Raw genomic sequence first — 56,563 nt, 5'->3', positions numbered from 1 at the left:
CACATGGTGACCATGCCGTACTTCTGCTTGGTGCGCTGCAATGCGTGGATCACGGTGGCCGCGCGGATGGCGCCGGTGGCGCCCAGCGGGTGGCCCAGGGCGATCGCGCCGCCCATCGGGTTGACCTTCGATGGGTCCAGGCCCAGGTCGCCGATCACGGCCAAGGCTTGCGCGGCAAACGCTTCGTTCAACTCGATCCAGTCCAGCTGGTCTTGCGTAATGCCGGCGGCGGCGCACGCTGCAGGGATGGCGAATTTCGGACCGATGCCCATGATTTCCGGCGGCACGCCACGCACGGCGAACGAAGAGAATTTCGCCAATGGGGTCAGGTTATGCTCGCGCAGGATTTTTTCGCTGACGATCAGCAGCGCACCGGCGCCGTCGGACATCTGCGAGCTGTTGGCGGCCGTGACGGTGCCCTTGGCGGCAAACACAGGTTTCAGTTTGCCCAGCGACTCCATCGACGAATCGGCACGCGCGCCTTCGTCGGTGTCGACGGTGCGGCGCGTCACATCGACTTGGCCGGTAGCCAGGTTCGGCGTGCGCGTGATAATTTCCACGGGCGTCGTTTCGGCCTTGAAGAAACCGGCTTGCTGCGCGGCGATGGCGCGGCGGTGCGATTCAACGGAGAAGGCGTCCTGCTGTTCGCGCGACACTTTCCATTGCTGCGCCACTTTTTCGGCCGTCAGGCCCATGCCGTAGGCCATGCCGATGTTTTCATCGCTGAACATGTCCAGGTTCATCGATGGGTGGTGGCCCATCATCGGCACCATCGACATCGATTCGATGCCGCCGGCGATCATCACGTCGGCTTCGCCCACGCGGATACGGTCGGCCGCCATGGCGATGGCCGTGATGCCCGAAGCGCAGTAACGGTTGACGGTCACGCCGCCCACGGTTTTCGGCAGGCCGGCCAGCAGCACCGAGTTACGCGCGATATTGAAGCCTTGCTCCGCTTCCGGGAACGAGCAGCCGATGATGGCGTCGGTGATCAGGGCCGGGTCGAGGCCAGGCGCTTGCGCCAGGGCCGATTGCAGCACGCGCACCAGCAGGTCGTCCGGGCGGGTGTTTCTGAACATGCCGCGCGGCGCCTTGCCGATCGGGGTGCGGGTTGCAGAGACGATATAGGCGTCTTGAAGTTGTTTGCTCATTTTGTTCTTTCAAAGATGTTGAACGAAGTTCGTGTTCTGTCGAATGTCCGAGGTAGTCAGGTTGACGCTTAGCGCTTCTGCGACAAATACCAGTCCACCGTCACCTGTGCCGCCAGCGTGCCTTCGGAGTCGAAAATATCGACTTCCACGGGAAACGCCACCTTGCCGTCCTGTGCCAGCTGCGCCTTCAATGCAGCCAGGTCGCCCGGCACGCGGCCTTCGGCGCGCGTCGCGCCCCGGGCCAGCTTCTGGTAGGCGATGCGCGACTCCTTGGCCACCGGGCGCAAACCCAGTATCAGCTCGGCGAAGCCGCCAGCCATGGCCGCGCCGGAAGCCGTTTCGGCCAGCGTAAACAAGGCGCCCGCGTGCTGCGTGCCCAGGTGATTATTCAGTTTGGGATCTTCCGGCATCGACACCTTCGAGGTGCCGGCGCCGATGTCGTCGATGCTGATCCCCAGCAGCCGCACGAAGGGCAAGGTGTCCATCATCTGTTGTTTGATACGGTCATACACCATGCTTGGCCTCACGCGCAGTAATACTTTAAATACCAGGGACAGGATAGTCATCGACGACAGGCTTAGTTGCGTACCGGCTTACCGGTTTGCATCATGCCCATGATCCGTTCCTGGGTTTTCGGATGGTTCAACAGCTCCAGGAATGCCTTGCGTTCCATATCCAGCAGCCACTGTTCGCTGACGAAACTGCCCTGGTCCACGTCGCCGCCCGATACGATCTCGGCGATCATCTCGCCCAGCTTGAAATCGTGCGCCGAAATGAAGCCGCCGTCGCGCATGTTGACCAGCTGCGCCTTGATGGTGCCCCAGCCGTAACGGCCCGTGACCTGGATCAGCGACGGCAGTTGCGGACGGAAGCCCGCGTCGAACATGGCGCGCGCTTCGACCTTGGCCACGTGCAGCAACTCGTAGGCGTTGAACACGATCACGTCGTCTTCTTTCAGGTAGCCCATCTTCTTCGCTTCCAGCGCCGATTTCGACACGTTGGCGGTGGCTGCATTGGTGAAGCCCGTTTTCAGGAATTGCAGGATGTCGTTACCCTTGGCTTCCTTGTAGGCACGCTGCGCCGCTTCCTTCAGGCCGCCGCCGGCAGGAATCAGGCCGACGCCCACTTCCACCAGGCCGATGTAGGACTCGATCGAGGCCACGCGCTTCGAGGAGTGCAGCGCCAGCTCGCAGCCGCCGCCCAGGGCCAGGCCAGCGACTGCGGCGATCACCGGCACATTCGCGTATTTCAGCGACATGAAGGTGTTCTGCAGTTCGGCGATGATCGGATCGACGGCTTTCACGCCGCCTTGCATGAAGGCCGGCAGGGCCGATTGCAGGTCGGCGCCGGCCGAGAAGGCACCGCCTTCGGCTGCGTCGGCGTGCCAGATCACCAAACCTTTGAAGTTCTTTTCCGCTTCCGCTAATGCGAGTTTGAGTCCATTAATCACGCCTTCGCCGATCACGTGCATCTTGGTCTTGAACGAGATGATCAGGACGTCGTCGCCCGTATGCCAGACGCGCACGGATTCATCTTCGAAGACGGTGGTGCCGGCGGTCTTGCCGTCGATGGCGCCGCTGCCCAGTACCGGCGCGCGGAATGGCTGGCGGTCATACACGGCCAGGGTCGAACGGGGCACGAAGCTGTTCGACACGGCGGAGTAGGAACCTTCCGGCGTGTGCACGCCGCCTTTTTCAGCGACCGGACCTTCGAAGACCCAGGCAGGCAAAGGCGCGTTGCACAGTGCGTGGCCGGCGTCGATGTCTTCCTTGACCCAGTTGGCCACTTGCAGCCAGTTCGATGCCTGCCACGTTTCAAACGGACCGACGTTCCAGCCGAAGCCCCAGCGCATGGCGAAGTCGATATCGCGCGCATTGTCGGCCACGGTGTCCAGGTGAATGGCGATGTAGTGGAAAGCGTCGCGGAAGATCGCCCACAGGAACTGGCCTTGCGGATTCGTCGATTCGCGCAGGGCCTTCATCTTCTTGACCGGGTCCTTTTCTTTCAGGATGCGGGCAATGATGTCGGCGGCCTTGGCGCCGCCGGCAACGTATTCACCGGTGGCGAAATCGAGGCGTTGAATCTCCTTGCCGACCTTCTTGTAGAAGCCCGCGCCGCTCTTCTGGCCCAGCGCGCCTTTTTCCACCAGTTGCGCCAGCACGGCCGGCGTCTTGTAGACGGCAGCGAAGGGATCGTTCGGCAGGTAGTCCTGCATGGTCTTGATCACATGGCCCATGGTGTCCAGGCCGACCACGTCCGCTGTGCGGAAGGTGCCCGACTTGGCGCGGCCCAGCTTGGAGCCCGTCAGGTCATCGACGACGTCCACGGACAGGCCGAATTTCTCGGCTTCGTGCACGATGGCCAGGATGCCGAACACGCCAACGCGGTTGGCGATGAAGTTCGGCGTATCCTTGGCGCGGACCACGCCCTTGCCCAGGGTGGTGGTCAAAAAGCCTTCCAGTTGGTCGGCAATTTCCGGCTTGGTGAACGCGGTCGGGATGATCTCGACCAGGTGCATATAGCGCGGCGGGTTGAAGAAGTGCACGCCGCAGTAGCGCGATTTCAGGTCGGCGTCGAAGCCTTCGGCAAGCTTGGTGATCGACAGGCCGGAAGTGTTCGAGGCGAAGATCGCGTTCGGGCCGATGTGCGGGGCCACCTTCTGGTACAGGTCGTGTTTCCAGTCCATGCGCTCGGCGATGGCTTCGATGATCAGGTCGCAACCGGCCAGCAGGTCCAGGTTGTCTTCGTAGTTGGCTACCTGGATCAGCGCGGCGTCATCCTTGTTGCCCAGCGGCGCAGGCGACAGTTTTTTCAGGTTCTCGATGGCGCGCAGCACGATGCCATTCTTCGGGCCTTCCTTTGCAGGCAAGTCGAACAGCACGACCGGCACTTTCGCGTTGATGCAATGGGCGGCGATCTGCGCACCCATCACGCCGGCGCCGAGGACGGCTACTTTTTTAACGATGAAATTGGTCATATTTTCCTCAAGTCTTAGAACAGGTCTGCGTCGAGTGCCATCAGGTTGGCCGAACCGGAACGCGCCTGACGGATCAGGGTTGCCGTTTCAGGCTGCAAGCGGGCGAAGTAGAAACGTGCGGTAGCCAGTTTGGCGGTGTAGAAGGTGTCGCCGCTGGACTCTTTTTCGAGGGCGATCTTGGCCATCTGCGCGAACAGGTAGCTGTAGATCATGTGGCCGACGACACGCAGGTAAGGCACGCATGCCGCGCCCACTTCGTCAGGATTCTGGAATGCCTTCATGCCGATTTCCATGGTCAGCTTGGTGACTTTGTCGCCCAAGTCGCCCAGTGGGGTGACGAATTCGCTCATCGCTTCATCGGTGCCGTTGTCTTCGACAAAGGCCTTGATCTTTTCGCCGAACTTGCGCAGCTTGGCGCCGTTGTCGCCCAGGATCTTGCGGCCCAGCAGGTCCAGCGACTGGATCGTGTTCGTGCCTTCGTAGATCATGTTGATGCGCGCGTCGCGCACATACTGCTCCATGCCCCATTCCGAGATGTAGCCGTGGCCGCCGAACACTTGCATCGCGTCCGAGGTGGCGATCCAGGCGTTGTCGGTGATGAATGCCTTGATGACTGGCGTCAGCAGCGCCACTTCGTCGGCGGCTTCCTTGCGCACGTCGGCGTCAGGGTGGTGCAGTTCGCGGTCGATCTGCAGCGCCACGTAGGAAGTGAAAGCGCGCGCGCCTTCGGCGTAGGCTTTGCCCGTCAACAGCATGCGGCGCACGTCAGGGTGCACGATGATGCGGTCGGCCGGCAGTTCCGGGTTCTTGATGCCGGACAGCGAACGCATTTGCGTGCGGTCCTTGGCGTAGATCAGCGCGTTCTGGTAGGCGATTTCCGTCAGGCCCAGCGACTGCATGCCCACACCCAGGCGGGCCGCGTTCATGAAGACGAACATGGCGTTGAGGCCCTTGTTCGGCTGGCCGATGATCCAGCCTTTTGCGCCGTCCAGGTTCATCTGGCAGGTCGAGTTGCCGTGGATGCCCATTTTTTCTTCGATGGCGCCGCAGGTGATCGGGTTGCGCTCACCGACCGTGCCGTCCGCGTTTGGCAGGAATTTCGGCACCAGGAACAGCGAGATGCCTTTCGAGCCTTCCGGCGCGTCCGGCACGCGGGCCAGCACCAGGTGCAGGATGTTTTCCGCCATGTCGTGCTCGCCGGCCGAGATGAAGATCTTGTTGCCGGTGATGGTCCAGGAACCGTCTGCCTCAGGCAGCGCCTTCGAGCGCAGCAGGCCCAGGTCGGTGCCGCAGTGCGGTTCGGTCAGGCACATGGTGCCCGTCCATTCGCCCGACACCAGTTTCGGCAGATACACTTCCTTCTGGTGGTCGGTGCCGTGTTCCTTCAGGCACTCGTAGGCGCCATGCGACAAGCCCGGGTACATGGACCAGGCCTGGTTCGAGGAGTTCAGCATTTCATAGAAGGAGTTGTTCAGCACGACCGGCAAGCCTTGGCCGCCGTATTCCGGATCGCAAGCCAATGCCGCCCAGCCGCCTTCGACGTACTGCTTATACGCTTCCTTGAAACCTTTAGGCGTGGTCACGCTTTTCGTGACAGGATCGTGGTGGCAGCCTTCGCGGTCGCCGGAGTGATTCAGGGGGAACAAGACTTCGGAAGTGAACTTGCCGCCCTCTTCCAGTACCTGGTTGATGATGTCGGCGTCGACGTCGGCGTACGACGGCATTTGCTTCAGTTCTACTTCCACTTGCAGGAACTCATGCAGAACGAATTGCATATCCCGGATTGGCGCGACGTATTGACCCATAATTTTCTCCTGAAGGCGTTTAGCTAAAGTGTTGTACTTGTGAACTGCGTGTGCGTTGCTGCGGATACTGCCTGACGGTTTATTTGCTTGTTACAGAATTCTGGTACGACGCCAGCAAACGGACAAATCCTGCCTGCGCCCGTTCGATGCTGCCCGGCACGCGCAAGAAGCGCGCATCGTGGTGCAGGGCCAGGATCAGGCCATACATCTCGTACACCAGCTGCTGGGCGTCCGTGTCTGCTTTCAGGTCGCCCGTGGCGATCGATTGCTCGACACAGCGCAGCAACGCGCCCTGCCAGGCCTGCACCATGGCCACCAGGGAATCGCGGATGGGGCCGGGACGGTCGTCATATTCGACGGCGCCGCTGATATAGATGCAGCCGGAAGCGATCTCCACGCTGACCCGCTTGACCCAGCGCGCAAACATCGATTGCAATCGCTGGATACCGCGTGGTTCTTTCATGCTGGGGAAAAAGACTTCTTGCTCGAAACGATAGTGGTAGAGCTTCAGCACTTCCATCTGCAAGTCCTCGCGCGAACCAAAGTGGGCAAACACGCCCGACTTGCTCATGTTCATTTTGTCCGCAAGCAGCCCAATGGTCAGGCCTTCCAGGCCGTCGCGGCTGGACAGGTCCAGCGCCACGTCGAGGATGGCTGCACGGGTCAGTTCGCCCTTGCGCATGAATTTGACTGAAGTATTCAAGAGGTCCGTTCTAAAAGTGATATTGCCGATCTGGCGGATGGGAACGCGGGTAAAAAAAAAGCACGCTCCGAAAAAATCCGAACGCTCGTACTATTATCCACTACCACGTAAAAGTCAAACGGGAACTTTAGAGCCGGCGTTCTATTGGTGCAGCGCAGCATTTTTTAGCGATGTGTTTATGGCGATTTCAGGAGGACAAAAGCGGTGCGCGCCTTTGCTTGACAGCAACAGCCGCGCCTCAGGAAAGGTCGCCTGCCTTGCTCAGTTGACGGCGGTCGCGCTTGGTCGGCCGCCCTTTGATAGTGGTACCTGGCTCGCGGAATAGCTTGCGCTCCTCGGCCAGCTGCTCGCGGCGCGCGATGCTGGCCGGCGTTTCGCCATACAGCAGGCGCGCCACGGGCGCCGCGCCGCGCTTGTCGGACAGGCCCAGCACGGCCACTTCCCACGTTTCCGCGCCATTGTCGATGGCCAGTTCGTCGCCCACGCGCAGGCTGCGCGCCGGTTTCACGCGCTCGCCGCCCACTTTCACCTTGCCCGTGTCGACGGCCTCGCTGGCCAGCGAGCGCGTCTTGAAGAAGCGCGCCGCCCACAACCATTTGTCCAGCCTTACCGTTGTCATCTCGTTCATGCGTACTTGCCTACTGAAAAAATGCGCATCACCAGCCGGTACACGAGGAATGCGGCTTCGTAGCCGATACGCCGGAAACGCCCGATGTGCTTGAAATCATCCTGGTGGATGACGATGCCGTCGGCCACGCCCTGCTCGATGTGCTGGCGCAGGCTTTGCGCGAACGCCACGTCCTTGATCACCACGTTCGCTTCCTGGTTCAGGAACAGGCTCAGCGCGTCAATATTGCTGGAGCCGACCGTCGCCCAGTCATCGTCAACGACGGCCACCTTGGCGTGCAGCTGCGTCTTGCGGTATTCGACGATTTTCACGCCGGCGGCCAGCAGTTTCGGATAAAACGAGTGCGCCACGGCATCTTGCATGCGGAACTCGCCCACGCCGATCAATAGGACCACGTCGACGCCCCGCTGGGCCGCCTGGGCCAGGGCGTGGCGCAGCTTGTGCCCGGGCGCGAAATACGGGTTGGCCAGCATCACGCTTTTGCGCGCCTGGCCCAGCGCCTGCAGGTAGGCGCGCTGGATGGTGCGGCGATTGCGCAGGTTGTCGCGCACGACAAAGCCGGCCACGACAGGGTTTTTCGCCAGCTCCTTGCTGACCACGCGCATCTTGCGGTACAGCTTGATACGCCGCACCAGGTTCATCTTGCCCAGTCTGGCCCACTGCGCCTGCACTTCCTCATGGATGGCGTCCACCAGCGGGCCCTTCACCTGCACGGCGAAATCCCAGCGCGGCGCTTCCAGGCTGATGCTGTGGTCATAGTCGCAAAACATGTCGTCGTTGATATTGATGCCGCCCACCAGGGCGATTTCGCCATCGGCGACGCAAATCTTGCGGTGCGTGCGCGTGATGCCGCGCCGGAACCACGGATTGAAGATACGGTGGTGCACGCCGGCCGCTTCCAGCTGCGCATGCATGGCTTTCACGCGGCGATTGCCCGTGCCGAACCAGTCCGTGATCATGCACACCAGCACGCCGCGCGCGGCGGCACGCTTGAGCGCATCGAGCACCAGGGTGCCCGTGGCGTCGTCGGCAAAGATATACGTTTCGAAATACACTTCCGAGCGCGCGCCGTCGATGGCGGCTATCAACGCGGGAAAGTATTCGGTGCCGCAATACAGCAGCTGGATGTCGTTGTGGGCGATGAAATTGACTGTGCGCATGCCAACAGTCTACGCGAGTTTCAAAGCGGCAACTATCGGCGCGTGGTCCGACAATTTTGCCCACAGGGTGCCATGCATCACTTGCGCGCCTTCCACCTGGAAACCGCGCACATAGATGCGGTCCAGGCGGAACCACGGCAAGGCGGCGGGAAAGGTGCGCGCCGGCACGGGCACCGGCGTCTTCGTCTGGCGCCGCGCCAGGGTACGCACCAGGTCGCCCAAGGCCGAGTTCGACGCGCGCTGGTCGAACACTTCCACCACACCGAGCGCATTACGCAGCTTGTCGCTGAGCGTATTGCGCCAGTCGTTGAAGTCGCCGGCGATGATGACGGGTTCGCCGTTCGGCGCCGATTCCATGACGGCGTCGATCAGCGCCTGCGTCTGGCGGCCCCGTCCAGATTCAAACAGGCCCAGGTGCACGACATAGCAGTGCACATCAGCCTGCGGCGTCTTGAGCACGCAATGCAAAATGCCGCGCTGCTCGTAGGCATGGTCGGACACGTCGTGGTTGGTTTGCGAGGCGATGGGGAACTTGCTCAGCAAGGCGTTGCCATGGTGGCCATGGTCGTACACGGCATTCATGCCGTAGGCGGAATGGTGCTCGGCGCCGGCAAAGAATTCATGCTGCGACGCTTCCGGCCAATGCTTGTGGCCGTTTTTCTCTGCGCCATAGCGGGCCGCATTGCGGTCATGCTTGCCTTGCACTTCCTGTAAAAAGACGACATCGGCATTGAAGAGAGCGATCGCCTGCTTCAATGCGTGCACCCTGGGCAAGCCTCGCACGGAGGAGACACCCTTGTGGATATTATAAGTTGCTACGCGGATTTTCATGCATTGATTCTACTCCCAGACGGACCCTGCGCGGCGTCAGCGTAGGTGCGCGTGCGCACCTAAACGCGCACAATCACGCCAGCATGCGTCCCACGCCCGCCGTCACGCTGACGATCAGCGCGGTGATGCCGGCCGCCCAGACGATCTTGACCAGCAACGGTGCGCCGCGCCAGGCCACGGTGCGCTTGCCCTTGGCAAAGGCGCCCGGATGCAGCAGCCAGCCGATCGCCATCAGCGGCATGCCGATGGGCGGCGTGCGGCCAGGCACGGTGGAGCTAAACAGCAGAAAAATGAAGCACAGGCAGAAAACGATGCCGAGGGTGCCCAGCAGTTTTTGCTGCGCAGTCAAATGTAACCAGTTCAACATGAAATGCTTTCTAGAGAAATCAGGTGGGGCGCGCCAGGCCCGTCATGGCCGGCAATTGCAGGATGGCTTCCGCGTTGGACGACGAGAAACAGCGGTCCGCCGCCGCCAGGTACGGCAGCCACGCGTATTGCAGATGTTCGCGAGGGCTCAAGGTGATGGCGATGTCGCGCGGCACTTGCACGCTGAACACGTGCTCCGTGTTGCGCGTCACGCCCGGCGCGTAACGGTGGCGCCAGATCGGGTAAATCTCATACACATTCGACAGCTTCCAGTCGCGCAGCGCGATGTGCTGCCCATCGACGACGATACCGGTCTCTTCGCACAATTCGCGCGCGGCCGTCTGCAGCAGCGGTTCGTCGACGGCGTCGACGGAACCGGTCACCGATTGCCAGAAACCGGGCTGGCCCGCGCGCTCGATCAGCAAGACGTCCAGATCAGCCGTATGAATGACGACCAGCACGGAAACGGGAATTTTATGGTTCATGTCAACAATAAAAAAGGGGTCAGACCCGTCGGGACTCGGCGTCCCCGTCTGACCCCAGCCCTCAACGGGTCAGGCTTTGGCTTTACGCGACTTTAGGCTCGGCGCCGCGCAAACGGATGTGCAGCTCGCGCAATTGCTTTTCGTCCACTTCCGACGGCGCTTGTGTCAACAGACACTGGGCGCGCTGGGTTTTCGGGAAGGCGATCACGTCGCGGATCGAATCGGAACCCGTCATCATGGTCACGATACGGTCCAGGCCAAATGCCAGGCCGCCATGCGGTGGCGCGCCATATTGCAGGGCGTCAAGCAGGAAGCCGAACTTCAGCTGCGCTTCTTCGGCATCGATTTTCAATGCGCGGAAGACCTTGCTTTGCACTTCTTCGCGGTGGATACGGATCGAACCGCCACCCAGTTCCCAGCCGTTCAAGACCATGTCGTAGGCCTTGGCGATGCAGGCGCCCGGATCGCTTTCCAGCATGTCTTCATGGCCGTCTTTCGGCGCCGTGAACGGATGGTGGGTCGCCGTCCAGCGGTCCGCTTCTTCGTCGTGCTCGAACATCGGGAAGTCGACCACCCACAATGGCTTCCATACGTCCTCGAACAGGCCGGCTTTCTTGCCGAACTCGCTGTGACCGATTTTCACGCGCAGCGCGCCGATGGCGTCGTTGACGACCTTGGCCTTGTCTGCGCCGAAGAAGATCAGGTCGCCATCTTGCGCGCCCGTCTGCTCGAGAATCGTGGCCAGCACGTCGGCAGGCAGGAACTTGACGATCGGCGACTGCAAGCCTTCAGGACCCTTGGCTTTCTCGTTGACCTTGATGTAGGCCAGGCCCTTGGCGCCGTAGATGGCGACAAATTGCGTGTAAGCATCGATTTCCGAACGCGGCATGCTGCCGCCTTGCGGTACGCGCAGGGCCACCACGCGGCCACCCTTCATGTTGGCGGCGCCGTTGAAGACCTTGAATTCGACCGTTTTCATGACTTCGGTCAAGTCCGTGAAGGCCAGCTTGACGCGCATGTCCGGCTTGTCGGAACCGTACAGGCCCATCGCTTCGGCAAAATCCATCACAGGGAACGGGTTCGGCAAGTCGATGTTCAGGGTGTTCTTGAACACGACGCGTATCATGTCTTCGAACAAGTCGCGGATTTCCTGTTCCGTCAGGAACGAGGTTTCGCAATCGATCTGCGTAAATTCAGGCTGGCGGTCGGCGCGCAAGTCTTCGTCGCGGAAGCACTTGGTGATCTGGTAGTAACGGTCAAAGTTAGCGACCATCAACAGTTGCTTGAACAACTGTGGCGATTGCGGCAAGGCGAAGAAGCTGCCGGCGTTGACGCGCGACGGCACCAGGTAATCGCGCGCGCCTTCTGGCGTGGACTTGGTCAGCATCGGCGTTTCGATGTCGATGAAGCCCAGCGCGTCGAGGTATTTGCGCACTTCCATCGTCACCTTGTAGCGCAGGCGCAGGTTGTTCTGCATTTGCGGGCGGCGCAGGTCCAGCACGCGGTGCGTCAGACGCGTTGTTTCCGACAGATTGTCGTCATCGAGCTGGAACGGCACGGGCACGGAAGGGTTCAGCACTTCCATTGCCGAGCAGACCACTTCGATCTTGCCCGATTTCAGGTTGTTGTTGATGGTGCCGTCGATACGGCTGGTCACGACGCCCGTCACGCGCAGGCAGAATTCGTTGCGCACGGCTTCGGCGACCTTGAACATCTCCGCTTGTTCCGGGTTGCAGACGATTTGCACGAGGCCTTCACGGTCGCGCAAGTCGATGAAAATCAGGCTGCCGTGGTCGCGGCGGCGATGTACCCAGCCGCACAGGCTGACGGTTTGTCCCAGCATGGCTTCGGTAACGAGGCCGCAGTATTCAGTACGCATAGACATAAAATTCTCAGTTCAGGTTAGTGAGTGTTCAATCCGGCCACGTCCCGCGTGGGACGCCTGCCTTTATTCTTTGGCTGCCGGGGCCGTTACAGCAACAACTTCCGCAGGCGCCACTACGCCCATCGAGACGATATATTTGAGCGCCGCATCGACGCTCATGTCGAGCTCGACGACATCGCTGCGCTTCATCATCAGGAAAAAGCCTGACGTCGGGTTGGGCGTCGTCGGCACATACACGCTGACATAGTCACCCACCAGGTAATTCTTCACGTCGCCACCCGGCACGCCGGTCAGGAAAGCGATAGTCCAGGAATTCTGGTGCGGATACGGCACCAGCACGGCCTTGCGGAAGGCATTGCCCGACGAGGAAAACAAGGTATCGGACACTTGCTTGACGCTCGAATACAGGGAATTGACGATGGGTATGCGTTGCAGCAATTTTTCCCACAGTTTTACCACGTAATTGCCGACCAGGTTATTCGTCAGCAAGCCCGTGAAGAAAACGATCAGTACCGTCAATACCGTGCCCAGACCGGGAATCGTGCTCAGCGCGGGAAGCTTGTGGCCGAACCATACGCTAGGCTGCGTACTGCCGGGCACCAGCAACAGCGACTGGTCCATCGTGCTGATTACCAGATTCAAAACCCAGGCGGTAATGGCCAGGGGAACCAAAATCAGTAATCCGGTAATAAAGTATTTACGCATCGGTTTCTCGGTAATGGAGTGGAGCGGCGCGCTTTTCAATCCGCTTTCGGCGCAGCGACAGCCGGGGCGGACGCCGGCGCCGCAGCAGGCGCGTTCTCGGCAGCTGCGGCGGGCTTGGCGTTATCGGCCGGGCCGGTCGGAATGGCCGTGCTAGGGGCCGTGCCACCGCGAAAATCGGTCGCGTACCAGCCGGTGCCCTTCAATTGGAAACCGGCGGCCGTCAATTGTTTCTTGAAACTGGGCTTGCCGCACGACAGGCACACCGTCAGTACTGGATCGGAGATCTTTTGCAAGACATCCTTGGCAAAACCACACTCGTCACAACGGTAAGCGTAAATCGGCATCTCTACTCCGAGAAAATCATCAAAAACCCTGAATTATAAAGCTTTTCCGCCATTCCCAGCGGAAAATGCCCGCTCGCTCGGCCTGTCAGGCTCAGTCCGTCCGGCGGCGCCAGTTCATCCAGCGCTCCTTGCCCGCGAAGACGGCAATGGAATCGTCCACGGCCTCATCGGCCAGGCAGTCGAAATGTGGCGCCAGCAAGGCCTGTAATTGCTCACGCGAAATGCCGAACGGCGGCCCCTTGGCATTGTCGTCAAAGAAAAAATAACCGGCCAGCATGGCGCCTGGCGCCAGCAGTTGCGCCCAGCGGGCGGCCACTTGCGGCCACATGGCGCGCGGCATGGCGCACAGGAAGGCCCTCTCATAGATCAGGTCTAGTGGCGCTTCGGGCTGCCAGGCAAAGAAATCGGCTTCCACTACCTGCCCTGCCCGCTCGCCAAGCTGCCCCCGCGCGGCGGCCACGGCGGCCGGTGAAAAGTCGATGGCCGTGGCATGCCAGCCGTGATCGAGCATGAAAACCAGCTCATACGCGGCGCCGCAGCCGGGAATCAGGCAGCGCAGCGGCGCCGGACTACCGGCAACGAAGCTGCGCAAACGCGTGGGCACGCCACCCTGGTCCCAGGGCGTAAATTGCTTCTCGAAACGCTCGTCCCAGAAGGCGGGCGAGAGCGGGTCGCGGTTATGGAAGTCAGCCATCACTTACGTCCTCAGCCAGTTAAAACGGCAATTGATGCCAGCGCATGAACACTTGCAAGCCCAGCGCACCGAGCGCGAAGGCGCCCACGAAGTACACGATAAAGCTCAGCAAGCGGTTCGTCTGGCGTTGCTCCGCCAGCAAGGTTTTCATCAATTCCACGTCGTTTTCACGGGGTTCGCCATGCACCGTCAAGGCTTGGTGCAGCAAACGCGGCAGTTGCGGGAAGATGTGCGCATAACGGGGCGCCTCGGCGCGCAGGCGCTCCATGAAGCCTTGCGGCCCCACCTGGTTGCTCATCCATTTTTCCAGATAAGGCTTGGCCGTTTGCCACAAGTCCAGCTCCGGGTCCAGCTGGCGGCCCAGGCCCTCGATATTGAGCAGGGTCTTTTGCAACAGCACCAGTTGCGGCTGCACTTCCACATTGAAGCGGCGCGAAGTCTGGAACAGCCGCAGCAGAACTTGCCCAAAAGAAATATCTTTCAGCGGACGGTCGAAGATCGGCTCGCAGCAGGCGCGCACGGCCGCTTCCAGTTCATCGACACGCGTGTCTTTCGGCGCCCAGCCCGATTCGATGTGCGCCTCGGCCACGCGCTTGTAGTCGCGGCGGAAGAAGGCGAGGAAATTTTGCGACAGATAATCCTTGTCGTAGTCGTTCAACGTTCCCACGATGCCGAAGTCCAGCGCGATGTAGCGGCCGAACGATTCGGGGGCGATGGACACGAGAATATTCCCCGGATGCATGTCCGCATGGAAAAAGCCGTCGCGGAATACTTGTGTAAAGAAAATCTCCACGCCATCGCTGGAGAGTTTACGCAAATCCACGCCGGCCGCCACCAGGCGGTCGGTCTGCGACACGGGAATCCCAACCATCCGTTCCATGACGATGACGCTGCTGGAGCAATAATCCCAGTGCATTTCCGGCACCAGCAGCAAGTCCGAGTTGGCGAAGTTACGGCGCAACTGGCTGGCGTTGGCCGCCTCGCGCATCAAGTCCAGTTCGTCGTGCAGGTATTTGTCGAACTCGCCCACCACTTCCTTGGGTTTCAAGCGCTTGCTGTCGGCCCACAGGCGGCTGGTCCAGTCCGCGGCGATGTGCATCAGGGCCACGTCTTCATCGATCAGCTTTTTCATGCCGGGACGCAAGACCTTCACGGCCACTTCACGGCCATCTTTCAGGGTGGCAAAGTGCACCTGGGCAATGGAGGCGGACGCCACCGGCTCGCGTTCGAAGCTGGCAAACAGTTGATCCGGATGCGCACCCAGCGACTTGGTGATTTGCGCGATGGCCAGGTCGGAATCGAAAGGCGGCACGCGGTCTTGCAGCCGCGCCAGTTCTTCGGCGATGTCGGGCGGCATCAGGTCGCGCCGGGTCGACAGCACCTGGCCGAATTTGACGAAGATGGGCCCCAGCTCTTCCAGCGCCAGGCGCAGGCGCAGGCCCCGTGGCGACGACAGGTCGCGCCAGAAAATCAGGGTGTCGATCAATTTGGCGGTGCGGGGAACTTGCAGACCAGAAATCGCTATCTCATCCAGACCGTACTTGATGGAAACACGGATGATTTTAAACAGGCGCAGGAATTTCAATATCATGTAGACAGATCCGGTGAGGAGGACTGCGGCTGGAGGGCGGCGGCCGCCTTTTCCAGCCGGGCAAGGCGCTTGGCCAGGCGTTCGACGTCATCGCGCACGCGCGTCACGCCAGCGGAATACTCTTGCAGAGCAGAAGGACGGATCAGCATGGGCTGTTCGTCGAGAAAATATTCGGCCACGTTTTCCGCCAGCTTTTGCTGGCCCGTGCGCACAAAAGCGGCAGCATCTTTCACACCTGAAACAAGGCGCGTGGCCAGCATGGGACCGACCATCTTTTCCAGGTCATGCTCGGCCTCCCAGCGCAAGCCCTTGCTCAGTTGCGAAATCGCATTGGCAAACTCGGCATCGCCTTCGATCTTGACGTAGGAAAACGCCCGCTCGCGGTGTTGCAGGATCAGCGGGACATCGGACAATTTGACGCGGATGGTGACATTCGCCGGCATGTCGGCCGGCGCCGCTTCCAGCATGCCTGCGCTGTCGACGCGCAGGCGCAAGGCCACGGCGCCCGTGTCGATGCAGGCCAGTTTGCCGGCATGCACGCCCAGCTGCTGGCGCGCCCACGGCTCCTGCGCCAGCAAATGGTTGATTGTCGCGATGACGGGCGTCATCAAGGAGAGATCGGAAAGTGGTGCCATCATGTGCTTGCGCGCCAAACGCGCCCCTAAAAATAAAAAACCGCCCGTAAAACAACGTAGGCGGTTTCGATCTTACCAGTTCAGCAGGAAATATCTGTCAAGCATCATGCGTTGCGCATGGACTTAAGCCATTATTCAGCAAGTTTTGACAATTAATTCAATTGCTGGATGCCGGCCAATACCCAGCCGCTGTTACCGCTGACGGGTTTCGACATATTCCACACTTCCGCGAACGGTTCCGCTGCCGCACCCGGCGCAGAACGGATCAGGCCCGTAAACTTCACACTGGCCAGGTAATCGTTGACGCTCGTTTCGATCCCCATCAATTCAGCATCGATGGTGACGACATCGGTAAAGTCCGGCTGTGCGCCCCGTTCCTGGATTTGCATGCGCAGTTCCGCATACACTTCGGGCGACGTGAATTCGCGGATATCGTTGACGTCCGCCTTGTCCCAGGCCGCTTGCAGGCGAATGAAATTGCTTTTCGCGTGGCGCAGGAAGGCTTCCTTGTCGAAGTCGCTTGGCACGCCCCATGGCGCGGCAGCCGGTGCCGGCTTGTCCAGGCCTACGCCGGACGAAACAGGCTGCAGCGGCGGCAGCGGTGGAATGCCCGAACCGATGTCAGGCACGTTGCCGGCCGGCGCCGGCTGGTTGCCGCCAAAGCCCGCGAACGGCGCATTGCCGCTGGCGTTGCCGTCACGCTTGCCGCGCACCATGCGATAGATGAAGAAGGCCACGCCGGCTAGCAGGGCCACCATCAGCAGGGTGCTGATCATGCTGGCCAGGGCGCCGCCCAGGCCGAAATGCGACAGCAGCGCGCCCAGGCCCAAGCCCAGCAAGGCGCCGCCCAGCAAGCCCTTCCAGCGGCTCGGCGCCTTGGCGGCAGGGGCCGGTGCAGGGGCTGGCGCAGGTTGCGCCTGGCGTGGCGCGGCAGCCGGTGCCGGGGTCGGCGCCGGTGCGGGAGCCTGGCGGCCCACGTTTTGCGATTGGCGGCCAAACGAACGGCCACCGCCCATGGGACGGGCCAGCGCCTCGCCCAGCATGGATACCGTGGTCGCGGCCAGCATCATGCCGACCATAAATTTCTTCAATTTCATTCCATCTCCTAAAATCACCGGCAAGGGTGAATTACATCTTGATGCCGGTATGCAAAGCGGCAATGCCTGCCGTCAAATTGTAGTACTGCACGCGCTCCAGGCCCGCCGTTTCCATCATGGTCTTCAGCGTTTCCTGGTCCGGGTGCATGCGGATCGATTCTGCCAGGTAGCGATAGCTTTCCGCGTCGCCGGCGATTTTCTGTCCGAACCACGGCAGCACCGAGAACGAATACAGGTCGTAAGGCTTTTGCAGCGGCGCGGCCACCTTGGAAAACTCCAGCACCAGCAACTTGCCGCCCGGTTTCAGCACGCGGCGCATTTCCGCCAGCGCCACATCCTTGTGCGTCATGTTGCGCAGGCCAAAGGCTACGCTGACACGGTCAAAATAATTATCGGGAAAGGGCAGTTTCTCCGCGTCACACAATAAGGTGGGGGTGAGCAAGCCGCGATTCAAGAGGCGGTCGCGGCCCACGCGCAACATCGATTCATTGATATCGGTCAACCAGACTTCGCCGGTAGGGCCCGCCTGCTTGGCAAACGCCTTCGACAGGTCGCCCGTGCCGCCGGCGATGTCGAGCACCTTGAAGCCGGGGCGCACGCCCGCGTTGGCAATGGTAAACGTCTTCCACAGACGGTGCAGCCCGCCCGACATCAAGTCGTTCATCACGTCGTATTTGGCAGCGACGGAATGGAACACCTTGGCGACTTCGCGCACTTTGTCGTCTTCTGCAACTGTTTTGTATCCGAAATGGGTCGTATTGGTCATGGTAGGCAGTCTGTTTGAACTTGGGAGCATTATACAAGCGGCAGGCGCATTTCCCCCTGACGCCGGAGAAGGTATTGCCTTTCCACTGCATTCGAAGCCAGCATTGCCGCCCGGGCATACGCCGCCAGCGCCGCCGGCCGGTCGCCCTGGCGGCGCAGCAAGTCGGCCCTGGCCGCATGCAGATAATGCGATTGCGCCAGGCTGGGCACGGCTTCCAGCCGCTCCAGCCACGCCAGACCGTGTCCGGCGCCATGCGCCATGGCGCAGGCAATCACCGCATTGAGCAAAATCAAGGGTTCCGGCTTGTGCCGCAGCAAGACGCCATACAGGGCGCTGATCTGGCGCCAGTCCGTCTGGCTGGCCGTGACCGCCCTGGCGTGCAAGGCGGCAATGGCCGCCTGCAACTGATATGGCCCCGGCGAGCGCGCCGGCAACGCGTCTTCCAGCACGGCCAGTCCTTCGGCAATCAAGTCACTCTGCCACAGGCGCCGGTCCTGCTCTTCCAGGGTCAGCAACTGGCCTTCGGGTGAGAGGCGGGCCGGGCCGCGCGACGCCTGCAACAGCATCAGGGCCAATAAACCCTGCACTTCCGGCTGGCCGGGGAGCAGCCGTCCCAGCCGCAGCGCCTCCGCGCACAGGTCCGCGCGCAGCAGGGTATCGCCCCCGCTGGCGCAATAGCCTTCGCTGAACACCAGATAGATGACATGCAGCACTTGCGCCAGCCGTTGCGGCCAGTCTGGCGCCGGCGGCAAGGCGAAAGGGATGCGCGCTTCGGCGATCTTGCGCTTGGCGCGCAATAGCCGCTGCGACAGGGCAGCTTCCGCCAGGCCAAAGGCGCGCGCGATCTCGGCCGTGGACAAGCCACACAGGGTGCGCAGTGCCAGCGCCACCTGCGCCTCGGGCGCCAGCGCGGGATGGCAACAGATGAACAGCAGGCGCAAACGGTCGTCCTCGATGGCGTGCGTTTCTTCAATCACGGAAGCAGGCAGGCAGGACAGCACAGCCTCGGCATCGATGATGCTCTTGCCCGCGCGGCGCACGTGATCGAGGCCCGCGTTGCGTGCCACGGAACTGAGCCAGGCGGCGGGATTATCGGGTATGCCCGTGCGCGGCCACAGTTCCAGTGCCTTGCGGCACGCTTCCTGCAGCACATCTTCCGCCAGGCCCAGGTCGCCAAAGCGCCGCATCAGACCGGCCAGCACCCTGCCCCGCTCCTGGCGAAAGACGTGCTCGACGGCCGACATGGCGTCGCCGGCCATCGTCAGGCCGTGACGGGCCGCACTTCGATAGTGCCCAGGGAGGCTGCCGGACAACGCCCAGCCCAGGCCAGCGCCTCGTCCAGGTGGGCGCAGGCTAGCAGGTAGTAGCCGCCCAGCTGCTCCTTGGTTTCCGCGAACGGCCCATCCGTGATGACGGGCTTGCCGTGTTGCACGCGTACGCTGGTGGCGCTGCGCACGGGCGCCAGCTCGGCCCCGCCGCGCAGCACGCCGGCCGCCTCCAGCGCTTGCGTATAGCTGGCAAAGTCAGCCATCAAGCTGGCCATCTGGCCCTCTGCCATGGTTTCATAACGGGATTCGTCAGCGTAGATCAGAATCAGGTATTCCATAGTCTCTTCTCCAAAAGAAAAATGCCCGCAAGCGCGGGCATTCATACGACGAACGGGGCGGCGGTTTTCCGACAGATTACCGCATTATTTTTTTAGCTTAATGTTTATGCCCGCAGCTCGGTCCGTGCACATGACCGCCGGACGCTTGCTTGACCGTCATGTCGGCCTTGGCGTCGCGGCCACTGTCGCCGGGGTAGCCGGCTGCCGTCAGACGATCCAGGTAATCCTGCCACAGGGTAGCTTGTTGGGCGCCCAGCTTGTACAGATAAGCCCAGGTATACAGGCCGGAATTGTGGCCATCGCTGAAGGTCGGTTGCACGGCATAGTTGCCGACAGGCTCCAGGCCCGTGATGCCCACCAGGCGTTTTCCTAATTGCAAGGTTTCCTGGCCCTTGCCATGGCCCTGCACTTCGGCCGAGGGCGAGTACACGCGCAGGTATTCGAACGGCAACGCAAATGTGCTGCCATCGTCGAACGCCACGTCGAGCACGCGCGACTGGTTGTGCACGGTCAAGCCGGTCGGTTGGGGTGTTGCTGGTTTTTCAGTCATGACAATACTTTATGCGGATAAACGTTGAATGATGGCGTCGCGCAAGGCCGGCAACAGGGCGCGGCGCGCGGCCAGCACGGCGGGCGCCGTCTCGCGCTGGATCACCGCCCAGCTGGGGTTCGGGAAGTGCGCATCGTCGCGGTAGCGGGGAATCACGTGCCAGTGCACGTGCGGCGTCATGTTGCCGAAACTGGCCACATTGACCTTTTCCGGCTGCATCACTTCGCGCACGGCCAGCTCGACTTGCCACACGACTTCCATGACGTAATTGCGCTCGCCAGGCGTGAGATCCGTCATTTCCTTCACGTGTTTGTTCCAGATCACGCGGCAAAAGCCGGGGTAGCTTGGGTCGTCGACGGCCACCACGGACAAGCGTTCGCTGCGCCACAGCAAGGTCTCCAGACCCTGCTTGTTGGCGTAGCCATCCAGCAAGGTGCACAGATCGCAAGCCGTGGACATCACACCAGCACCCGTTCGATGCCGCCGTCATTGGCGCGTTTCACGTAATCAGGCATCCAGTTCTCTCCCAGCAAGTGTTTGGCGATCTCGACGACGATGTAGTCGGCCGTCGTGCCCGAATCGTCATTGTAGCGCGACAAGCCTTGCAGGCACGACGGGCAGCTGGTGAGGATTTTCACGTCGCCCGTGAAACCGTCGCCGCGCAGCTTGTCGGCGCCCTTGACCATCTCTTCTTCCTTGCGGAAACGCACTTGCGTGGAAATGTCGGGACGCGTGACGGCCAAGGAACCCGATTCGCCGCAGCAACGGTCATTTTTCTCGATCTTCACGTTGTCCACCGTGCTGATCAGGGAATTGATGGTCTTGCCCGATTCCTGCAGCTTCATCGGATTGTGGCATGGCTCGTGGTACATATAGCGCGTGCCGTTGACGCCTTCCAGCTTGACGTTTTTCTCCAGCAAATACTCATGGATATCCATGATGCGGCAGCCGGGGAAAATCTTTTCAAACTGGTAGGTGGCCAGCTGGTCATAACAGGTGCCGCACGAAACGAGCACCGTCTTGATGTCCAGGTAATTGAGCGTGTTGGCCATGCGGTGGAACAGGACGCGGTTATCCGTCATCATCTTCTCGGCCTTGTCGAACTCGCCGGCGCCCCGCTGCGGATAACCGCAGCACAGGTAGCCGGGCGGCAAGACCGTCTGCACGCCCACTTCCCACAGCATCGCTTGCGTGGCCAGGCCCACTTGTGAGAACAATCGCTCCGAACCGCAACCGGGGAAGTAGAACACGGCTTCCGTATCGGCCGTGGTCGTCTTCGGATTGCGGATGATCGGGATGACCTTGTCGTCTTCGATGTCGAGCAGCGCGCGCGCCGTTTTCTTCGGCAGGTTGCCCGGCATCTTTTTATTGATGAAATGGATCACCTGCGCCTTGACGGGCGGTTTGCCCGTCGATGGCGGCGGCGCCTTGGTCTGCTTCTTGGCAAATTTCTTCAGCAAATCGTGGCCCAGGCGCTGCGCCTTGTAGCCCCAGTCGATCATGACCTTGCGCGTGGCGTTGATGGTCACGGGATCGGTGGCGTTGAGGAACAGCATCGTCGCCTTGGTGCCCGGATTAAAGCTCTTCTTGTCCATCTTGCGCAGCAGATTGCGCATATTCATAGACACATCGCCGAAGTCGATGTTGACCGGACAGGGCGTGACGCATTTATGGCACACCGTGCAGTGGTCGGCCACGTCTTCGAATTCTTCCCAATGCTTGATGGAAATACCGCGCCGCGTCTGCTCTTCGTACAGAAAGGCTTCGATCAGCGAGGACGTCGCCAAAATCTTGTCGCGTGGCGAGTACAGCAAGTTGGCGCGCGGCACGTGGGTCGCGCACACGGGTTTGCACTTGCCGCAGCGCAAGCAATCCTTGACGCTGTCGGCGATGGCGCCGATATCGCTTTGCTGCATGATCAGCGATTCGTGGCCCATCAGGCCGAACGATGGCGTGTAGGCATTGCGCAAGTCGGCGCCCATGCCTGGCAGGTTCAGCAACTTGCCTTTATTAAAACGGCCTTCCGGGTCGATGCGCTGCTTGTAGCTGCGGAACTCGCCGATTTCTTCTTCCGTCAAAAATTCCAGCTTGGTGATGCCGATACCGTGTTCGCCGGAAATGACGCCATTCAGCGAGCGGGCCAGTATCATGATGCGGCCCACGGCGGCGTGGGCGTCTTGCAGCATGTCGTAGTTATCCGAGTTGACGGGCAAGTTCGTGTGCACGTTGCCGTCGCCCGCATGCATGTGCAGCGCGACAAACACGCGGCTACGCAAGATGCGCGCATGGATGGCCGTCGCCTCGTCGAGGATCAGCTTGAAGGCGGCGCCGTTGAAGATCTGGCGCAGCTGCGCGCGGATCTCTTGCTTCCAGGTAATGCGCACCGTGCGGTCCTGCACCACGTCGAACAGGGTGGCGATCGGCTGCGTTTCCAGGCGTGCATCGAACACGGGCAACAAACGCTCCATGCCCAGTTCGGCCAACTCGCCCTTCACGTCCGCCAGCGGACGGTCCAACTGGGCCAGCAGATAGGTCCAGCGGGCCGTGACTTGCGCCAGCAACTGCTGCGCCTGCTCGGCGCGGTCGCCCAGCATTTCCGCGTCGTCGACCCGGTCGTCGGACGCATCGTCGCTCTTGCCAATTGGCAAGTTACCCTTGGCAAAGAATTCACTGAGGGCGTCGGCCAGTTGCAACTTGTTCTTGATCGACAGCTCGATATTGATGCGCTCGATACCGTCCGTGTATTCGCCCATGCGATTCAGGGGGATCACCACGTCTTCATTAATCTTGAACGCGTTAGTGTGCTTGGCGATCGCCGCCGTGCGGGCACGATCGAGCCAGAACTTTTTGCGCGCTTCCGGGCTGACGGCAACAAAGCCTTCACCCACACGGGTGTTGGCGATGCGCACCACTTCCGACGCCGCTTGCGCGACGGCATTTTCATCGTCGCCGACGATGTCGCCAAACAAGGCCATCTTCGGCAGCACGCCCCGCTTTGACTTGGTGGCGTAACCGACGGCGCGCAGGTAGCGCTCGTCCAAATGTTCCAGGCCCGCCAGGCGGATGCTCGTGTATTGCTCGCCCTTGGCCGGCAAGCCGTCCAGGTAATCCTTGATTTCCACGATCGATGGAATCGCATCGCGCGCCTGACCAAAAAATTCCAGGCAGACGGTGCGGGCGAATTTCGGCATCTTGTGCAAAATCCAGCGCGCCGACGTGATCAGACCGTCGCAACCTTCTTTCTGGATGCCCGGCAAGCCGGCGAGGAATTTATCCGTCACGTCCTTGCCCAGGCCCTCTTTACGGAACTTGCGGCCAGGAATTTCCAGGATTTCCGTCTTGAAGGGCGCGTTCGGTTTCGTCGCGTCGCGCGTGCTCGGGTGACGCCATTCCAGCTGGAAACGTGCCAGTGCGATATCGTGGATCTTGCCCAGGTTATGGTCGAGACGCGTGACATCGAGCCAGTCGCCATTCGGGTCGACCATGCGCCACGAAGCCAGGTTGTCCAGCGCCGTGCCCCACAGCACGGCCTTCTTGCCGCCCGCATTCATAGCAACGTTACCGCCGATGCAAGAGGCATGCGCCGACGTCGGGTCGACGGCAAACACGAAGCCGGCCTTTTCCGCCGCTTCCGATACCTTGTTGGTGATCACGCCCGCGCCCGAATTGATCGTCGCGTATTCGTGCGTGAGGCCCGGCAAGACCGTCATTTCCACCGCGCCCAGGGTAATGAGTTTTTCCGTGTTGATGACGGCCGACATCGGCGTCAACGGAATCGCGCCGCCCGTGTAGCCGGTGCCGCCGCCGCGCGGGATGATGGTCAGCCCCAGCTCGATACAGCCTTTGACCAGGCCGGCCATTTCCTCTTCCGTATCGGGCGTCAGCACGACGAACGGGTATTCGACACGCCAGTCGGTGGCGTCCGTCACGTGCGACACGCGCGTCATGCCGTCGAAGCGCACATTGTGTTTTTCCGTGTAGCGGCCCAGCACCTTGACCGTGCGCTTGCGCAAGTCATAAGTCTTGCGGAATTCGTCGCCGAAATCGGCCACGGCCTTGCTGGCCGCTTTCAGCAGCAGTTCCACGTTGGCGCTGCGCGCCTTGGCCACTTCCGGCGCTTCGCCACTGGCAGCGACATCGCCGCCGGCCGCATCGATGCCCAAGCGACGCTTGTCGACTTCGGCCAGGCGGTGATGCAAGGCATCGATCAAGCCCTGGCGGCGCTTCGGATTGTCGAGCAAGTCATCCTGCAGGTAGGGGTTGCGGCGCACCACCCAGATATCACCCAGCACCTCGTACAGCATGCGGGCCGAACGGCCCGTCTGGCGGGCGCCGCGCAGCTCGTCGAGCAGGCGCCAGGAGTCCTCCCCCAACAGGCGTATGACGATCTCGCGATCGGAAAACGACGTGTAGTTATACGGGATTTCGCGCAGGCGGCTTGCTGCGGGACCATTCGGCGTTTCTGCCAGTAAAGCTTGGAGTTGTGCGGGAGCGTTCATGGAGTGTGGTGACGATGTGGACTGGACCCTAAAGGACCATTTTATCTTATTGCGCCGCACCATGCGGGAACAGCCTTAGCCCGCCTAAGGTTTAAGCACCTCATCCGCTACCATAGCAAATACGGGAAAGCCTTCTTTTACATGAATAAAAAACCAGAATCAATGATTTTTTGACGCAAAAATGCCAAGAATCGGACTCTGCTACAAACTATCAAACTGCCAAAAAATGGGCTAAACAGGCGTTGCAGCCAGCCCCATTCAGGCCAGCATTTGCCCGATCCGGTGCCATACGCCATCGGGCACGTACAACAGCAAGCCCGTCATGGTCAGGTAGCGCGCGCACTTGCCGATGGCCATGTAGGCCACGCTGGGCCAGAACGGCAGCTTGAGCCAGCCCGCCAAGGTGCAGAGGGGATCGCCCACGATGGGCAGCCAGGCCAGCAGCATGGTCTTGGCGCCATAGCGGGCCAGCCAGCGGAACCAGCGCGTGTCGCGTTCCTTGGCGAATGCCTGCTTGGCACGGTAGCCCATCCAGTAGTCGACGATGCCGCCCAGGGTATTGCCCAGGGTGGCGACGCCGATGGCGGCCCAGAACAGCGCGGGATTGGCCTTGATGACGGCAAACACGGCCGGTTCCGAGCCGAGCGGCAGCAAGGTGGCGGAAATAAAGCTGATCAGAAAGACCGATGTCAGCCCGACTTCCGGCGCTGCGATCAGCTGCAGCAGCCAGGCGATTGCGGATTCGATCATTGAACACTTCGCGATGCAGTAAGGCTCTCCATTATAATGAAGAGCAGCTTGCGCGCCGCACAATCCGCGCCAACCCGCCAGGGCTCACCGGCCCCTAGTTCCACAGAGCATTATTTGTCGCCAGGCTATCCGCCGCCGCGCCGCCGCTATCGACCGACACGCTCCAGTACCTTTCTGGCCCAGAATCACTTGCTAGCAGACTATGAACATCGACTACCTCAAGAAAATCCTGACCGCCCGCGTCTATGACGTCGCCACCGAAACGCCGCTGGAACTGGCCCCTGCCCTGTCGCAGCGCCTGAACAACCAGATTTACTTCAAGCGCGAAGACATGCAAAGTGTGTTCAGCTTCAAGATTCGCGGCGCCTACAACAAGATGGCCCAGCTCAGCGATGCGGAACGCAAGCGCGGCGTCATTTGCGCCTCGGCCGGCAACCATGCCCAGGGCGTAGCCCTGTCGGCCGCGCGCATGGGCTGCCGCGCCGTCATCGTCATGCCCACCACCACGCCGCCCGTCAAGATCGACGCCGTCAAGGCGCGCGGTGGCGTGCATGTGGAAATCGTGCTGCACGGCGAGTCTTACACGGATGCCTATAACCACGCGCTGACCCTGGAAAAAGAACAGAAGCTGACCTTCGTGCACCCGTTCGACGATCCGGACGTGATCGCCGGCCAGGGCACGATCGGCATGGAGATCCTGCGCCAGCATTCCGGCCCCATCCACGCCATCTTTGTCGCCATCGGCGGTGGCGGCCTGATCGCCGGCGTGGCTGCGTACGTGAAACAGATTCGCCCCGACATCAAGATCATCGGCGTGCAAACGGTCGATTCGGACGCCATGGCGCGCTCGCTGAAAGCGGGCGAACGCGTCACGCTGCCCGACGTGGGGCTGTTTTCTGACGGCACGGCCGTGCGCCTGGTGGGCGAGGAAACCTTCCGTTTGGCGCAGCAATATGTCGATGAAGTCATCATCGTCGACACGGACGCCATCTGCGCCGCCATCAAGGATGTGTTTACGGATACGCGCTCGATCCTGGAACCGGCCGGCGCACTGGCCATCGCGGGCGCCAAAGCCTACGTGGAGCGGGCCAGCCTGAGCAAACACCCCATCGTCAACCAGACGCTGGTCACCATCGCCTGCGGCGCCAACATGAATTTCGACCGCTTGCGCTTCGTCGCCGAGCGTGCCGATCTGGGCGAGTTCCGCGAAGCCGTGTTTGCCGTCACCATGCGCGAACAGCGAGGCAGCTTCAAGCGCTTCTGCTCGCTCATCGGCGCGCGCAACGTGACGGAATTTAATTACCGCATCAGCGATGAAAAAGCCGCGCACGTGTTCGTCGGCATTCAAATTGCCGACAGGCATGAATCGAGCGTGCTGGCGAAGACTTTCGAGGAACACGAATTCAAGACGCTCGACCTGACGCACGACGAGCTGGCCAAGTCGCACATCCGCCATCTGGTCGGTGGCAAGAGCCGCCTGGCCCAGGATGAGCTGCTGTACCGCTTTGAATTTCCCGAGCGCCCCGGTGCGCTGATGCGCTTCCTCGACAGCATGGCGCCGAACTGGAATATTTCCCTGTGTCATTACCGCAGCCAGGGCGGCGACGTGGGCCGCATCCTGATCGGCCTGCAAGTGCCACCCGACGAGATGGGAGAATTCGCCCGCTTCCTCGACACCCTGGGCTACCGTTACTGGGATGAAAGCAGCAATCCTGTGTATAAATTATTCCTGGGGTAAATGGCGCAGTAACCCAACTGCAAATGCTGGGGTCAGACCCGTCGGGTCTGACCCCGGTCCTTGCCGTTGGGTTGAAATAAGCTACCATTCACCCTTCACAGAATTTGTAGCCACGCCACCATGACCACCACCAACGACCTCGCCGAACAATCGCCCCTGGGAAAAAGCTCCGCCTACCGCAGCGATTACGCACCGGAACTGCTGTTCCCGATTCCCCGCCAGGGCAAGCGCGATGAACTGGAACTGCACGGCACACTGCCCTTCTTTGGCCTCGACATCTGGAATGCGTATGAACTGTCGTGGCTGAACCAGCGCGGCAAGCCGCAAGTGGCCATTGCCAAGGTCAGCGCGCCAGCCGATTCGCCGAACATCATCGAATCGAAATCGTTCAAGCTCTACCTGAACTCGTTCAACCAGACCAAACTGGACAGCCCTGAAGCCCTGTTGATCTTGCTCAAGCAGGATTTATCGAACGGTTTTGGCGCGCCCGTGCAAGTGGAACTGACCTTGCAGGAAGATTTCGGCAAGCTCAAAATGGGCGAGTTCGATGGCGTGCTGCTCGACCGCCTGGACCTGGAAATCACGCAATACTCGCCTTCGCCGCAACTCTTGAAGGCAGCGCTGGACGAAGCACCGGTGGAAGAAAAACTCGTCTCGCACTTGCTCAAATCGAATTGCCTGGTGACGGGCCAGCCGGACTGGGGCAGCGTGCAGATCGAATATGCAGGACCACAGATCGACCAGGAAAGCCTGCTGCGCTACCTGATTGGTTTTCGCGAACACAATGAATTCCATGAGCAATGCGTGGAGCGCATCTTTGTCGATATCTTGCGCCAGTGCAAGCCGCAAAAACTGTCCGTGTATGCGCGCTATACGCGCCGCGGCGGCCTCGATATCAATCCGTGGCGCAGCAACTACAGCACGGGCGCGATGCCGGGCAACCTGCGTAATGCGCGCCAGTAACACCGCGCAACACCTTGAAATCATGCCAACAGGAATGTTGACTGTGTTTTAAAACAACGTTGCAGTAGTGCCCCAGAGCATGCCAAAGACGCTGAAAAATCGGAAAATTGGCATTCGGCGGCGGAAAAACCGGCGCGCCGCGTGTTTTTAATCAAGAAATAGCCGATACACTCCAGTGTTGGTTTTTTGCCAAAACGATGGCGACATGGGCTGTAGCGCGCACTGCGCCCGCAGCGGGCGTATACTGTTGAGAATTGGCGTTACAGGCCGCGGAAACAGGCCTATAATTCGGCTCGCAAGCCCTCTGCGCATTGCACCATTTCATTGAGTGTCATGACTAATCTTAGCAAAATACTATCCCTCGAAAACGTCCTGCTGGACCTGGAAGTCTCCAGTAAAAAGCGCGCCTTCGAGCAAGCCGGCCTGATCTTCGAAAACAATTACGGCATCGCCCGCTCTACCGTTTCGGACAATCTGTTTGCCCGCGAACGCCTGGGCTCGACAGGTCTTGGCCATGGCGTGGCCGTGCCGCATGGCAGGGTCAAGGGCAGCAAGACCCTGAAAGCGCCGCTGGGCGCCTTCGTGCGCCTGGCCGAGCCGATTCCCTTCGAGTCGCCCGATGGCAAGCCCGTGAATCTGCTGTTTTTCCTGCTGATTCCCGATCATGTCACCCAGCAACATCTGGAAATTTTGTCGGAAATCGCCGAAATGTTTTCCGACGATGCCTTCCGCACGGCGCTGGCCACGGATCCGGAACCGAAATCCGTGCATTCGCGCATCGTCAATTGGCAACCCAGTCTGCAAGCGGCGGGTTAAACTTCAGGTATTCCTCCACTCCTGAAGAAGACTGCCATGTTGCAAACGCCGCTGACGATACAACGCCTGTACGACGATAATCGTGAAAGTCTGCAACTAGGCTGGTTCGCCGGCTTCCCCGGCGGCGAGCGCCTGATCTCGGGCGATGTCTCGTCGGCCGCCGACCAGGTGGGCCACTTGAACCTGATCCATCCGGGCCGCATCCAGGTCTTCGGCCACCAGGAAATCAATTACTACCAGCGCCTGAAGGTCAATACGCGCACCCATGTGATTGGTGAACTGATCGCCGGCGGCCCGCCCGCGCTGATCATCGCGCAGGGGCTGGAAACCCCGCCCGACATCCTCGCCATCTGCGACGAGCAAAACATTCCCCTGTTCTCCACCCCGCTGCCTGCCGCGCAAGTGATCGACTTCCTGCGCGTCTACCTGTCGAAAAAGCTGGCGCAGCGCATCATCATGCATGGCGTGTTCATGGACGTGCTGGGCGTCGGCGTGCTGATCACGGGCGACTCTGGCCTGGGCAAGAGCGAGCTGGGCCTGGAATTGATATCGCGCAGCCACGGCCTGGTGGCCGATGACGCCGTGGAATTCTCGCGCATCGCGCCCAACATGATCGAGGGCCGCTGCCCGCCCCTGCTGCAAAACCTGCTGGAAGTGCGGGGCCTGGGCTTGCTCGACATCAAGGCCATCTTTGGTGAAACGGCCGTGCGCCGCAAGATGCGCTTGAAACTGATCGTGCATCTGGTGCGCCGCAACGCGCTGGAAGAAGAAGTCGAGCGCCTGCCCTTCCTGTTCCCCACGGAAGACGTGCTGGGTTTGCCCGTGCGCAAGGTCGTCATCCCCGTGGCCGCCGGCCGCAACATCGCCGTGCTGCTGGAAGCGGCCGTGCGCAACACGATTCTGCAGCTGCGCGGCATCGACACTTTGCAGGAGTTCATGGAAAGACAAAGACTTGCAATGAGCGGGGACTAGTCTGCAAAGCGTCCTCGCTCTTTTGTTTAACCAACACGACAGTCAAAATTGCAATAATTTGTAAAGATCATTGCCTCGGGAGCAGAGCGCCTAACTTTATTGTATGATCGGCCTATGCATATCGTCCTTATCACCGGAATATCCGGCTCCGGTAAATCCGTCGCGCTCAATGTGCTGGAAGATACCGGCTACTATTGTGTCGACAACTTGCCACCGGCCTTGCTGCCCAGTTTGGTGCAAACGCTGCTCGACGAAGGGACACCGCAACTGGCCGTCGCCGTCGATGCCCGCAGTGCCGAGTCGCTGACCAGCCTGCCACACAATGTGGCGCTGCTGCGCGACCAGGGGCACGACGTCAAAGTCATGTTCTTGACGGCGACCACGCATTCGCTGGTGGCGCGTTTCTCCGAAACACGGCGCAGCCATCCCCTGTCGCACGAATTGCGTCCGAATCAGAATCCAGCCAGCCGCCGCACCCTGATCGAGTGCATCTCGGAAGAGCGCGAACGCCTGTCTGCCATCGAACAGCTGGGCCATGTGATCGACACCTCGGAATTGAGCGCCAACAAATTGCGCGCCTGGATCAAGGATATCGTCGCCTCCGAACGCGCCCCGCTGACCCTGTTCTTTGAATCGTTTGCCTTCAAGCTGGGTGTGCCGCTGGACGCCGATTTCGTCTTCGACGTGCGGGCGTTGCCGAACCCCTATTACGACCTGGCGCTGCGCCCGCTCGACGGACGCGACGCGCCCGTGATCGCCTTCCTCGACGCGCAGCCCAGCGCGCTGGAACTGCTGGCCGACATCCGCGCCTTCATCGAAAAATGGTTGCCGTCATTCAAGTCCGACAACCGCAGCTACCTGACGGTGGCACTGGGCTGCACGGGCGGCCAGCACCGCTCCGTGTACATGGCGGAACGGCTGGCGCAGTATTTCGGTCCGAATGAACGGGTCGTGCTGCGCCACCGCGAACGTAGCTAGAACGCCAATAAAACCTACTGCGCGTCGGTATAGATGGTCTGCGATGCTCACTGTGCATAAAGCACAGTTCCGCTTCTCAACCACCTCTCCCTTCCGCTCGCTACGGTTTTATTCGGCGTTGTTAATTCAGCTGGTAAAGCGGATGCGCTTGCGCCGGCCAGACGGGGGCAAAGAAACGCGCCACCATGGCCGCGTCGACCTCGTCCAGGCTGCCAGGATTCCAGCGCGGCGCATTGTCCTTGTCGACCACCAGCGCGCGCACGCCCTCGAGCACTTCGCCATGCTCGAAATTGTGGCGCACCACGCTGCGCTCCATGCGCAGGCAATCTGCCACGCCCAGATGGGCGCCCCGCTGCAGCAATTCCAGTGTCACCGACATCATCAGCGGCGAACGCAATCGCATGGCCGCCAGCGCCTTGCCGGCGAACGCACTGTCGTCCTGCGCCAGCGAAGCCATGATGGCGGCCACCGAAGGGGCGCTGAAGTGGCGGTCCAGCGCCACGCGCGCCGTGGCCAGGGCAGAAACGCCCGCCTCGGCCTGGAACGGTGCGGCCAGGGCCTTGATGGCCACCGGCAAGGCCTAGCCCGGCGTCGATTCAAACAGGGCCAGCAGCGCCCCCATCCGCGCCTCGGGCAGGTACACATCGGCCAGGTCCGTGTACAAGGCATCGGCCGCGTTGATCGTCAGACCTGTCAAGCCCAGGTACAGACCCAGCTGGCCCGCCAGGCGGGACAGGAAATAGCTGCCACCCACGTCCGGGAACAAGCCAATATTGACTTCCGGCATGGCCATGCGCGTGCGGCCCGTAACGATGCGCAGGCGGTTGCCGGGCCCGGCTTGCGCCACGCCCATGCCGCCGCCCATGACCACGCCATCCATCACGGCAATATACGGTTTTGGATAGAAATGAATTAAATGATTTAAGGCATATTCTTCCGTAAAGAAATCTTCCAGCTGGGCGCTGCCCTCTTGCGGCGTGGCCAGGCCCGCATCATAAAAGAAACGGATGTCGCCGCCGGCGCACAGGGCTTTTTCACTGCTGGAGCGAATGAAGACGGCGTCCACCTGCGGATCGTTGCGCCAGCCCAGCAAGGACGCGCTCAGGACCCGCACCATGTCCAGCGACAGGGAATTCAGGGCTTTCGGGCGGTCGAGCACGATATGCCCGGTGCGGTTGCGGATGGAAGTCTGGACGAAGTCGCTCATGGCAGGCAGGAAAGAAGTAAAAGTGCAAACATTCTAGCGCCTTCAGACGGAACATTGCATTCCCATGGTGCTACCCGACAAGGGCGACAGGCGCAAAAAAGGGCGCAATGTGCGCCCTTAGTTGATCACAACCGGTTCAAAGTCGCAGGCCGCTTAAGCGGCGGCGAATTCTTCGTCCGAGTTGTCTGGCAGATGCTTGATCGCCTCTTTACCGTGCCCTTGCACTTTGGTTTTGTACTTCATCACTTGCCTGTCCAGCTTGTCGATCAGGGTATCGATCGCGGCATACAGGTCTTGCGCCAGGCTTTCCACGTAGACGGTCTTGCCGCTCAGACGCAGGTTGACTTCGGCCTTTTGACGTTTTTCTTTCTCTTTGAGGTTATCCACGGTCAGAATCACGGCAATATCGATGACTTGATCGAAATGACGTTTCACGCGCTCCAGCTTCGTTTGTACGTATTCACGGATGGCTGGTGTGACTTCGAGATGATGTCCGCTGATGGTGAGATTCATACACACTCCTAAAGATGATCGGGTTCATGCGGTCCATCGTATCCGGCCCGCAGAGGAACCGAAAAAAACTTACAAACACTTACGCAGGCTCACTGGCGGAATTTTCAACGCTTCCCGGTATTTGGCAACAGTACGTCGCGCAATCACCATGCCTTGCTCCCCCAGCATGTCCGCAATCTTACTGTCGGATAAAGGATTCTTAGGGTCTTCTGCTCCTGTCAGTTGCACGATCAATGCCCGTATCGCCGTCGATGACGCTTCGCCCCCCGCTTCGGTGGCGACGTGGCTACCAAAGAAATATTTCAACTCGAACATGCCATGCGGGGTCAACATGTACTTTTGAGTTGTTACCCGCGAGATAGTACTCTCGTGTAAACCCAGTGTATCAGCTATTTCACGGAGCACAAGGGGGCGCATGGCGACGGCCCCATGCGAGAAAAAGTTCTTTTGTCTTTCTACTATCGCCTGCGCCACGCGCAGGATCGTGTCGAAACGCTGGCGCATATTCTTAATCAGCCACTTGGCTTCCTGCAACTGTGCGCCCATGGCGCCCTCGCCCTTGCCCTGCTTGAGCAAGTTGGCGTACATGGCGTTCACGCGCAAGCGCGGCATGACGTCATTGTTCAGGGTGACTTGCCAGCCATTGCGCGCGCGCTTGACGACGACGTCGGGCACCACGTAATCGGACACGTCCGAGGCGAAGACGGCACCCGGATGCGGATTGCACTGGCGAATCACGGTCTGCGCTTCGCGCAAGTCTTCCTCGTCGCAATCGAGGGCTTTTTTCAGCTTGTTGAAATCGCGCTGGGCAAACCAGGTCAGGTGCTTTTCCACGATAACGAGGGCCATGCGCCGCGTCACCATGGCGATATGCGGCAAACGCTTGATTTGCAGCGCCAGACATTCGGACGCATTGCGCGCGCCTACGCCGGGCGGATCGAAACTTTGCAGCAGAGACAAGGCCGTGCGCATCTCGTCAGCGTCGATTTCCAGCTCTTGCGGCAGGCGCGCCAGGATGTCGTCGAGCGTCTCTTCCAGGTAGCCATTGTCGTCGAGCGCGTCGATGATCAGCTCGACCAGCGCGCGGTCGCGCAATTCGAGCACCGTCACGCGCATCTGCTCCATCAAGTGTTCGCGCAGAGTGCAGTGATGGGCTTCGAGTTGCGGGCGGGAATCTTCGTCGTCGGGCGCCTTGCCACGGCTCGCCTCGCTCCAATCGCTGTCGCCGCCATCCGCTGCGGCCGGGCTGTCGCCCGCCTCGCCATCAAAGGTTTCCGCTTCGGCCGGCGCCGCGGGCGCCTCCTGGCCTGGCGGCTGCGGCGGTGCTTCGGCCGGCGCGGCCGTGGAACTCAAGGCGCCGTCGGACAGCAGGCGCAGCGAACGGTCAAGCGGATCGTCGAGGCGCTCGAGCAAGGGATTGTCCGTCAGCAATTGCTCTAGCTCCTGGTGCAATTCCAGGGTAGACAATTGCAACAGGCGTATCGATTGCTGCAACTGCGGCGTCAGTGCCAAGTGCTGCGAAGTGCGCAGCTGCAATGATTGTTTCATTGGCTCACATGCGGAAGTGTTCGCCCAGATAGACCCGGCGTACCGACTCGTTCGCGATGATGTCGTCGGGGCGTCCCGACGCCAGCACCGAGCCCTGGTTGATGATGTAGGCACGATCGCAGATACCCAGCGTCTCGCGCACATTATGATCGGTGATCAGGACGCCGATATTGCGCTCCTTCAAGAAACGCACGATACGCTGGATCTCGATCACGGCGATAGGGTCGACGCCGGCGAACGGCTCGTCGAGCAGCACGAAACGCGGGTCGGTGGCCAGCGCGCGGGCGATTTCCACGCGGCGCCGCTCGCCGCCCGACAGGGACAGCGCCTGGTTCTCGCGCAACTTTTCAATCTGCAAGTCGGCCAGCAATTTATCCAGGCGCTCCTCGATCTCGGCCTTCTTCAGGGGACGGCCTTCGACGGTCTGGATTTCCAGCACGGCGCGGATATTGTCTTCCACCGTCAGCTTGCGAAACACGGATGCTTCCTGCGGCAGATACGACAGGCCCATCTGCGCGCGGCGGTGGATGGGCAGGCGGGAAATATCCACGCCGCTGATATCAATGGTGCCGCCGTCCGACGGCACCAGGCCGACGATCATGTAGAACGAGGTGGTCTTGCCGGCGCCGTTCGGGCCCAGCAAACCCACCACTTCGCCGCACTCGACTTGCAGCGAGACATCATGTACGACTTGCCGCTTGCCATAGGTTTTTTGCAGCCCGCGAACGATCAGGGTGCTGCCGCAACGTGTATTGTCCATTATTTCTTTCCTGGCGCGGGCGTGGCCGGCGCTTTCTCCGCCGCCGGTGCCTTGGGCTTCGGCTGGATCACCATGCGCACGCTGCCGCCATCCGGGGTGCTGGTGCCGCTATTCGAATTTTCCATCGCAAATTCTTCCTTGCGGCTGTCATACGAGATGAAGGCGCCATTGGCCACGTCAGTCACTTTTGTGCCTTCCAGGCGCGTCAGCTTGGCCCTGGAAAACAGTTTCACCACTTCCGTCTTGTTGTCGTATTCCACGCGCTCCGCTTCGCCTTCCACCCACAGGTCGCCCGCGCCATCGCGCTTCTGGCGGAAGGTGGCCAGCTTGCCGGGATCGGCCCAGAAGGTAATGAACTGGTAGCCTTGCGGGTCTTCCGTGATCAGGGCCCGGCCCGCCTTCATGGTCAGGGTACCCTTGACCAGCACGACGTCGCCCGTCAGGGTACGCACCTGCTTGACGTCGTCGACATGGCCGCTACGTGCCGTGATGACGGCTTCCTTCTCGGAATCGGCCTTTTCGGCATGCGCCACGCCCATCATGGCCAGAGAAAATACGGTCAACAGCAAGATGTTCTTCATAGTATGGTTTCCTTGTTTCATTCTGTCATTTTGCCGCCGCGGCCGGGCGCGGTTTCGGCGGGAGGACCATGCGCAGCGCATTCTGCACTTCCACCACGCCGGTGGCGTTATTGGCCTTCATGCCTATGCCATTGATGCGCGAGGCGCCCGTCAGGATATCGACAGGCACGTCCGTTTCCATTCTTTCCTCATCCGGGAACACCGTCAGCGCTTCCGTCTTGACTGTCAGGTTCTGCGCCTTCGGACTGGCCACCCGGTCGATCACGACATTGCGGTGCAGTTGCAGCCGGGTATTGTCCTGGTCGATATGCGCCAGTTCCGCATTCATGTTCATCGGCGGCATGCCGGGCGTGAGCTTGCGCACGAAAGGCTGGTCGATATCGGATGAGTCGTCCAGCGGATAATGCGTGAGCTTGATGCCCGACACGATGTAGCTGGGCTTGCCCGTCAAGTCCATGCGCACCAGGCTGAAATTGGTGATGAAATAGTCTGGCTCATCCAGATGCTTGCTGGCCGTGATGTCCTGGGCATTCTTGTTCATCACTTCCAGCAGCCAAAAACTGCCCAGCGCAAAGACGACGGCCCCCAGCACCGTAAAAATCATGCGCCAGCGATGGGCGCCTCCTGGCTTACGCATAGGGTTTCACTCTTTCAAATGTCACTGGCGGCGAGGCAATGCGCCTCACTCCAGGAACGGCGCCATAACGCGCGCATAGTTATCCTGGGCGCGCAGCAGGAATTCACAGATCTCGCGCACCGCGCCGCGGCCGCCGCCTGCCTGCGTCACATGGTGCGCCAGTCCCTGCACTTCCGGACGCCCGCCCGGCACACTGACGGCAAACCCCACGCGGCGCAGGATGGGCGCATCGATGACATCGTCGCCGATATAGCCGCATTGCTCTTCCGTCAAGCCCGTCAGCGCCAGCAGTTCGCGAAACGGCGTCAGCTTGTCGTGACCTCCCTGGTGTACATGGGTAATGCCCAGGTCTTGCGCGCGGCGCGCCGTGATGGCCGAGCGGCGCGCACTGATGATGGCCGTCTGCACGCCCGATTCCTGCAGCAGCTTGATGCCCAGGCCATCATACACATTAAACGTTTTCATCATCTCGCCATCGGGGCCGAAATGCAGGCTGCCGTCGGTGAGCACCCCATCGACATCAAAGATCATCAGTTTGACCTTCGCCGCGCGCGCCAGGTTGTCCGCTACGCTGTCCATCAAATCACCTTCGCTTGGGTCAGATCATGGATATGCAGGGCGCCCACCAGCTTGCCGTCGGCATCGACGACCAACATCTGGTTGATGCGGAACTGCTCCATCACGGCCACGGCGTCGACGGCCAGGCGCTCGGGCGCAATGCTGCGCGGCTGCGCATGCATGACGTCGCGGATCGCCACTTGCGTGAAATCCTGCACGCGCTCGAACATGCGGCGCAAGTCGCCATCGGTAAACACGCCCACGGGGCGGTCATCCGCATCGACGACGGCCGTCATGCCCATGCCCTTCTTCGTCATTTCTTCCAGCGCCTGCAGCAAGGAAGCGTCCACGGCTACCTTGGGTACCCGTTCGCCGCTGCGCATGACGTCATGCACGTGCGTGAGCAGGCGGCGGCCCAGGGCGCCGCCCGGGTGCGAGCGGGCGAAATCTTCTTCCTTGAAGCCGCGCAAGTCGAGCAAGGCCACGGCGATCGCGTCGCCCAGGGCCAGGGTTACGGTGGTGCTGGCCGTCGGCGCCAGGTTCAGCGGACAGGCTTCTTTCTCAACAGAAATATCCAGGTGCACGTCGGCCAGTTGGGCCAGGCTGGAGTTCGGTTTGCCCGTCATGGAAATGAGCACGCCGCCCATACGCTTGACGACGGGCATGATGGCCATCAGTTCCGACGATTCGCCGGAGTACGATATGGCAATAAAAGCATCGTCCGAGGTGACCATGCCCAGGTCGCCATGGGCCGCTTCGGCCGGATGCACAAACAGGGCCGGCGTGCCGGTGGAAGCGAGGGTGGCGGCAATCTTGCGCGCGATATGGCCGGACTTGCCCATGCCGGAGACGACGACACGTCCCTTGCATTGCAGCAACATCGCCACGGCGCGGCCCACGCTGTCGTCCGTGGCCAGGCGCGCGCGCAGCGCAACGATGGCGTCGGACTCGATCTGCAAGGTGGTGCGGGCCAGCGCGACGGCGCGCTCGGTCGTCGCTTGCATGTCAATTCGATCAAAAGCTTTCAGCATTGTTTTTTCATGGGTTACACTCATGCCCAAAGTATAAACGAATTAGGAAAGCAAAAAACTTGCCAGTCACAACAAACAACGATTTCCATTGACCGTACCGGGCAACCCATGTTTTCCTCGCTTGAACTGACCCTGATGTTACTCGGCAGCGCCGTGCTGGGCGTGGTCGCTTTCAGAATGTTGCACTTGCCGCCCATGCTGGGCTACCTGGCCGTCGGCATCGTCATCGGCCCCCACGCGCTGGGCCTGGCGGCGGAAAACGAGGCCAGCCATACCCTGGCCGAGTTCGGCGTCGTCTTCCTGATGTTTTCCATCGGACTCGAATTCTCGCTTCCCAAATTTCTCGCCATGCGGCGCATCGTCTTCGGCCTTGGCATGGCGCAGGTGGTCACCACCATCGTCGCCACCGTCGTCTTCGGCTGGTTCGTCGGGCGCTACCTGTCCGCCTACATCCACCTGAGCTGGCAAGCCGCCTTCGCCCTGGGTGGCGCGCTGGCCATGTCGTCAACGGCCATCGTCTCGAAAATGCTCACGGAACGGCTGGAACTGGAAAGCGAACACGGCCGCAAGATCATCGGCATCCTGCTGTTCCAGGACCTGGCCGTCGTGCCCCTGCTGATCCTGATTCCCGCCCTCACGCGCGATTCGGACAACCTGGCCGAAACCCTGGCCTGGGCGGGCGGCAAGGCCCTGGTGGTCCTCATTTTGCTCTTGTTCATCGGCCAGAAGCTGGTGCGCGGCTGGCTGACCATCGTCGCCAAGCGCCGCTCGCAAGAATTGTTCATGCTCAACCTGCTGCTGATCACGCTGGGCGCGGCCTGGATCACGGAACGGGCCGGGCTGTCGCTGGCCCTGGGGGCGTTTGTTGCCGGCATGCTCATTTCCGAGACGGAATTCAAGCACCAGGTGGAAGAGGATATCAAACCATTCCGCGACGTGCTGCTGGGCCTGTTCTTCATCACCGTCGGCATGCTGCTCAATATCCGCGTGGTACTCGACAACTGGTGGCTGGTCTTGCTGCTGCTGTGCGGGCCCGTGCTGCTGAAATTCGCCCTGATCGCGGGCCTGGCCCGCCTGTTCGGCTCCAGCAACGGCGTGGCCCTGCGCACGGGGCTGGGACTGGCGCAGGCGGGCGAGTTCGGCTTCGTGCTGCTGAACCTGGCGGGCGGCATCAAGTTGATGGACCCGTTCGTCGTGCAGGTGGTGCTGGCCTCGATGGTGCTGTCGATGCTGGTGGCGCCCTTCCTCATCGCCAAGTCCGACGCCATCGTCATGAAACTGGCCGCCAACGACTGGATGATGCAATCGCTGGCCCTGACGAAGATCGCCACGCGCACCATGGCCTCGCAGAAACACGTGCTGATCGCCGGCTTCGGGCGCAGCGGGCAAAGCCTGGCCACCCTGCTGGCGGAAGAAAAGATCGAATACCACGCGCTGGACCTGGACCCGGAACGGGTGCAGGAAGCGCAGCTGGCCGGCGCCCATGTGTCGTATGGCGACGCGGGCCGCCGCGAAAGCCTGGTGGCGGCCGGCATCTACCGGGCCAGCGCCGTGGTGATCACCTACGCCAACACGGCCTCGGCACTGAAGTTATTGCATTTACTTAAAGAAATGGCGCCGACCTTGCCCGTCATCGTGCGCAGCCACGACGATACCGACCTCGACCAGCTGAAAAGCGCGGGCGCGGCCGAAGTGGTACCGGAATTAATGGAAGGCAGCCTGATGCTCGCTTCGCACGCGCTGATCATGATGGGCGTGCCCCTGCGCCGCGTGGTGCACCGGGTGCAGGCGGCGCGCGAGGAGCGCTACGCCTCCTTGCGCGGCTATTTCCACGGCTCCAGCGACGCGGGCGACGATGCCGAACTGGAACGCCTGCATACGGTCACCGTCAACGAGGGCGCGCTGTGCGTGGGCTTACCGTTGAGCACAATCGACGTGGCCGGCTGCGGCGCGTTTGTGACGGCCATCCGCCGCGGCCGCGGCAGCCTTGATGTTACCCCCGAGACGCAGCTGGCCAGCGGCGATGTGATAGTGCTGCGCGGCACGGCAGACGCTGTGGCCAAGGCAGAAACATTGCTATTGAAATAATCAGCCGATCTTGGTCAGCCGACCTGCACCTGCCAGTTGACGACCTTGTTGCGTCCGCCCGCCTTGGCCTGGTACAGGGCCTGGTCAGCGTGCGCCACCAGTTGCTGCGCCACCGTTTCGATGGGTAGCAGCGCCGCGTCCACCTCAAGGCTGGCCACGCCGATCGACACGCTGACCCACGCTTGCGCGCTGCCCGGCAAGTCAAACATGGTGCCGGCGATGCTGGCGCGGATGCGTTCGGCAACAAAGGTCGCGCTGTCGAGGTCGGCGTCGATCAGCAGGACGACGAATTCTTCGCCGCCGAAGCGGCCCAGCGCATCGGAGCGGCGCAATTCCGTGCGGATGCGCTGGGCCACTTCGCGCAGCACTTCATCGCCGCCCTGGTGCCCATGCGTGTCATTGACCCGTTTAAAATGGTCGATATCGATATACATGCACGAAATACAATAATTCTGGCGCCGCGCGCGGGCGATTTCTTCCAGCAGCCGGCGGTCGATATAGCGCCGGTTATAGACGCCCGTCAAGGAATCGGTCAAGCCGATGTATTTCAGCATTTCATTGCTAATCACGTTTTCCAGGCAAATGGCGATGATGGAAGCCATGTGCTTGATGAAATCCGTGCCCAGCGAGGGCGTAAAGCGCGTCACGTCGCCGCTGGCCAGGTTCAGGCTGCCGATCAGGCGCTTGTTGCGCAGCAAGGGCACCAGCGCCACGCTGCGCAGGGGAGCGTCGATCTGCGGAAAGCGCGGGCCATGCACGCGTGCATCGAACTGTCCCAGCAGCGGCAACGGCGGCAAGGCCGCTTCCCCCTCGGCCACGGGCGCCGGCGGAGCAAAACCCAGCTCCGCCACGGCATGCACGAACAGCAACTGCGGAAAGGCGCTGAAATCAACGCCCAGCTTTTCCATCACCAGCACGATATCGTCATCCTCGTCGAGCAGGCTCAGGGTGACGCCGTCGAGGTCGGAAATCACGGGCAAGGTGCGAAAAATGGTGCCGATCAATTCGGGAAACGTGGACGCGCTGACGATTTCCAGGTCGAACGCCTGGTGGCGGCACATGATGTCATGGTTGCGCTCGACCTGTTCCAGCAGGAAAGCCATGCGCGCGCGCAAGGCCTGATTTTCGGCTTCGAGGCTGGCAATGCGCGGGTCCGGCGGTATTGCTTGATTCATAGAAACCTTAAACCCTTCTGTACGGGCGCCATGCTTAAAATGCCAGTTCGAAACCGATGTCCTGCCCTACCACGATACGCTCGTCGCCGCCGTCGGTGACGATGGCGTTCATGCCGAAGCAGATGGCGCCATCGAGCTCGGGCTTGGCGCGATAGCCATGCATCACGTCGAGCGGGTCCGGTCCGGGCACGCCCGTGGCCTGGTCCACCGACGGAATCGGGCAACGTGAGCACGGCTTGACAGGTTTTAATATGGTGGAGCCGAATTGCAGGAACTCGGCGTAGTCTTCTTCAAAGGCAGCGATATCGCCGATCACCAGATTGGGGCGGAACCGGTTCATCGGCAGCGCCTCGCGGCCGGCGGCGCGCAACTTGTCATTGACGTCGTCCAGCGAGGCACTGCCGGCGATCAGCACCGGGTAGCCATCGGCAAACATGGTCGAGGCCGCCACGCCGTCCGTCCAGGTGGTGCTGGTGGCGCGCACCACGTCCGGGTGAAAGCGCACCAGGCGGCACGGCACGCCGATGGCGTTGGAAAACCAGGTGGCCGTGACCTCGTCGCAATCGTAGGCGCGCACGGTATCGTCCCACACCTGCACCTCCAGCATGGGCGCGCGTTGCGGATGCGGCAAGCCCAGCTCAATTTCCAGGCGCAGCATGCCCGGCGCGCGCAACTCCAGCGTGGTGGCCTTGATGGACGGCACGATCAGCGCCATGCGCGGATGTTCGCGCTGGGTCAGGAAGCGGCCCTGCGGATCCACCACCATCCATTCGCGGTCGAACACATGCTCGCTCATCAGCCCGGAATGCGTGAGCACTGCCTCCTGCAAGTGGATGCCGGCGCACGATTTGATGGGATACAGGATGATGTCGGACAGGATAGCCATGGCCAGGGGACAAGGAACAGTGTTGCTGCTTCTGCCAGGAAGTTATTCAGAAGCGAAGTATGGCAGCAAAGCGGGCAAGCGTAAATCAGCCAGGCTCAGCCAATGAGGCTGGCCTGGCGCGACAAGGATCAATACGTGTAGAAAATGCGCTGGATTTCTTGCGTACTGTTGGTCTTGGTCAAGGCCAGCATCAGCAGGATGCGGGCTTTTTGCGGGTTCAGGGTGTCGGAGACGACACTGTCGAGTTCATCGTCGTTGGCTTCGCCATTGCGCGCCACGATGCCCTGGCCGACGCGGCTAGCACGCACGATCAGCACACCCTTCTGGCGCGCTTCCGCCAGGGCCGGCTTCATTTGCGCGGCCACGCTGCCATCGCCCACGCCCGCGTGGATGATGCCTTTGGCGCCCGCGGCAATGAAGGCGTCCATGCCGACCCGGTTCATGTTGGCGTAGCCATACACGATGTCCACTTGCGGCAGAGCATCAAGCTTGCTGATGTCAAATTCCGATTCCAGCGTGTGCTTGCGTGTCGACTGGCGGTAGAAAAAGGCCTTGCTGCCCTGGATGTAGCCGAGCATGCCCAGTTCCGGCGACTTGAAGGTGTCGGTCGTCGAGGTGTTCGTTTTGGTGACTTCGCGCGCGGCGTTGATCTGGTCATTCAAGGCCACCAGCACGCCCTTGCCCACGGCTTCTTTGCTGCCGGCCAGCATCACGGCGTTGTACAGGTTGATGGGACCGTCAGCCGAGATGGCGGTCGACGGACGCATGGCGCCCACCACCACCACCGGTTTATGGCTTTTCACGGTCAGGTTCAGGAAATACGCCGTTTCCTCGATGGTGTCGGTGCCGTGCGTGACGACCACGCCATCGACATCGTTCGAGGCCAGCAGCACGTTGATGCGCTTGGCCAGTGTCAGCCAGTGTTCATTGCCCATGCTTTCGCTGGCGATCTGGAACACTTGCTCGCCTTTGACATTCGCCACTTTTTTCAGTTCCGGCACGGCCGCGATCAAGCGCTCGACGCCCACGGTGGCCGAGGTGTAGCCGACGGTGGTGGTGCTGTCGGCACCGCTGCCGGCGATGGTACCGCCCGTGGCCAGGATCACCACATTCGGCAATTTGACGGCCGCTTGCTGCGCGCGCGCCGGGGAAGCGGCGATAAAGCCCATCAGCAAGGTAGCCAGCATCAGCTGTGCACAAGAATGGAATTTGCGTGAAAACATGGTGCTCCCGTGAGGTGTACTGTCAAAAATAACAAAGTCGTGTGCAAATTATATGTCATCCATGCCGGGGAAATATCCAATTCATGCGCAGCGCGCAAACGTGTGCGCCCGCCCATGCGCTACAGTGGCGCCATGTCCACACTACTCCCCTTCCGCTCTTGCCTCATCCTGCCGCTGGTTTTGATGGCGCTCAACGCCTGCTCCACGCAGGTCGAACTGCGCACGGCGGCGCAGCAGGAGCAGTTTGCACAGGAGGCGGCCAGCCAGGGCGACTGGGAGCGAGCCATGCGCAACTACGCGGCCGCGGCCGACAATGCCGAACTGGGCCGAGGCGACTTCGCTTGGCAGGCGCGGCTGCATCACCAGGCGGGACGCGCCGCCAGCGGGGCCTGCCGCTACGATGCGGCCGAATTTCATTTCCGCCAGGCCATCGCGCTGGCCAAGAAAACCGAACGGTCGAGCGCCCTCAGCTACAAGGCGCTGATCGACCAATATGAACGCCAGGGCAAGTCGACGCAAGCCCTGGCAGTGCGCAATGAACTGGGCTTTCATCAAGCGTGGGCACTGGGCGCCTTTGCCGACCTGGAATCGCTGCCTGTCGGCAAGCCTTGCGGAGTCCCTCGATGAACGTCGCGCGCACCTTGCTGGCCGCCTCCGCGCTATTCGCCACGATGAACGTGCGGACAGCCTGACTGTCGAATGATTATGGCGCCGGATAGTGCGGGAACACGGCGATGACCGATCGGGTTTCTGGAAAGATATATACGATGCCGTCGGATTGCCTGAAAGCCGGACTGGCAACGCCATGGTAAAACTTGGCGGGCACATGGTGCAGCCATAAGAAAACCGATTGTCAAGCGGTGTGACGCTGGCCAGGCGCTGCTATTGACCATGTAGTTGTGGCGTCCGCCCCGCTCAGGCCCGTGCCGGCGCCCAGGACCGCCTTGTTGTTGCCGAAATTCTGATTGTCAACGGTGGCCGCACCGCAAGTATTGCCGAAGGTCTCCTGCACGCTGATATTGGCCGAGCTGCTGCCGTTACCATTGACGAACAACGCGAAGCGCGCCATGTCGCCGAGCAGCCGAATCACGCCATTATGATTTTCCAGCGTACGGGCGAGTATCACGCCGCTATTGTTGACGGCGCTGCCCAGTTGGCTGCCGGCGCCTTGTGCGTTGAGCATGACCTGGCAGCCATTGACCAGCAGAGCGGACATATTCGTCTGGTTCCTCAGGCCGATCTGGCCATACTGGCCTTCCAGCACCGTGATCGTGACCACCCTATCCTGGATATCCTGCGTAGGAAAATAAGCCTGAGCCACACCATAGCCGCTGCTGCGCTAGTGGTGTTCGACCATCAAGGCCATCGCATTGAGCTCGGTTAACGTCAGTCGATGCGCAGGCGCGGCGGCACTTGCTGCAGTGCCGATTTGGCAGTCGATATGCTGGCATCGCGTTGAATGTTTTTTAGTTTGTAAAATTTCATACGCCCAATATTGCCTTTTAGAAAATCTCCTATCTGCAGCTTACCAAACACAAGGATGTTTGCTGTGGAGCAGCGCCAGACTGCCCGCCTTGTCCGCTTGATGCACGCGACGATGGGAGGAAATTTGCTAAAATATCCTATGTCATGTGGTTTAGCAACACAGACAGCAGCGTCTTTGACAAGACAACAGCGCCTGTCGCTCAACAATATGCAGCCGGCCCTATCCGACCGGAAGCGGCCGTTGCGAACCAAGGGCAGTAAGCATGAACGACATTCACCGTGCCGGTGCCGCCGCGCGCGCAGCCCAGCCTGCGCTCCTGAAAGCGGGAGTACTGCAGGAAGCCATCTTCAGCAGCCCCTATTTTTCCTGCATCGCCACCGATGCACAGGGGGTGATCCAATTATTCAATGTCGGTGCCGAGCGCATGCTGGGCTATCAGGCAGACGAGGTGATCGACCAGATTACGCCGGCTGGCATATCTGATCAGGCCGAGGTCATCACCCGCGCCGCCGCTCTCTCGCAAGAACTCGGTACGCTGATCGCTCCCGGTTTTGAGGCGCTGGTCTACAAGGCATCGCGCGGGATCGAAGACAGTTATGAGCTGACGTATGTGCGCAAGGATGGCAGCCGCTTCCCGGCGATCGTCTCGGTGACGGCGCTGCGCGATGCGGACGACGCCATCATCGGCTATCTGCTGATCGGCACCGACAATACCGTGCGCAAGCATGCGGAGCAGGAGCGCGAGCTACTCAATCGCGTGCTGAGTGACAACAGCGTCGAACTGGAAAACGCGCGTGCGCAAGCGGACAAGGCCAACCGCGCCAAGTCAGAATTTTTGTCGAGCATGAGTCACGAGTTGCGCACACCGCTCAACGCGGTACTGGGCTTTGCCCAACTGATGGCATCGGACACGCCGCCGCCCAGCGCCTCGCAGCAACGCTCGCTGGACCAGATCCTCAATGGCGGCTGGTATCTGCTACGCCTGATCAATGAAATTCTCGACCTATCGATGATCGAATCGGGACGGGTTGCCATGTCGCGCGAGGCGATGGCGCTCACTGATGTCTTGCACGACTGTCGCGCCATGATCATGCCGCAAGCGCAAAAACGCAATATCACGCTGTCCTTCCCCTCGCTCGACCAGCCGTTCTACGTGCATGCCGACTTGACGCGCGTCAAACAGGTGGTCATCAATCTGCTGTCGAACGCGATCAAATACAACCGCGCGGGCGGCAGCGTGCTGGTGGAATGCAAATCGTATGGCGAACGGATACGCCTGAGCGTGCGCGACACAGGCAATGGCTTGCGTAGCGAGCAACTTGCGCAATTGTTTCAGCCATTTAACCGGCTGGGACAGGAAACCGGCGTCGAGGAAGGTACCGGCATCGGCCTCGTGGTGACCAAGCAACTGGTCGAACTGATGGGCGGTACGCTAGGGGTGGAGAGCGAGATCGGGGTCGGCACGCTGTTCTGGATCGAACTGGCGGCCTCATCCGCTCCCGAACTGCTGCTCGGCACGCATGCGGCAGACCTGGCCCGGGAACCATCGGGAGAGGCGTCCTGCGATACACCCTGCCGCAAGGTACTGTATGTGGAAGACAATCCGGCCAATCTGATCCTGGTCGAACAACTGATCGCCCGGCGCAGCGACCTGAGCATGCTCAGCGCCATCGATGGACACCATGGCATCGCGCTGGCGCGCCAGCATCAACCCGACTTGATACTGATGGATATCAACCTGCCCGGCATCAGCGGCACCGAGGTGGTGAGTTTGCTGCGCCTCGATCCGCTGACGGCGCACATTCCCGTCATCGCCTTGTCGGCCAACGCCCTGCCGCGCGACATACGCAAGGGCCTCGATGCAGGCTTCCTGCGCTATCTGACCAAGCCCATCAACGTACCCGAGTTCATGGAGGCGCTCGACACGGCGCTAAGCGTAACGGCTGCTCCGCCAAAAAGCGTCGAGACACGCTAGCCTGTCTGGCGATGTGCCTAAAGCAAAAAAACCTCGCAAGTCGCGAGGTTTTTTTATCTGTCATACGTTTTAGACGTTAAACAGGAAGTTCAGCACGTCGCCATCTTTGACCACGTATTCCTTGCCTTCGGCGCGCATCTTGCCCGCTTCCTTGGCGCCCGCTTCGCCCTTGTAGGCGATAAAGTCGTCATAAGCGATGGTTTGCGCGCGGATGAAGCCGCGTTCGAAGTCGGTGTGGATCACGCCGGCCGCTTGCGGTGCCGTGTCGCCCACATGGATGGTCCAGGCGCGCACTTCCTTCACGCCAGCCGTGAAGTAGGTTTGCAGGCCCAGCAGCTTGTAGGCGCTGCGGATCAGGCGGTCCAGACCGGGCTCTTGCATGCCCATGTCGGCCAGGAAAGCACCCTTGTCGGCGTCGTCCAGATCGGCGATTTCCGCTTCCAACGCCGCGCAGATGGCGACGATAGGGGCGTTTTGCGATTGCGCGTAGGCCGTCAGCTGGTCCAGCAGCGGGTTGTTGGTAAAGCCCGTGTCGGACACGTTGGCCACGAACATGGCCGGCTTGGCCGTGATCAGGCACAAAGGCTTGATCAGTTCCATTTCGTCAGCATCCAGGCCCATCGCGCGCACCGGCTTGGCGTCGTTCAGGTAAGGCATCATGCGTTCCATGATGGCTAGCAGCTTGGCCGCGTCCTTGTCGCCCGAGCGGGCTTTCTTGTTTTCGCGGTGGATGGCTTTTTCCACAGTGCCCATGTCGGCCAGTGCCAGTTCGGTCTGGATGACTTCGATATCGTCAAGCGGATTGATCTTGCCGGCCACGTGGATGACGTTGTCATCCTCAAAACAGCGCACGACGTTGACGATGGCGTCCGTTTCGCGGATGTGCGACAGGAACTGGTTACCCAGGCCCTCGCCCTTCGACGCGCCGGCCACCAGGCCGGCGATGTCGACGAATTCCACGATGGCGTTGACCGTGCGTTCCGGCTTGACGATGGCGGCCAGCGCATCCATGCGTGGATCCGGTACTTCGACGACACCGACGTTCGGCTCGATGGTGCAGAACGGATAGTTCTCAGCCGGGATGCCGGCTTTCGTCAGTGCATTGAACAGGGTGGACTTGCCGACGTTCGGCAAGCCGACGATACCGCATTGGAGACTCATGGAAAACCTTTAATAATCAAAGCACATGGCGCCGTCTATCGGCGTGCTTGCCGTGCTGTTAGGGAAAACGGAGCGATGGTTCGCCATTTTCCGGGGATAGTGCGTGTGCTGCATTTCAAGGGGTCAATTGTACCCGTGTCGCGCGCGCTTCAAAAGCCCGATGATGGGTAAATGACGCCAAAACAGCCGTATCGTGACGCCATCAGGCCCTACTCTCAAGCCGTATGCAGCTTCATGGTCGCTGCCTCGAACTTGCCTTCGACGATCTGCGGCATCACCTGCAGGGATTTGTCGATGGCTTGCTCGATCAGCTCCTGGTCTTCGCGGCGTGGACGGTGCAGCACGAAATCGGCCACTTGCTGCTGCAGGCTCAGGGTACGCGGGTGACCGATGCCCAGGCGCAAGCGCCAGTAATCCTGCGTGCCCAGCGCGGCCGTGATGTCCTTCAAGCCATTGTGGCCGCCGGCCGAGCCGCCCTTCTTCAGGCGTGCAATACCGGGCATCAGATCGAGCTCGTCGTGCACCACCAGCACTTCATCGGCGGCAATCTTGAAGAAGCGCGCCAGCGCGCCCACGGATTGGCCCGAGCGGTTCATGAAGGTCAGCGGTTCGAGCAGCCAGACATCCTGGCCGGCGATCGACGTTTTCGCCAGCATGGCGTTATAGCGCGAATCGCGCTGCAAGCGCGTGCCGGGCAAGCTATTGGCAAGATTGTCCACCAGCCAGAAACCGGCATTGTGGCGGGTTTGTTCGTATTCGGGTCCCGGGTTGCCGAGGCCGACGATCAGGCGTATGGGCATGGCTGTGTCTGCAATGAAAAAGAAAACATTATCGGTGAAAACAGGCAGAAAAAAACCCGCGCGGCGAACCTGGCGGGTTTTTCCTTGCGACTACCGCATTGCTGCGGCGGCAAAATTACTTCTTGTCGGCTTCAACAACAGCAGCTGCTTCAGCTTCAGCAGCAACGTGGCCAGCCGGTACCGAAGCGGTAGCGATGGTCAGGTTGGCGCCGTGGGCGACAACGGTCACGCCAGCTGGCAGGACCAGGTCGCCGACGTGCAGCGAGTGACCGACGTCGATGTTCGACAGGTCAACGTTGATGAATTCTGGCAGTTGGCCTGGCAGGCACGAAACTTCGATTTCGTTGGCAACGTGGCTGATGGTCGCGCCATGCAGTTTGACTGCAGGGGAAACGTCAGCATTGATGAAGTGCAGCGCCACTTTCACGTGGATAGCTTGCTTAGCGTCAACGCGTTGGAAGTCAGCGTGCAGAACCAGTTGTTTGTATGCGTGGACTTGGAAGTCGCGCAACAGAACTTGCTGGGAAACGCCGTCGATTTCCAGGTCCAGGATCGACGAGTGGAACACTTCTTTTTTCAACGCGTGGTACAGGGCGTTGTGATCCAGCGAGATCAGCACCGGGGCTTCAGCGCCACCGTAGACGATACCAGGGGTTTGGCCGGAAATGCGCAGGCGGCGGCTCGCTCCGGAACCTTGCAATTCGCGTTTAAATGCGATAACTTTCATGTGAAACTCCAAGAAGAACAAGGCTTGCGCCTTGTGTTATGAAGATTCCCGCGACCAGGAATCTTCGGAAATGGGCGCATAAGCGCCCCGAAAACTAAAACACTGCGGCGCAACAGGCAAAAAGCCGGTCGCGCCGCAGGCATTACGTCTGTTGCTACTCTTATCGAATTAATCGATAAAGAGGGAAATAACCGAATCACCCTTGATGATGCGCTTGAACGTCTCGGCCAGCAATGGTGCACACGTCAGTTGACGGATCTTGCCGCAGGCCAGCGCCGCTTCGGACAGGGGGATCGTATCGGTCACGACCAGTTCATCGAGTGGCGATGCCGAAATACGGTCGATCGCCGGGCCGGACAGCACCGCGTGCGTGCAATACGCCACGACTTTTTTCGCGCCGCGCTCTTTGAGCACTTCGGCAGCCTTGGTCAGGGTGCCTGCCGTGTCGACCATGTCATCCATGATCACGCAGTTGCGGCCTTCGACTTCACCGATGATATTCATCACTTCGGACACGTTCGCTTTTGGACGACGCTTGTCGATGATGGCCAGGTCGCAGCCCAGGCGTTTTGCCAGGGCGCGCGCACGTACCACACCGCCGACGTCGGGCGACACCACCAGCAGATCCTGGTAGTTTTTCTTTTGCAGGTCGCCCAGCAAAATTGGCGAAGCGTAGATATTGTCGACTGGGATATCGAAGAAACCTTGAATCTGGTCAGCGTGCAAGTCCATGATCAGGACGCGCTCAACACCGGCTTCTTCCAGCATGTTCGCCACCACCTTGGCCGAAATCGCCACACGCGCGGAGCGCGGACGACGGTCTTGGCGGGCGTAGCCGAAGTAAGGAATCGCGGCGGTGATGCGGCCAGCGGAAGCACGTTTCAAGGCATCAACCATCAGCATGATTTCCATCAGACTGTCGTTGGTTGGAGCACAGGTGGATTGCAAAACAAAAACATCCTTGCCGCGCACGTTTTCGTTAATCTCGACCATTACTTCGCCGTCGGAGAATTTCGAAACGTTTGCTTTACCGAGAGGAATGCCGAGGTTTTTTGCGACCCCCTCTGCCAACGCTGGATTCGCGTTGCCGGTAAAAACCATCAGGTTTTCGTAAGCCATGGGAGTCCCAAGAGGTGATATAGAAGTCTTGAAAAGCACTAACCGGGCATAGGCCCGGTCAGTCATTGTTTAGAATATGCCGCGTGGCGACATATCTGCTTTTTCCCGCACTGGACGCTGACTTCGCATCGACAGACTACGGTGAAATGGGTGGCAGGGGAAGAAGGATTCGAACCTTCGCATGCTGGAATCAAAATCCAGTGCCTTAACCAGCTTGGCGATTCCCCTACGTTACTGACTGCTTGCCGTCATGTTGGCCAGTATTATACCGACTATTTGACACTAAGCAAAATCTTTTTTCTGCCTACTCGTTATTTACAGCGCCGTGAGCATCGGATGGCGATTCAGCGCTTTTGCCTTCCAGGCGACCCAGACTGGTGGCACATTGCTAAGCACCGCATCCGCTTCTTCCTGACTGCCAAACGCACTAAACACACAAGCACCGGAACCAGTCATCCTGGCCTCACCGTAAGCACTCAACCATTCTACCGCATCTGCTACCGGCTTGAAAAGACTGCATGCTACTTGCTGTAAATCATTCTTACCAAACCCGCCCGCATCGTTTCCTTCTGCGAGGTACCTGGAAAAGTCCGCTATTGTGACGGGTTCGGTATTTCTCGTCAAGCCTTCCGCGCAAAAAACTGCAGCGGTGGGCACTTGCACGCCCGGCTCGATCACCACATACCAGCATTCTGGCGTGGCGACAGGCTGCAAGGCCTCGCCCACGCCTTCAGCAAAGGCATTCTCGCCAAAGATGAAAAACGGGATATCGGCGCCCAGCGGCAAGCCCAGCGCCATCAATTCCTCGCGCGTCAACCCCGCTTGCCACAAACGGTTCAGCGCCATCAGCGCCGTGGCCGCATCGGAAGAGCCGCCCCCCAGGCCACCGCCCATGGGCAGCACCTTGTCGATGGCGATATCGACGCCGCGCGGCAAGGCGCCCGTGCGGCGCAGCACCTCAGCCTGCAGCAGCTTGGCGGCGCGGATGATCAGGTCCTGCTCCTCCGGCACCCCGGCCAGCGCCGTCACGCGGACTATCGCCGTATCGTCGCGCAGCGCGAAGTGCAAGGTGTCACCATGGTCGAGCAATTGGAACACCGTCTGCAGCAGATGGTAGCCATCGGCGCGGCGGCCGTTGACGTGTAGAAATAAGTTCAGCTTGGCCGGGGCCGGGCAATGGTTCAGAGTCGTCAGTGTCATGGTGCAGGTACGGAAGGGGCAGGATCGAGCACGATGCGCAGCGAGACGGCATCGGCCTGCGCGCTGGCATTGCGTTCGGCATCGATACGCCGCGGTTGGGGCAAGGCGCCGGCTACATTTTCGCCCGCATTTTGCCCTACTTCTTGCCACGACACATAGCGTAAACGCCAACCGTCTTTGGTCGTCACGCTGTCGTTGGAGGGCGAAGCCACGAAGCGCTTGCCGTCGGCGCCCACGGCATAGCCTTGCAGCCAGTCGCGCAAGCCCGACACAGGCAAGGACCAGCCCAGCATCTGCGCGCTCAGGGTATCGACATCGGGCGCGCTGCGCGGCGCCTTGCCGCTTTGCGTCAACACTGCCTGCTGCGGCGTGACGGCGATCGTGGCCAGCGTGCTGCCGACGGGCGAATACAGGGTCACATCCGTGCGCGCGGCCGTCTGCTGCCAGTTGAAATTGACTGTCGCCGATTCGGGCTTGTCATCCTTCTGGTACACCACGTTCAAGCGGCCCGTCAACTCCACCTGTTCGCGGTACGGGGCCACGGCAGCGCCCGATGGCGCGGCGCCGGACGAGAATGGAGAACTCAGGGTCGAGCAGGCCGACAGGGACAGGCAGAGAGCGGCAAGAGCAAAGATGTTTTTGGACATAGGGATTTTTTCTGAATTCAGCCCAAGAGCAAAAACCGGGGTCAGCCCCTTAGGGTCTGACCCCAGCATTTGCCCTTGGGTTCAACAATCACAGACTGACATTCAATCGCGCCAGGGTGCTTTTCAGCGCATCGTTTTTCGGGTCCTTGCTTTGCGCATCGCGCCACAATTTTTGCGCTTCATCCTTGTCGCCCTTCTGCCACAGCACTTCGCCCAGGTGGACGGCGATTTCCGGATCACTACGCACGGCATACGCCCGGCGCAACGCGCTTTCTGCGGCGGCCAGGTTGCCCATGCGGAACTGCACCCAGCCCATGCTGTCCATGATGAACGGGTCGCCCGGCGCCATCTGCAGCGCCTTCTCGATCAGCGCATGGGCTTCCTGCAGGCGGATGCCCCGTTCGGCCAGCGAGTAGCCCAGGGCGTTATACGCATGCTGATTGTCAGGCGCCAGCGCCATCACGCGGCGCAGGCTGGCCTCCATCAAATCGAGTTTATCCAAGCGCTCGGCCAGCAAGGCGTAGTCGTACAGCAGTTCCGGATTGTCGGGGAAGCGCAGCAAGGCGTTTTCCAGCACCGTGTACGCGCTTTGCACATAGCCGGCGTCGCGCAGGAATTGCGCATCGACCAGCAGCACCTGCGCCTGGCTTGCCGGATCGTCCGTTTCGATTTCCGTCAGCGCCTTGCGGGCCGCATCAAGATTGCCGCCACGGGCGATCAACTGGGCGCGGCGCAAACGCGCCTCGACATAGCCGTTTGATGCACTGTTATCAACCTTGTCCAGCCAGGCGATGGCGCCGGCCGTGTCGCCGCGCGTCTCGGCGATCTGCGACAGTATCATCAGGGCCTTGAACGGATCGCGCGTATCGCCAGGGGATTTTTCGAGCACGGCCAGGAAGCGCTTGAAGTACTGCTCGGCGCCCTTGGTGTCTTCCAGCTGCAGCGCCACGATGCCCAGCGCATACAGAGCGCCCACGTTATCGGGCGCGCTTTTCAGCAGCAGCAGGAATTGATCGCGCGCCGGCTCCAGCTGTTTTTGCTCAACCAGCAGGCGCGCATACGCGCCGCGCACTTCGACGGCGTCCGGATTCTTCTGCAGGAAAGTGGCCAGCACCTTGCCTGCCGCCTCGGGTTCGCCCGTCACCTGCGCCAGTGTCAGCGCAGCCAGCTCGGAGTTCGGCTTGATCGCCAGCGCCTTGTTGGCTTCGCCGATGGCGCGCTCGCGCTCGCCAATCGACAAGGCGCCCTGCGCCAGCACCAGATGCGCTTCGAACATGTCCAGGTAGGGCTGCACCAGGCGCGTCATCATCGAGTAGGCATACAGCTTGTCATTTGAGCGCGACAGGATCTGCTGCATCTGGAACAGGGCCACGCCGCGCGCGCCCGCTGGCGCATTGGCCAGGCGTTCGGCAAAAATCGGTTCCGCTTCTTCGATCTTGTCCGTCAACACGACGAAGCCGAGGAAGAACTGCGTCGCCTCGTCCGAGTCGGGCGCCAGCTCGCGCCACAGGCGGATAGCCGCCAGCGCTTCGCCGCCCTGCTTGGCAGCCAGCGCCATTTCGGAAGCGCGGCGCGCCAGGCGCGGGTCGCGCGTCTGCTGCGCCGCCACCATCATCGTCACGTACGGCCCTTGCCACTGGCCGCTCTTGAATTCCATTTCAGCCTTGGTCAGCTTGTACAGCAAATCGCTGCTCAATTCGACCTTCGGCAAGCCCTCCGCCTTGGCGTCCGCCTTGGACTCGGCGCCCTCTTCCTGCGGCGCGGCGGGCGCGGCCGCAGTAGGGCCTGCCACAGCATCGGCGGGGGCGACGGGCGTCTGCGCCATGGCATGCGTGGCTATCAGGGCGGACAAGGTTACAATGGCGAAAGCGTTTTTCAAAGGCTGATCCTGGCTAAACGGCAAAGTTTGATTCTACGCCCAACACGGCTATCGCGTACTTCACGTATGTAACGAAATATATACGTCGTGGCGGCATAATGTGCCCGGGCCAGCCATCCGCCGGCAAACTGCCTGTTTTTTACCCGGTTTTCAACCATTCGAGCCCTATGCCAGAATTGCCAGAAGTCGAAGTCACACGGCGCGGTGTCGCGCCCCACATCGAGGGCCGCGCCGTGCGCGCCGTCGTGCTGCGCCGCGACGGCCTGCGCTGGCCCTTCCCCCCGGCACTGGGCGAACAATTGTCGGGACAAACCATCGGCCTGACGGGTCGGCGCGGCAAATACCTGCTGATCCACTTCCGCCACGGCACGCTGATCATCCACTTGGGCATGTCGGGCCACCTGCGCGTGCTGCCAACGGGGACGGAAGCGCAAAAGCACGACCATTTCGACCTCGTCGTGGAAGATGCGGACGGCGGCAGCCAGGTGCTGCGCATGACGGACCCGCGCCGCTTCGGCGCCGTGCTGTGGCACGACGAGGCCGACGGCCCGCTGGACGGCCACGCGCTGCTGCGCGGCCTGGGCACGGAACCGCTGGAAGGCGGATTCACGGGCCAGCTGCTGTTCGAGAAAACGCGCAACAAGGGCACCAATATCAAACAAGTGCTGATGGCGGGCGACATCGTCGTCGGCGTGGGCAATATCTACTGTTCCGAGAGCCTGTTTCGCGCAGGGATCAACCCGAAGACGCCGGCCCGGCGCATCGGCCTAGCCCGCTATGAGAAACTGGCGCAATCGATCCGCGACGTGCTGGCCGAGGCCATTGTGCAGGGCGGCAGCACCCTGCGCGACTTCATCGGCGTCAATGGCCAGTCCGGCTACTTCCAGCAAACGTATTTCACCTACAACCGCACGGGCAAGCCGTGCCGCGTATGCGGCGCGCCTATCCGCCAAATCGTGCAGGGACAGCGTTCCACGTTTTACTGCGTGCATTGTCAAAAGTAAGTCATAGGCAAAGGGAGCCAGATGGTCAGGGACTTGGAACAATACAGCGCATGGCGCCAGGATGTGCTGGCGGCCTTGCAGGCATACCGGCAAGCCGCCAGCGCGGCGGGCCTGGTCGACGGCGCCTCCGCGCTGCGCCTGGCCCGCTGTGCGTCCCGCCTGCTCGATGACCGCCTGTCCGTAGCCTTCGTGGCGGAATTCTCGCGCGGAAAATCCGAGCTGATCAACGCCATCTTCTTTGCCGACTACGGCCAGCGCATCTTGCCCTCGGGCGCGGGGCGCACTACCATGTGCCCCACCGAACTGCTGTACGACGCGGCCTGGCAGCCATCGATCCGCCTGCTGCCGATCGAGACGCGCGCACAGAACCTGTCGACCAGCGACTACCGCGAGCTGCCTGCCGCCTGGACCATCCTGCCCCTGAACATCGATGCGGGCGGCGACATGCAGGAAGCCATCCGCCAGGTCAGCCTGACAAAAAAAGTCAGCGTGGAAGAAGCAGCGCGCTACGGCCTGTACGACGCCGACGATGCAGATGCCCCCGCCATGCTCGACGAGGACGGCCAGGTGGAAATCTCGATGTGGCGCCACGCCATCATCAACTTCCCCCATCCGCTGCTGAAACAGGGTCTGGTTATCCTCGACACGCCGGGCCTGAACGCCATCGGCACGGAACCGGAACTGACCTTGAACCTGATCCCGAATGCGCACGCGGTGCTGTTCATCCTGGCGGCTGACACGGGCGTCACGCGCAGCGACATCGAGGTATGGCGCAACCATATCGGCGCCGGCGCCGGGCGCCTGGTGGTGCTCAACAAGATCGACAGCATGTGGGACGAATTGCGCGGCGACCTGGAAGTGGCGCAGGCCATCGAGCGCCAGCAAGCCAGCGTGGCGCATCTCTTGACGCTGGACGCTGGCCAGGTGTTTCCCGTCTCGGCGCAAAAGGCCCTGGTGGGCAAGATCAACCACGATGCGGCGCTGCTGGAAAAAAGCCGATTGCAGGCGCTGGAGACAGCCCTGTTCGAGGAGCTGATCCCCGCGCGCAAGGACATCATCCGGCGCCAACTGGCGTTCGACCTGGACGCCATCGAAGCAGCACAGCAGGTGCAGGCGGCGGCCCGCGCGCGCGGTATCGCCGAGCAGTTGCACGAGCTGCACAGCCTGCGCGGCAAGAACCAGAGCGTGATCGCCCACATGATGCGGCGCATCGATATCGAGAAGAAGGAATTCGACAGCAGCCTGTTCAAGCTGCAAGCCACGCGCGCCGTGTTTACCCGCCTGTCGACGGAGCTCTATACGAGCCTGGGCATGGACATCGTGCGCGACGATATCGATGGCGTGCGCGCCGCCATGCAGCGCAGCCGCTTTTTCACGGGCCTGCGCGAAGCCGTGCGCCAGTATTTCGAACGCATCACCCAGAACCTGGACCGCTCGGAAGGCAAGACGGCCGAGATCACGGAAATGATGCAGGTAATGTATCGCAAATTCGCCACCGAACATGGCCTGGCGCTGGCCGTGCCGATGCCGTTTTCGCTGGCCCGCTACCGCCAGGAGATCGCCGATATCGAAGCCGTCTACCATAAACAATTCGGCACGGCGACCCTGCTGACCACCAGCCGTGTCGTGCTGATGGAGAAATTCTTCGACACCATCGCCTCGC

52 protein-coding genes, 1 tRNA gene and 1 pseudogene (2 of these 54 running past the window's edge) are annotated in these 56,563 nt (G+C 61.0%); 10 read left to right on the top strand and 44 right to left on the bottom strand.

The window, feature by feature from the left end; all coding sequences use genetic code 11:
• From ACQ4W0_RS09560 to ACQ4W0_RS09445, 24 genes are all read right to left on the bottom strand, one after another.
• Positions 1–1,151 carry the 5' portion of an acetyl-CoA C-acyltransferase gene (locus tag ACQ4W0_RS09560; protein ID WP_010394649.1) on the bottom strand. Its footprint begins 46 nt before the window's first position, so only the first 1,151 of its 1,197 coding nucleotides appear in the window; it begins with the start codon at positions 1,149–1,151; its stop codon lies off the left edge, out of view.
• Positions 1,152–1,219: 68 nt separating this feature from the next.
• Positions 1,220–1,717: a PaaI family thioesterase gene (locus ACQ4W0_RS09555; protein ID WP_436576502.1), complete on the bottom strand. Its 498-nt coding sequence runs from the start codon at positions 1,715–1,717 to the stop codon at positions 1,220–1,222.
• An 11-nt stretch (positions 1,718–1,728) separates the two neighbouring features.
• The gene (locus ACQ4W0_RS09550; protein ID WP_436576501.1) at positions 1,729–4,128 is read right to left on the bottom strand and encodes a 3-hydroxyacyl-CoA dehydrogenase/enoyl-CoA hydratase family protein; all 2,400 of its coding nucleotides are present in this window, start codon (positions 4,126–4,128) and stop codon (positions 1,729–1,731) included.
• A gap of 14 nt (positions 4,129–4,142) precedes the next feature.
• Positions 4,143–5,933 (bottom strand): acyl-CoA dehydrogenase C-terminal domain-containing protein, encoded by a 1,791-nt coding sequence (locus ACQ4W0_RS09545; RefSeq protein WP_436576500.1) that lies wholly within the window; start codon positions 5,931–5,933, stop codon positions 4,143–4,145.
• A 79-nt stretch (positions 5,934–6,012) separates the two neighbouring features.
• Positions 6,013–6,615 (bottom strand): TetR/AcrR family transcriptional regulator, encoded by a 603-nt coding sequence (locus tag ACQ4W0_RS09540; protein WP_436576642.1) that lies wholly within the window; start codon positions 6,613–6,615, stop codon positions 6,013–6,015.
• A gap of 259 nt (positions 6,616–6,874) precedes the next feature.
• Positions 6,875–7,264, bottom strand: a complete 390-nt coding sequence (locus ACQ4W0_RS09535) for an RNA-binding S4 domain-containing protein (RefSeq protein ID WP_077398991.1) — start codon at positions 7,262–7,264, stop codon at positions 6,875–6,877.
• The gene (clsB, locus tag ACQ4W0_RS09530) at positions 7,261–8,424 is read right to left on the bottom strand and encodes a cardiolipin synthase ClsB (RefSeq protein WP_436576499.1); all 1,164 of its coding nucleotides are present in this window, start codon (positions 8,422–8,424) and stop codon (positions 7,261–7,263) included. Before clsB ends, ACQ4W0_RS09535 begins: the two co-directional genes overlap by 4 nt.
• Before the next feature lie 9 nt (positions 8,425–8,433).
• Positions 8,434–9,255 carry an endonuclease/exonuclease/phosphatase family protein gene (locus ACQ4W0_RS09525; RefSeq protein WP_436576498.1) on the bottom strand — a complete coding sequence of 274 codons (822 nt, stop codon included), beginning with the start codon at positions 9,253–9,255 and terminating at the stop codon, positions 8,434–8,436.
• A 73-nt stretch (positions 9,256–9,328) separates the two neighbouring features.
• Positions 9,329–9,622: a hypothetical protein gene (locus tag ACQ4W0_RS09520; RefSeq protein ID WP_046682130.1), complete on the bottom strand. Its 294-nt coding sequence runs from the start codon at positions 9,620–9,622 to the stop codon at positions 9,329–9,331.
• 19 nt (positions 9,623–9,641) lie between these two features.
• The gene (gene nudB / locus ACQ4W0_RS09515; RefSeq protein ID WP_436576497.1) at positions 9,642–10,106 is read right to left on the bottom strand and encodes a dihydroneopterin triphosphate diphosphatase; all 465 of its coding nucleotides are present in this window, start codon (positions 10,104–10,106) and stop codon (positions 9,642–9,644) included.
• An 82-nt stretch (positions 10,107–10,188) separates the two neighbouring features.
• Positions 10,189–11,985, bottom strand: coding sequence for an aspartate--tRNA ligase (gene aspS, locus ACQ4W0_RS09510; protein WP_436576641.1), 1,797 nt, complete (start codon positions 11,983–11,985; stop codon positions 10,189–10,191).
• A 69-nt stretch (positions 11,986–12,054) separates the two neighbouring features.
• Positions 12,055–12,696 carry a DUF502 domain-containing protein gene (locus ACQ4W0_RS09505; RefSeq protein ID WP_436576496.1) on the bottom strand — a complete coding sequence of 214 codons (642 nt, stop codon included), beginning with the start codon at positions 12,694–12,696 and terminating at the stop codon, positions 12,055–12,057.
• Positions 12,697–12,731: 35 nt separating this feature from the next.
• Complete coding sequence (locus tag ACQ4W0_RS09500; protein WP_436576495.1) at positions 12,732–13,040, bottom strand: FmdB family zinc ribbon protein; 309 nt, start codon at positions 13,038–13,040, stop codon at positions 12,732–12,734.
• A 91-nt stretch (positions 13,041–13,131) separates the two neighbouring features.
• Positions 13,132–13,734, bottom strand: a complete 603-nt coding sequence (locus tag ACQ4W0_RS09495; protein WP_436576494.1) for a methyltransferase — start codon at positions 13,732–13,734, stop codon at positions 13,132–13,134.
• A 19-nt stretch (positions 13,735–13,753) separates the two neighbouring features.
• Positions 13,754–15,325: a ubiquinone biosynthesis regulatory protein kinase UbiB gene (gene ubiB / locus ACQ4W0_RS09490; protein WP_436576493.1), complete on the bottom strand. Its 1,572-nt coding sequence runs from the start codon at positions 15,323–15,325 to the stop codon at positions 13,754–13,756.
• Positions 15,322–15,960 (bottom strand): ubiquinone biosynthesis accessory factor UbiJ, encoded by a 639-nt coding sequence (locus ACQ4W0_RS09485; protein WP_436576640.1) that lies wholly within the window; start codon positions 15,958–15,960, stop codon positions 15,322–15,324. Before ACQ4W0_RS09485 ends, ubiB begins: the two co-directional genes overlap by 4 nt.
• 152 nt (positions 15,961–16,112) lie before the next feature.
• Positions 16,113–17,057, bottom strand: coding sequence for a Tim44 domain-containing protein (locus ACQ4W0_RS09480; protein WP_436576492.1), 945 nt, complete (start codon positions 17,055–17,057; stop codon positions 16,113–16,115).
• A 31-nt stretch (positions 17,058–17,088) separates the two neighbouring features.
• A complete protein-coding gene (gene ubiE, locus ACQ4W0_RS09475) occupies positions 17,089–17,823 on the bottom strand; it encodes a bifunctional demethylmenaquinone methyltransferase/2-methoxy-6-polyprenyl-1,4-benzoquinol methylase UbiE (RefSeq protein WP_034753359.1) in 735 nt (244 codons plus the stop codon).
• Between the two features lie 29 nt (positions 17,824–17,852).
• A complete protein-coding gene (locus tag ACQ4W0_RS09470) occupies positions 17,853–19,082 on the bottom strand; it encodes an RNA polymerase sigma factor (protein WP_436576491.1) in 1,230 nt (409 codons plus the stop codon).
• Between the two features lie 2 nt (positions 19,083–19,084).
• Positions 19,085–19,429, bottom strand: coding sequence for a YciI family protein (locus ACQ4W0_RS09465; protein ID WP_436576490.1), 345 nt, complete (start codon positions 19,427–19,429; stop codon positions 19,085–19,087).
• Positions 19,430–19,526: 97 nt separating this feature from the next.
• Positions 19,527–19,979: a gamma-butyrobetaine hydroxylase family protein gene (locus ACQ4W0_RS09460; protein WP_436576489.1), complete on the bottom strand. Its 453-nt coding sequence runs from the start codon at positions 19,977–19,979 to the stop codon at positions 19,527–19,529.
• 9 nt (positions 19,980–19,988) lie between these two features.
• Positions 19,989–20,438, bottom strand: a complete 450-nt coding sequence (locus tag ACQ4W0_RS09455; RefSeq protein WP_436576488.1) for an HIT family protein — start codon at positions 20,436–20,438, stop codon at positions 19,989–19,991.
• Positions 20,438–24,478, bottom strand: coding sequence for a DUF3683 domain-containing protein (locus tag ACQ4W0_RS09450; RefSeq protein ID WP_436576487.1), 4,041 nt, complete (start codon positions 24,476–24,478; stop codon positions 20,438–20,440). The genes ACQ4W0_RS09455 and ACQ4W0_RS09450 overlap by 1 nt, the downstream gene beginning before the upstream one ends.
• A 258-nt stretch (positions 24,479–24,736) precedes the next feature.
• Entirely contained in the window at positions 24,737–25,228 is a 492-nt protein-coding gene (locus ACQ4W0_RS09445) for a YqaA family protein (RefSeq protein ID WP_215406733.1), read from the bottom strand.
• Between the two features lie 202 nt (positions 25,229–25,430).
• On the opposite strand from ACQ4W0_RS09445, the gene ilvA reads away from it, so the two are divergent.
• The 5 genes from ilvA (at position 25,431) to rapZ (ending at position 30,695) form a co-directional block, all read left to right on the top strand.
• Positions 25,431–26,966 carry a threonine ammonia-lyase, biosynthetic gene (gene ilvA, locus ACQ4W0_RS09440; protein WP_436576486.1) on the top strand — a complete coding sequence of 512 codons (1,536 nt, stop codon included), beginning with the start codon at positions 25,431–25,433 and terminating at the stop codon, positions 26,964–26,966.
• A 120-nt stretch (positions 26,967–27,086) separates the two neighbouring features.
• Complete coding sequence (gene queF, locus ACQ4W0_RS09435; RefSeq protein WP_436576485.1) at positions 27,087–27,929, top strand: NADPH-dependent 7-cyano-7-deazaguanine reductase QueF; 843 nt, start codon at positions 27,087–27,089, stop codon at positions 27,927–27,929.
• Between the two features lie 333 nt (positions 27,930–28,262).
• Positions 28,263–28,745, top strand: a complete 483-nt coding sequence (locus ACQ4W0_RS09430) for a PTS sugar transporter subunit IIA (RefSeq protein WP_071079718.1) — start codon at positions 28,263–28,265, stop codon at positions 28,743–28,745.
• A 36-nt stretch (positions 28,746–28,781) separates the two neighbouring features.
• Complete coding sequence (gene hprK, locus ACQ4W0_RS09425) at positions 28,782–29,717, top strand: HPr(Ser) kinase/phosphatase (RefSeq protein WP_034753337.1); 936 nt, start codon at positions 28,782–28,784, stop codon at positions 29,715–29,717.
• Between the two features lie 114 nt (positions 29,718–29,831).
• Positions 29,832–30,695, top strand: a complete 864-nt coding sequence (gene rapZ, locus ACQ4W0_RS09420; RefSeq protein ID WP_035824128.1) for an RNase adapter RapZ — start codon at positions 29,832–29,834, stop codon at positions 30,693–30,695.
• 121 nt (positions 30,696–30,816) lie between these two features.
• Here the strand turns inward: rapZ and ACQ4W0_RS09415 are convergent.
• The 8 genes and pseudogenes from ACQ4W0_RS09415 to ACQ4W0_RS09380 form a co-directional block, all read right to left on the bottom strand.
• Positions 30,817–31,902, bottom strand: a pseudogene (locus ACQ4W0_RS09415) (enoyl-CoA hydratase/isomerase family protein).
• 153 nt (positions 31,903–32,055) lie between these two features.
• Positions 32,056–32,415 (bottom strand): ribosome hibernation-promoting factor, HPF/YfiA family, encoded by a 360-nt coding sequence (gene hpf, locus ACQ4W0_RS09410; protein WP_436524180.1) that lies wholly within the window; start codon positions 32,413–32,415, stop codon positions 32,056–32,058.
• 69 nt (positions 32,416–32,484) lie between these two features.
• Positions 32,485–33,963 (bottom strand): RNA polymerase factor sigma-54, encoded by a 1,479-nt coding sequence (locus ACQ4W0_RS09405; RefSeq protein ID WP_436576484.1) that lies wholly within the window; start codon positions 33,961–33,963, stop codon positions 32,485–32,487.
• Between the two features lie 4 nt (positions 33,964–33,967).
• Positions 33,968–34,723 (bottom strand): LPS export ABC transporter ATP-binding protein, encoded by a 756-nt coding sequence (gene lptB / locus ACQ4W0_RS09400; protein WP_071079722.1) that lies wholly within the window; start codon positions 34,721–34,723, stop codon positions 33,968–33,970.
• On the bottom strand, positions 34,723–35,304 hold the full coding sequence (gene lptA, locus ACQ4W0_RS09395; protein ID WP_436576483.1) for a lipopolysaccharide transport periplasmic protein LptA: 582 nt from the start codon (positions 35,302–35,304) through the stop codon (positions 34,723–34,725). Before lptA ends, lptB begins: the two co-directional genes overlap by 1 nt.
• Positions 35,305–35,329: 25 nt before the next feature.
• On the bottom strand, positions 35,330–35,941 hold the full coding sequence (gene lptC / locus ACQ4W0_RS09390; RefSeq protein ID WP_436576482.1) for an LPS export ABC transporter periplasmic protein LptC: 612 nt from the start codon (positions 35,939–35,941) through the stop codon (positions 35,330–35,332).
• 45 nt (positions 35,942–35,986) lie between these two features.
• The gene (locus tag ACQ4W0_RS09385) at positions 35,987–36,520 is read right to left on the bottom strand and encodes a KdsC family phosphatase (RefSeq protein WP_096233521.1); all 534 of its coding nucleotides are present in this window, start codon (positions 36,518–36,520) and stop codon (positions 35,987–35,989) included.
• A complete protein-coding gene (locus tag ACQ4W0_RS09380) occupies positions 36,520–37,554 on the bottom strand; it encodes a KpsF/GutQ family sugar-phosphate isomerase (protein WP_436576481.1) in 1,035 nt (344 codons plus the stop codon). Before ACQ4W0_RS09380 ends, ACQ4W0_RS09385 begins: the two co-directional genes overlap by 1 nt.
• Positions 37,555–37,638: 84 nt before the next feature.
• On the opposite strand from ACQ4W0_RS09380, the gene ACQ4W0_RS09375 reads away from it, so the two are divergent.
• Positions 37,639–39,618, top strand: coding sequence for a cation:proton antiporter domain-containing protein (locus ACQ4W0_RS09375; RefSeq protein WP_436576480.1), 1,980 nt, complete (start codon positions 37,639–37,641; stop codon positions 39,616–39,618).
• Between the two features lie 14 nt (positions 39,619–39,632).
• Here ACQ4W0_RS09375 and ACQ4W0_RS09370 read toward each other — a convergent pair whose 3' ends face one another.
• The 3 genes from ACQ4W0_RS09370 to ACQ4W0_RS09360 all read right to left on the bottom strand — a co-directional run bounded on the left by ACQ4W0_RS09370 (position 39,633) and on the right by ACQ4W0_RS09360 (position 42,902).
• On the bottom strand, positions 39,633–40,793 hold the full coding sequence (locus ACQ4W0_RS09370) for a GGDEF domain-containing protein (RefSeq protein ID WP_436576479.1): 1,161 nt from the start codon (positions 40,791–40,793) through the stop codon (positions 39,633–39,635).
• 34 nt (positions 40,794–40,827) lie between these two features.
• Positions 40,828–41,679: an MOSC domain-containing protein gene (locus ACQ4W0_RS09365; RefSeq protein WP_436576478.1), complete on the bottom strand. Its 852-nt coding sequence runs from the start codon at positions 41,677–41,679 to the stop codon at positions 40,828–40,830.
• Between the two features lie 128 nt (positions 41,680–41,807).
• Complete coding sequence (locus ACQ4W0_RS09360; RefSeq protein WP_436576477.1) at positions 41,808–42,902, bottom strand: type II asparaginase; 1,095 nt, start codon at positions 42,900–42,902, stop codon at positions 41,808–41,810.
• 132 nt (positions 42,903–43,034) lie between these two features.
• On the opposite strand from ACQ4W0_RS09360, the gene ACQ4W0_RS09355 reads away from it, so the two are divergent.
• Entirely contained in the window at positions 43,035–43,529 is a 495-nt protein-coding gene (locus ACQ4W0_RS09355; protein WP_436576476.1) for a hypothetical protein, read from the top strand.
• 226 nt (positions 43,530–43,755) lie between these two features.
• On the opposite strand, the gene ACQ4W0_RS09350 is transcribed toward ACQ4W0_RS09355, so the two are convergent.
• The gene (locus tag ACQ4W0_RS09350; protein WP_436576475.1) at positions 43,756–44,181 is read right to left on the bottom strand and encodes a hypothetical protein; all 426 of its coding nucleotides are present in this window, start codon (positions 44,179–44,181) and stop codon (positions 43,756–43,758) included.
• Between the two features lie 469 nt (positions 44,182–44,650).
• On the opposite strand from ACQ4W0_RS09350, the gene ACQ4W0_RS09345 reads away from it, so the two are divergent.
• Entirely contained in the window at positions 44,651–46,363 is a 1,713-nt protein-coding gene (locus tag ACQ4W0_RS09345) for a PAS domain-containing hybrid sensor histidine kinase/response regulator (protein WP_436576474.1), read from the top strand.
• A 69-nt stretch (positions 46,364–46,432) separates the two neighbouring features.
• Here the strand turns inward: ACQ4W0_RS09345 and ychF are convergent, their stop codons facing one another.
• The 8 genes from ychF to ACQ4W0_RS09305 all read right to left on the bottom strand — a co-directional run bounded on the left by ychF (position 46,433) and on the right by ACQ4W0_RS09305 (position 53,896).
• Positions 46,433–47,524, bottom strand: a complete 1,092-nt coding sequence (ychF, locus tag ACQ4W0_RS09340) for a redox-regulated ATPase YchF (protein ID WP_102121118.1) — start codon at positions 47,522–47,524, stop codon at positions 46,433–46,435.
• Between the two features lie 215 nt (positions 47,525–47,739).
• Positions 47,740–48,324: an aminoacyl-tRNA hydrolase gene (pth, locus tag ACQ4W0_RS09335; protein WP_436576473.1), complete on the bottom strand. Its 585-nt coding sequence runs from the start codon at positions 48,322–48,324 to the stop codon at positions 47,740–47,742.
• A gap of 115 nt (positions 48,325–48,439) precedes the next feature.
• Positions 48,440–49,051, bottom strand: coding sequence for a 50S ribosomal protein L25/general stress protein Ctc (locus ACQ4W0_RS09330; RefSeq protein WP_436576472.1), 612 nt, complete (start codon positions 49,049–49,051; stop codon positions 48,440–48,442).
• A 168-nt stretch (positions 49,052–49,219) separates the two neighbouring features.
• Positions 49,220–50,170, bottom strand: a complete 951-nt coding sequence (locus ACQ4W0_RS09325; RefSeq protein ID WP_034753270.1) for a ribose-phosphate pyrophosphokinase — start codon at positions 50,168–50,170, stop codon at positions 49,220–49,222.
• Between the two features lie 151 nt (positions 50,171–50,321).
• Positions 50,322–50,398: transfer RNA gene (locus tag ACQ4W0_RS09320), tRNA-Gln, on the bottom strand.
• Between the two features lie 87 nt (positions 50,399–50,485).
• The gene (ispE, locus tag ACQ4W0_RS09315) at positions 50,486–51,370 is read right to left on the bottom strand and encodes a 4-(cytidine 5'-diphospho)-2-C-methyl-D-erythritol kinase (protein ID WP_436576471.1); all 885 of its coding nucleotides are present in this window, start codon (positions 51,368–51,370) and stop codon (positions 50,486–50,488) included.
• Positions 51,367–52,017, bottom strand: coding sequence for an outer membrane lipoprotein LolB (locus ACQ4W0_RS09310; protein WP_436576470.1), 651 nt, complete (start codon positions 52,015–52,017; stop codon positions 51,367–51,369). The genes ispE and ACQ4W0_RS09310 overlap by 4 nt, the downstream gene beginning before the upstream one ends.
• Before the next feature lie 88 nt (positions 52,018–52,105).
• Positions 52,106–53,896, bottom strand: coding sequence for a tetratricopeptide repeat protein (locus tag ACQ4W0_RS09305; RefSeq protein WP_436576469.1), 1,791 nt, complete (start codon positions 53,894–53,896; stop codon positions 52,106–52,108).
• Positions 53,897–54,063: 167 nt separating this feature from the next.
• Here ACQ4W0_RS09305 and mutM point away from each other — a divergent pair, with 167 nt between their 5' ends.
• Together mutM and ACQ4W0_RS09295 are read left to right on the top strand one after the other, a co-directional pair.
• Entirely contained in the window at positions 54,064–54,900 is an 837-nt protein-coding gene (mutM, locus tag ACQ4W0_RS09300; protein WP_436576468.1) for a bifunctional DNA-formamidopyrimidine glycosylase/DNA-(apurinic or apyrimidinic site) lyase, read from the top strand.
• A gap of 21 nt (positions 54,901–54,921) precedes the next feature.
• Positions 54,922–56,563: the 5' portion of a dynamin family protein gene (locus ACQ4W0_RS09295; protein WP_436576467.1), read on the top strand. The gene runs 260 nt beyond the window's last position; the window shows 1,642 of its 1,902 coding nt (coding positions 1–1,642); the start codon lies at positions 54,922–54,924; the stop codon falls past the right edge of the window.

This window comes from Janthinobacterium breve, from assembly GCF_051380895.1.
Classification (GTDB): Bacteria; Pseudomonadota; Gammaproteobacteria; order Burkholderiales; family Burkholderiaceae_D; genus Janthinobacterium.
Note: the sequence above shows the minus strand (reverse complement) of the source record. Positions and strands in the feature narration are given on the sequence as shown.

Excerpts from the sequence above, each read along its gene's own strand:
- ACQ4W0_RS09465 (WP_436576490.1), bottom strand. The coding sequence starts at position 19,429 with ATGGAATACCTGATTCTGATCTACGCTGACGAATCCCGTTATGAAACC.
- ACQ4W0_RS09500 (WP_436576495.1), bottom strand. The coding sequence starts at position 13,040 with ATGCCGATTTACGCTTACCGTTGTGACGAGTGTGGTTTTGCCAAGGAT.
- ACQ4W0_RS09405 (WP_436576484.1), bottom strand. The coding sequence starts at position 33,963 with ATGAAACAATCATTGCAGCTGCGCACTTCGCAGCACTTGGCACTGACG.
- aspS (WP_436576641.1), bottom strand. The coding sequence starts at position 11,985 with ATGCGTACTGAATACTGCGGCCTCGTTACCGAAGCCATGCTGGGACAA.
- ACQ4W0_RS09535 (WP_077398991.1), bottom strand. The coding sequence starts at position 7,264 with ATGAACGAGATGACAACGGTAAGGCTGGACAAATGGTTGTGGGCGGCG.
- ACQ4W0_RS09545 (WP_436576500.1), bottom strand. The coding sequence starts at position 5,933 with ATGGGTCAATACGTCGCGCCAATCCGGGATATGCAATTCGTTCTGCAT.
- hpf (WP_436524180.1), bottom strand. The coding sequence starts at position 32,415 with ATGAATCTCACCATCAGCGGACATCATCTCGAAGTCACACCAGCCATC.
- ACQ4W0_RS09380 (WP_436576481.1), bottom strand. The coding sequence starts at position 37,554 with ATGAGTGTAACCCATGAAAAAACAATGCTGAAAGCTTTTGATCGAATT.
- ACQ4W0_RS09460 (WP_436576489.1), bottom strand. The coding sequence starts at position 19,979 with ATGACTGAAAAACCAGCAACACCCCAACCGACCGGCTTGACCGTGCAC.
- clsB (WP_436576499.1), bottom strand. The coding sequence starts at position 8,424 with ATGCGCACAGTCAATTTCATCGCCCACAACGACATCCAGCTGCTGTAT.
- ilvA (WP_436576486.1), top strand. The coding sequence starts at position 25,431 with ATGAACATCGACTACCTCAAGAAAATCCTGACCGCCCGCGTCTATGAC.
- ACQ4W0_RS09470 (WP_436576491.1), bottom strand. The coding sequence starts at position 19,082 with ATGGCCGGCGACGCCATGTCGGCCGTCGAGCACGTCTTTCGCCAGGAG.
- pth (WP_436576473.1), bottom strand. The coding sequence starts at position 48,324 with ATGCCCATACGCCTGATCGTCGGCCTCGGCAACCCGGGACCCGAATAC.
- ACQ4W0_RS09385 (WP_096233521.1), bottom strand. The coding sequence starts at position 36,520 with ATGGACAGCGTAGCGGACAACCTGGCGCGCGCGGCGAAGGTCAAACTG.
- lptB (WP_071079722.1), bottom strand. The coding sequence starts at position 34,723 with ATGGACAATACACGTTGCGGCAGCACCCTGATCGTTCGCGGGCTGCAA.
- ACQ4W0_RS09375 (WP_436576480.1), top strand. The coding sequence starts at position 37,639 with ATGTTTTCCTCGCTTGAACTGACCCTGATGTTACTCGGCAGCGCCGTG.
- ubiE (WP_034753359.1), bottom strand. The coding sequence starts at position 17,823 with ATGACCAATACGACCCATTTCGGATACAAAACAGTTGCAGAAGACGAC.
- ACQ4W0_RS09430 (WP_071079718.1), top strand. The coding sequence starts at position 28,263 with ATGACTAATCTTAGCAAAATACTATCCCTCGAAAACGTCCTGCTGGAC.
- ispE (WP_436576471.1), bottom strand. The coding sequence starts at position 51,370 with ATGACACTGACGACTCTGAACCATTGCCCGGCCCCGGCCAAGCTGAAC.
- ACQ4W0_RS09360 (WP_436576477.1), bottom strand. The coding sequence starts at position 42,902 with ATGTTTTCACGCAAATTCCATTCTTGTGCACAGCTGATGCTGGCTACC.
- mutM (WP_436576468.1), top strand. The coding sequence starts at position 54,064 with ATGCCAGAATTGCCAGAAGTCGAAGTCACACGGCGCGGTGTCGCGCCC.
- ACQ4W0_RS09525 (WP_436576498.1), bottom strand. The coding sequence starts at position 9,255 with ATGAAAATCCGCGTAGCAACTTATAATATCCACAAGGGTGTCTCCTCC.
- ACQ4W0_RS09450 (WP_436576487.1), bottom strand. The coding sequence starts at position 24,478 with ATGAACGCTCCCGCACAACTCCAAGCTTTACTGGCAGAAACGCCGAAT.
- ACQ4W0_RS09355 (WP_436576476.1), top strand. The coding sequence starts at position 43,035 with ATGTCCACACTACTCCCCTTCCGCTCTTGCCTCATCCTGCCGCTGGTT.
- ACQ4W0_RS09325 (WP_034753270.1), bottom strand. The coding sequence starts at position 50,170 with ATGGCTTACGAAAACCTGATGGTTTTTACCGGCAACGCGAATCCAGCG.
- lptC (WP_436576482.1), bottom strand. The coding sequence starts at position 35,941 with ATGCGTAAGCCAGGAGGCGCCCATCGCTGGCGCATGATTTTTACGGTG.
- ACQ4W0_RS09370 (WP_436576479.1), bottom strand. The coding sequence starts at position 40,793 with ATGAATCAAGCAATACCGCCGGACCCGCGCATTGCCAGCCTCGAAGCC.
- ACQ4W0_RS09445 (WP_215406733.1), bottom strand. The coding sequence starts at position 25,228 with ATGATCGAATCCGCAATCGCCTGGCTGCTGCAGCTGATCGCAGCGCCG.
- ychF (WP_102121118.1), bottom strand. The coding sequence starts at position 47,524 with ATGAGTCTCCAATGCGGTATCGTCGGCTTGCCGAACGTCGGCAAGTCC.
- ACQ4W0_RS09505 (WP_436576496.1), bottom strand. The coding sequence starts at position 12,696 with ATGCGTAAATACTTTATTACCGGATTACTGATTTTGGTTCCCCTGGCC.
- ubiB (WP_436576493.1), bottom strand. The coding sequence starts at position 15,325 with ATGATATTGAAATTCCTGCGCCTGTTTAAAATCATCCGTGTTTCCATC.
- ACQ4W0_RS09455 (WP_436576488.1), bottom strand. The coding sequence starts at position 20,438 with ATGTCCACGGCTTGCGATCTGTGCACCTTGCTGGATGGCTACGCCAAC.
- ACQ4W0_RS09495 (WP_436576494.1), bottom strand. The coding sequence starts at position 13,734 with ATGGCTGACTTCCATAACCGCGACCCGCTCTCGCCCGCCTTCTGGGAC.
- ACQ4W0_RS09550 (WP_436576501.1), bottom strand. The coding sequence starts at position 4,128 with ATGACCAATTTCATCGTTAAAAAAGTAGCCGTCCTCGGCGCCGGCGTG.
- queF (WP_436576485.1), top strand. The coding sequence starts at position 27,087 with ATGACCACCACCAACGACCTCGCCGAACAATCGCCCCTGGGAAAAAGC.
- ACQ4W0_RS09540 (WP_436576642.1), bottom strand. The coding sequence starts at position 6,615 with ATGCGCAAGGGCGAACTGACCCGTGCAGCCATCCTCGACGTGGCGCTG.
- ACQ4W0_RS09365 (WP_436576478.1), bottom strand. The coding sequence starts at position 41,679 with ATGGCTATCCTGTCCGACATCATCCTGTATCCCATCAAATCGTGCGCC.
- hprK (WP_034753337.1), top strand. The coding sequence starts at position 28,782 with ATGTTGCAAACGCCGCTGACGATACAACGCCTGTACGACGATAATCGT.
- ACQ4W0_RS09310 (WP_436576470.1), bottom strand. The coding sequence starts at position 52,017 with ATGTCCAAAAACATCTTTGCTCTTGCCGCTCTCTGCCTGTCCCTGTCG.
- ACQ4W0_RS09485 (WP_436576640.1), bottom strand. The coding sequence starts at position 15,960 with ATGGCACCACTTTCCGATCTCTCCTTGATGACGCCCGTCATCGCGACA.
- lptA (WP_436576483.1), bottom strand. The coding sequence starts at position 35,304 with ATGAAGAACATCTTGCTGTTGACCGTATTTTCTCTGGCCATGATGGGC.
- ACQ4W0_RS09345 (WP_436576474.1), top strand. The coding sequence starts at position 44,651 with ATGAACGACATTCACCGTGCCGGTGCCGCCGCGCGCGCAGCCCAGCCT.
- rapZ (WP_035824128.1), top strand. The coding sequence starts at position 29,832 with ATGCATATCGTCCTTATCACCGGAATATCCGGCTCCGGTAAATCCGTC.
- ACQ4W0_RS09555 (WP_436576502.1), bottom strand. The coding sequence starts at position 1,717 with ATGACTATCCTGTCCCTGGTATTTAAAGTATTACTGCGCGTGAGGCCA.
- ACQ4W0_RS09520 (WP_046682130.1), bottom strand. The coding sequence starts at position 9,622 with ATGTTGAACTGGTTACATTTGACTGCGCAGCAAAAACTGCTGGGCACC.
- nudB (WP_436576497.1), bottom strand. The coding sequence starts at position 10,106 with ATGAACCATAAAATTCCCGTTTCCGTGCTGGTCGTCATTCATACGGCT.
- ACQ4W0_RS09480 (WP_436576492.1), bottom strand. The coding sequence starts at position 17,057 with ATGAAATTGAAGAAATTTATGGTCGGCATGATGCTGGCCGCGACCACG.
- ACQ4W0_RS09330 (WP_436576472.1), bottom strand. The coding sequence starts at position 49,051 with ATGAAAGTTATCGCATTTAAACGCGAATTGCAAGGTTCCGGAGCGAGC.